The 54,663-nt window shown below is 62.7% G+C and carries 58 protein-coding genes and 1 pseudogene (2 of these 59 cut by a window edge); 25 read left to right on the forward strand and 34 right to left on the reverse strand.

Translation table 11 applies throughout. The annotated features are described in order from the left end of the window. Positions 1-68: the beginning of a DUF721 domain-containing protein gene (locus tag NKJ55_RS10710; RefSeq protein ID WP_352449867.1), read on the reverse strand. It extends 433 nt beyond the left edge of the window; 68 of the gene's 501 nt are visible here — the first part of the coding sequence; its start codon is at positions 66-68; its stop codon lies off the left edge, out of view. A gap of 49 nt (positions 69-117) precedes the next feature. Here NKJ55_RS10710 and mutY point away from each other — a divergent pair, with 49 nt between their 5' ends. Both mutY and NKJ55_RS10720 read left to right on the forward strand, forming a co-directional pair. Further along, the gene (gene mutY, locus NKJ55_RS10715; protein WP_352449868.1) at positions 118-1,230 is read left to right on the forward strand and encodes an A/G-specific adenine glycosylase; all 1,113 of its coding nucleotides are present in this window, start codon (positions 118-120) and stop codon (positions 1,228-1,230) included. A gap of 11 nt (positions 1,231-1,241) precedes the next feature. After that, complete coding sequence (locus NKJ55_RS10720) at positions 1,242-1,853, forward strand: HAD family hydrolase (protein ID WP_352449869.1); 612 nt, start codon at positions 1,242-1,244, stop codon at positions 1,851-1,853. A gap of 65 nt (positions 1,854-1,918) precedes the next feature. Here the strand turns inward: NKJ55_RS10720 and NKJ55_RS10725 are convergent, their stop codons facing one another. Next, on the reverse strand, positions 1,919-3,052 hold the full coding sequence (locus NKJ55_RS10725; RefSeq protein WP_352449870.1) for a site-specific DNA-methyltransferase: 1,134 nt from the start codon (positions 3,050-3,052) through the stop codon (positions 1,919-1,921). A gap of 179 nt (positions 3,053-3,231) precedes the next feature. Between NKJ55_RS10725 and NKJ55_RS10730 the strand changes: the two genes are divergently transcribed. Further along, positions 3,232-3,921 carry an HAD family hydrolase gene (locus NKJ55_RS10730; RefSeq protein ID WP_023674153.1) on the forward strand — a complete coding sequence of 230 codons (690 nt, stop codon included), beginning with the start codon at positions 3,232-3,234 and terminating at the stop codon, positions 3,919-3,921. Between the two features lie 38 nt (positions 3,922-3,959). Here the strand turns inward: NKJ55_RS10730 and NKJ55_RS10735 are convergent, their stop codons facing one another. Then, positions 3,960-4,658: a hypothetical protein gene (locus NKJ55_RS10735; RefSeq protein ID WP_023674152.1), complete on the reverse strand. Its 699-nt coding sequence runs from the start codon at positions 4,656-4,658 to the stop codon at positions 3,960-3,962. A 128-nt stretch (positions 4,659-4,786) separates the two neighbouring features. Between NKJ55_RS10735 and thrC the strand changes: the two genes are divergently transcribed. From thrC to NKJ55_RS10755, 4 genes are read left to right on the forward strand one after another with little or no spacing between them, the layout of a single operon-like run. Further along, a complete protein-coding gene (thrC, locus tag NKJ55_RS10740) occupies positions 4,787-6,184 on the forward strand; it encodes a threonine synthase (protein ID WP_352449871.1) in 1,398 nt (465 codons plus the stop codon). A 14-nt stretch (positions 6,185-6,198) separates the two neighbouring features. Continuing rightward, on the forward strand, positions 6,199-7,491 hold the full coding sequence (locus NKJ55_RS10745; RefSeq protein WP_352449872.1) for a M16 family metallopeptidase: 1,293 nt from the start codon (positions 6,199-6,201) through the stop codon (positions 7,489-7,491). Positions 7,492-7,506: 15 nt separating this feature from the next. After that, complete coding sequence (locus NKJ55_RS10750) at positions 7,507-8,103, forward strand: GNAT family N-acetyltransferase (protein WP_352449873.1); 597 nt, start codon at positions 7,507-7,509, stop codon at positions 8,101-8,103. 2 nt (positions 8,104-8,105) lie between these two features. Next, complete coding sequence (locus NKJ55_RS10755; protein WP_352449874.1) at positions 8,106-10,994, forward strand: EAL domain-containing protein; 2,889 nt, start codon at positions 8,106-8,108, stop codon at positions 10,992-10,994. 23 nt (positions 10,995-11,017) lie between these two features. Here NKJ55_RS10755 and NKJ55_RS10760 read toward each other — a convergent pair whose 3' ends face one another. Continuing rightward, positions 11,018-11,626 (reverse strand): YqgE/AlgH family protein, encoded by a 609-nt coding sequence (locus NKJ55_RS10760; protein ID WP_031211061.1) that lies wholly within the window; start codon positions 11,624-11,626, stop codon positions 11,018-11,020. Between the two features lie 147 nt (positions 11,627-11,773). On the opposite strand from NKJ55_RS10760, the gene NKJ55_RS10765 reads away from it, so the two are divergent. From NKJ55_RS10765 to NKJ55_RS10775, 3 genes are all read left to right on the forward strand, one after another. Beyond that, the gene (locus tag NKJ55_RS10765) at positions 11,774-12,580 is read left to right on the forward strand and encodes a protein-disulfide reductase DsbD domain-containing protein (RefSeq protein ID WP_352449875.1); all 807 of its coding nucleotides are present in this window, start codon (positions 11,774-11,776) and stop codon (positions 12,578-12,580) included. An 82-nt stretch (positions 12,581-12,662) separates the two neighbouring features. After that, a complete protein-coding gene (locus NKJ55_RS10770; RefSeq protein WP_352449876.1) occupies positions 12,663-13,163 on the forward strand; it encodes a peroxiredoxin in 501 nt (166 codons plus the stop codon). Between the two features lie 146 nt (positions 13,164-13,309). After that, positions 13,310-13,789: a DUF2938 domain-containing protein gene (locus NKJ55_RS10775; protein ID WP_352449877.1), complete on the forward strand. Its 480-nt coding sequence runs from the start codon at positions 13,310-13,312 to the stop codon at positions 13,787-13,789. Between the two features lie 18 nt (positions 13,790-13,807). Here NKJ55_RS10775 and rnhA read toward each other — a convergent pair whose 3' ends face one another. From rnhA to coxB, 11 genes are all read right to left on the reverse strand, one after another. Continuing rightward, complete coding sequence (gene rnhA / locus NKJ55_RS10780) at positions 13,808-14,347, reverse strand: ribonuclease HI (RefSeq protein WP_352449878.1); 540 nt, start codon at positions 14,345-14,347, stop codon at positions 13,808-13,810. After that, positions 14,344-15,306 carry a homoserine kinase gene (locus NKJ55_RS10785; RefSeq protein ID WP_352449879.1) on the reverse strand — a complete coding sequence of 321 codons (963 nt, stop codon included), beginning with the start codon at positions 15,304-15,306 and terminating at the stop codon, positions 14,344-14,346. Before NKJ55_RS10785 ends, rnhA begins: the two co-directional genes overlap by 4 nt. A 5-nt stretch (positions 15,307-15,311) precedes the next feature. Further along, positions 15,312-16,316, reverse strand: a complete 1,005-nt coding sequence (ispH, locus tag NKJ55_RS10790; RefSeq protein ID WP_352449880.1) for a 4-hydroxy-3-methylbut-2-enyl diphosphate reductase — start codon at positions 16,314-16,316, stop codon at positions 15,312-15,314. Positions 16,317-16,423: 107 nt separating this feature from the next. Next, positions 16,424-17,179 (reverse strand): SURF1 family protein, encoded by a 756-nt coding sequence (locus tag NKJ55_RS10795; protein ID WP_352449881.1) that lies wholly within the window; start codon positions 17,177-17,179, stop codon positions 16,424-16,426. After that, positions 17,176-17,562, reverse strand: a complete 387-nt coding sequence (locus NKJ55_RS10800; RefSeq protein WP_352449882.1) for a DUF983 domain-containing protein — start codon at positions 17,560-17,562, stop codon at positions 17,176-17,178. Before NKJ55_RS10800 ends, NKJ55_RS10795 begins: the two co-directional genes overlap by 4 nt. An 82-nt stretch (positions 17,563-17,644) precedes the next feature. After that, on the reverse strand, positions 17,645-18,526 hold the full coding sequence (locus tag NKJ55_RS10805; RefSeq protein ID WP_352449883.1) for a cytochrome c oxidase subunit 3: 882 nt from the start codon (positions 18,524-18,526) through the stop codon (positions 17,645-17,647). A gap of 1 nt (position 18,527) precedes the next feature. After that, complete coding sequence (locus tag NKJ55_RS10810; protein WP_352449884.1) at positions 18,528-19,160, reverse strand: cytochrome c oxidase assembly protein; 633 nt, start codon at positions 19,158-19,160, stop codon at positions 18,528-18,530. A 7-nt stretch (positions 19,161-19,167) separates the two neighbouring features. Beyond that, entirely contained in the window at positions 19,168-19,335 is a 168-nt protein-coding gene (locus NKJ55_RS10815) for a cytochrome c oxidase system small membrane protein (RefSeq protein ID WP_023674135.1), read from the reverse strand. Continuing rightward, a complete protein-coding gene (locus NKJ55_RS10820) occupies positions 19,332-20,276 on the reverse strand; it encodes a heme o synthase (RefSeq protein ID WP_352449885.1) in 945 nt (314 codons plus the stop codon). Before NKJ55_RS10820 ends, NKJ55_RS10815 begins: the two co-directional genes overlap by 4 nt. A gap of 76 nt (positions 20,277-20,352) precedes the next feature. Beyond that, positions 20,353-22,005 carry a cytochrome c oxidase subunit I gene (gene ctaD / locus NKJ55_RS10825; RefSeq protein WP_031211058.1) on the reverse strand — a complete coding sequence of 551 codons (1,653 nt, stop codon included), beginning with the start codon at positions 22,003-22,005 and terminating at the stop codon, positions 20,353-20,355. 38 nt (positions 22,006-22,043) lie between these two features. Next, on the reverse strand, positions 22,044-22,922 hold the full coding sequence (gene coxB, locus NKJ55_RS10830) for a cytochrome c oxidase subunit II (protein ID WP_352449886.1): 879 nt from the start codon (positions 22,920-22,922) through the stop codon (positions 22,044-22,046). 372 nt (positions 22,923-23,294) lie between these two features. On the opposite strand from coxB, the gene NKJ55_RS10835 reads away from it, so the two are divergent. From NKJ55_RS10835 to NKJ55_RS10850, 4 genes are all read left to right on the forward strand, one after another. Further along, complete coding sequence (locus tag NKJ55_RS10835) at positions 23,295-23,819, forward strand: invasion associated locus B family protein (protein WP_352449887.1); 525 nt, start codon at positions 23,295-23,297, stop codon at positions 23,817-23,819. 128 nt (positions 23,820-23,947) lie between these two features. Further along, positions 23,948-25,360 carry a metalloprotease TldD gene (tldD, locus tag NKJ55_RS10840; RefSeq protein WP_352449888.1) on the forward strand — a complete coding sequence of 471 codons (1,413 nt, stop codon included), beginning with the start codon at positions 23,948-23,950 and terminating at the stop codon, positions 25,358-25,360. Between the two features lie 151 nt (positions 25,361-25,511). Continuing rightward, positions 25,512-25,787, forward strand: coding sequence for an AbrB/MazE/SpoVT family DNA-binding domain-containing protein (locus NKJ55_RS10845; protein WP_352449889.1), 276 nt, complete (start codon positions 25,512-25,514; stop codon positions 25,785-25,787). Further along, complete coding sequence (locus tag NKJ55_RS10850; protein ID WP_352449890.1) at positions 25,774-26,163, forward strand: type II toxin-antitoxin system VapC family toxin; 390 nt, start codon at positions 25,774-25,776, stop codon at positions 26,161-26,163. Before NKJ55_RS10845 ends, NKJ55_RS10850 begins: the two co-directional genes overlap by 14 nt. Positions 26,164-26,217: 54 nt before the next feature. Here NKJ55_RS10850 and NKJ55_RS10855 read toward each other — a convergent pair whose 3' ends face one another. The 3 genes from NKJ55_RS10855 to NKJ55_RS10865 form a co-directional block, all read right to left on the reverse strand. Further along, positions 26,218-26,568, reverse strand: a complete 351-nt coding sequence (locus tag NKJ55_RS10855; protein ID WP_502898868.1) for an antitoxin Xre/MbcA/ParS toxin-binding domain-containing protein — start codon at positions 26,566-26,568, stop codon at positions 26,218-26,220. Positions 26,569-26,664: 96 nt separating this feature from the next. Continuing rightward, positions 26,665-27,906 carry a class I SAM-dependent RNA methyltransferase gene (locus NKJ55_RS10860; RefSeq protein ID WP_352449891.1) on the reverse strand — a complete coding sequence of 414 codons (1,242 nt, stop codon included), beginning with the start codon at positions 27,904-27,906 and terminating at the stop codon, positions 26,665-26,667. Next, positions 27,903-28,682: a TlyA family RNA methyltransferase gene (locus NKJ55_RS10865; protein WP_352449892.1), complete on the reverse strand. Its 780-nt coding sequence runs from the start codon at positions 28,680-28,682 to the stop codon at positions 27,903-27,905. Before NKJ55_RS10865 ends, NKJ55_RS10860 begins: the two co-directional genes overlap by 4 nt. Before the next feature lie 175 nt (positions 28,683-28,857). Between NKJ55_RS10865 and NKJ55_RS10870 the strand changes: the two genes are divergently transcribed. Continuing rightward, positions 28,858-29,259 carry a GFA family protein gene (locus NKJ55_RS10870; RefSeq protein WP_352449893.1) on the forward strand — a complete coding sequence of 134 codons (402 nt, stop codon included), beginning with the start codon at positions 28,858-28,860 and terminating at the stop codon, positions 29,257-29,259. A gap of 27 nt (positions 29,260-29,286) precedes the next feature. Here the strand turns inward: NKJ55_RS10870 and NKJ55_RS10875 are convergent, their stop codons facing one another. The 7 genes from NKJ55_RS10875 to NKJ55_RS10905 all read right to left on the reverse strand — a co-directional run bounded on the left by NKJ55_RS10875 (position 29,287) and on the right by NKJ55_RS10905 (position 35,060). Beyond that, a complete protein-coding gene (locus tag NKJ55_RS10875; RefSeq protein ID WP_352449894.1) occupies positions 29,287-29,580 on the reverse strand; it encodes a hypothetical protein in 294 nt (97 codons plus the stop codon). A 210-nt stretch (positions 29,581-29,790) separates the two neighbouring features. Further along, on the reverse strand, positions 29,791-31,704 hold the full coding sequence (gene dxs / locus NKJ55_RS10880; RefSeq protein WP_352449895.1) for a 1-deoxy-D-xylulose-5-phosphate synthase: 1,914 nt from the start codon (positions 31,702-31,704) through the stop codon (positions 29,791-29,793). 81 nt (positions 31,705-31,785) lie between these two features. Beyond that, positions 31,786-32,706 (reverse strand): pirin family protein, encoded by a 921-nt coding sequence (locus NKJ55_RS10885; protein ID WP_352449896.1) that lies wholly within the window; start codon positions 32,704-32,706, stop codon positions 31,786-31,788. A 9-nt stretch (positions 32,707-32,715) separates the two neighbouring features. After that, positions 32,716-32,982: a DUF2277 domain-containing protein gene (locus tag NKJ55_RS10890; protein WP_352449897.1), complete on the reverse strand. Its 267-nt coding sequence runs from the start codon at positions 32,980-32,982 to the stop codon at positions 32,716-32,718. A 109-nt stretch (positions 32,983-33,091) separates the two neighbouring features. After that, complete coding sequence (locus NKJ55_RS10895; RefSeq protein WP_031211056.1) at positions 33,092-33,343, reverse strand: exodeoxyribonuclease VII small subunit; 252 nt, start codon at positions 33,341-33,343, stop codon at positions 33,092-33,094. 3 nt (positions 33,344-33,346) lie between these two features. Continuing rightward, complete coding sequence (locus NKJ55_RS10900) at positions 33,347-34,273, reverse strand: histone deacetylase family protein (protein WP_023674116.1); 927 nt, start codon at positions 34,271-34,273, stop codon at positions 33,347-33,349. 133 nt (positions 34,274-34,406) lie between these two features. After that, on the reverse strand, positions 34,407-35,060 hold the full coding sequence (locus NKJ55_RS10905) for a TetR/AcrR family transcriptional regulator (RefSeq protein ID WP_352449898.1): 654 nt from the start codon (positions 35,058-35,060) through the stop codon (positions 34,407-34,409). A 118-nt stretch (positions 35,061-35,178) separates the two neighbouring features. Between NKJ55_RS10905 and NKJ55_RS10910 the strand changes: the two genes are divergently transcribed. Beyond that, positions 35,179-36,402 carry an MFS transporter gene (locus NKJ55_RS10910; RefSeq protein ID WP_352449899.1) on the forward strand — a complete coding sequence of 408 codons (1,224 nt, stop codon included), beginning with the start codon at positions 35,179-35,181 and terminating at the stop codon, positions 36,400-36,402. A gap of 58 nt (positions 36,403-36,460) precedes the next feature. On the opposite strand, the gene ribB is transcribed toward NKJ55_RS10910, so the two are convergent. Together ribB and aroC are read right to left on the reverse strand one after the other, a co-directional pair. Then, positions 36,461-37,561: a 3,4-dihydroxy-2-butanone-4-phosphate synthase gene (ribB, locus tag NKJ55_RS10915; RefSeq protein ID WP_352449900.1), complete on the reverse strand. Its 1,101-nt coding sequence runs from the start codon at positions 37,559-37,561 to the stop codon at positions 36,461-36,463. A gap of 129 nt (positions 37,562-37,690) precedes the next feature. Next, positions 37,691-38,791 (reverse strand): chorismate synthase, encoded by a 1,101-nt coding sequence (aroC, locus tag NKJ55_RS10920; protein WP_352449901.1) that lies wholly within the window; start codon positions 38,789-38,791, stop codon positions 37,691-37,693. A gap of 275 nt (positions 38,792-39,066) precedes the next feature. Between aroC and NKJ55_RS10925 the strand changes: the two genes are divergently transcribed. After that, positions 39,067-39,330, forward strand: coding sequence for a DUF1344 domain-containing protein (locus tag NKJ55_RS10925; protein ID WP_023716902.1), 264 nt, complete (start codon positions 39,067-39,069; stop codon positions 39,328-39,330). Positions 39,331-39,393: 63 nt separating this feature from the next. Here NKJ55_RS10925 and NKJ55_RS10930 read toward each other — a convergent pair whose 3' ends face one another. Both NKJ55_RS10930 and fabI read right to left on the reverse strand, forming a co-directional pair. Continuing rightward, the gene (locus NKJ55_RS10930) at positions 39,394-39,981 is read right to left on the reverse strand and encodes a histidine phosphatase family protein (RefSeq protein ID WP_352449902.1); all 588 of its coding nucleotides are present in this window, start codon (positions 39,979-39,981) and stop codon (positions 39,394-39,396) included. A 31-nt stretch (positions 39,982-40,012) separates the two neighbouring features. Next, the gene (gene fabI / locus NKJ55_RS10935; RefSeq protein WP_352449903.1) at positions 40,013-40,834 is read right to left on the reverse strand and encodes an enoyl-ACP reductase FabI; all 822 of its coding nucleotides are present in this window, start codon (positions 40,832-40,834) and stop codon (positions 40,013-40,015) included. A gap of 570 nt (positions 40,835-41,404) precedes the next feature. Between fabI and NKJ55_RS10940 the strand changes: the two genes are divergently transcribed. From NKJ55_RS10940 to NKJ55_RS10955, 4 genes are all read left to right on the forward strand, one after another. Further along, on the forward strand, positions 41,405-42,985 hold the full coding sequence (locus tag NKJ55_RS10940; protein ID WP_352449904.1) for a hypothetical protein: 1,581 nt from the start codon (positions 41,405-41,407) through the stop codon (positions 42,983-42,985). An 84-nt stretch (positions 42,986-43,069) separates the two neighbouring features. Further along, positions 43,070-44,092: a phosphatase PAP2 family protein gene (locus NKJ55_RS10945; RefSeq protein WP_352449905.1), complete on the forward strand. Its 1,023-nt coding sequence runs from the start codon at positions 43,070-43,072 to the stop codon at positions 44,090-44,092. Positions 44,093-44,101: 9 nt separating this feature from the next. Continuing rightward, positions 44,102-45,646: a S8 family peptidase gene (locus NKJ55_RS10950; RefSeq protein ID WP_352449906.1), complete on the forward strand. Its 1,545-nt coding sequence runs from the start codon at positions 44,102-44,104 to the stop codon at positions 45,644-45,646. A gap of 167 nt (positions 45,647-45,813) precedes the next feature. Next, the gene (locus tag NKJ55_RS10955) at positions 45,814-46,515 is read left to right on the forward strand and encodes an adenylate/guanylate cyclase domain-containing protein (protein WP_352449907.1); all 702 of its coding nucleotides are present in this window, start codon (positions 45,814-45,816) and stop codon (positions 46,513-46,515) included. Positions 46,516-46,653: 138 nt separating this feature from the next. Here NKJ55_RS10955 and NKJ55_RS10960 read toward each other — a convergent pair whose 3' ends face one another. Both NKJ55_RS10960 and NKJ55_RS10965 read right to left on the reverse strand, forming a co-directional pair. Next, positions 46,654-47,583 (reverse strand): DnaJ C-terminal domain-containing protein, encoded by a 930-nt coding sequence (locus tag NKJ55_RS10960; protein ID WP_352449908.1) that lies wholly within the window; start codon positions 47,581-47,583, stop codon positions 46,654-46,656. Between the two features lie 100 nt (positions 47,584-47,683). Then, a complete protein-coding gene (locus tag NKJ55_RS10965; protein ID WP_352449909.1) occupies positions 47,684-48,145 on the reverse strand; it encodes an RT0821/Lpp0805 family surface protein in 462 nt (153 codons plus the stop codon). Positions 48,146-48,184: 39 nt separating this feature from the next. Here NKJ55_RS10965 and pdxH point away from each other — a divergent pair, with 39 nt between their 5' ends. Then, entirely contained in the window at positions 48,185-48,802 is a 618-nt protein-coding gene (pdxH, locus tag NKJ55_RS10970; protein ID WP_352449910.1) for a pyridoxamine 5'-phosphate oxidase, read from the forward strand. Positions 48,803-49,052: 250 nt separating this feature from the next. Continuing rightward, on the forward strand, positions 49,053-49,490 hold the full coding sequence (locus NKJ55_RS10975) for a hypothetical protein (RefSeq protein ID WP_352449911.1): 438 nt from the start codon (positions 49,053-49,055) through the stop codon (positions 49,488-49,490). Positions 49,491-49,562: 72 nt separating this feature from the next. On the opposite strand, the gene NKJ55_RS10980 is transcribed toward NKJ55_RS10975, so the two are convergent. Continuing rightward, positions 49,563-50,315 carry a crotonase/enoyl-CoA hydratase family protein gene (locus NKJ55_RS10980; protein ID WP_352449912.1) on the reverse strand — a complete coding sequence of 251 codons (753 nt, stop codon included), beginning with the start codon at positions 50,313-50,315 and terminating at the stop codon, positions 49,563-49,565. A 53-nt stretch (positions 50,316-50,368) separates the two neighbouring features. Further along, complete coding sequence (locus NKJ55_RS10985; protein ID WP_352449913.1) at positions 50,369-52,132, reverse strand: acyl-CoA dehydrogenase family protein; 1,764 nt, start codon at positions 52,130-52,132, stop codon at positions 50,369-50,371. 867 nt (positions 52,133-52,999) lie between these two features. Between NKJ55_RS10985 and NKJ55_RS10995 the strand changes: the two are divergent. Continuing rightward, positions 53,000-53,359: pseudogene (locus NKJ55_RS10995) on the forward strand (glycoside hydrolase family 25 protein); the annotation flags it as partial. A gap of 361 nt (positions 53,360-53,720) precedes the next feature. Then, complete coding sequence (locus tag NKJ55_RS11000) at positions 53,721-53,861, forward strand: hypothetical protein (RefSeq protein WP_352449914.1); 141 nt, start codon at positions 53,721-53,723, stop codon at positions 53,859-53,861. A 20-nt stretch (positions 53,862-53,881) separates the two neighbouring features. Here the strand turns inward: NKJ55_RS11000 and purD are convergent, their stop codons facing one another. Then, positions 53,882-54,663 carry the 3' portion of a phosphoribosylamine--glycine ligase gene (purD, locus tag NKJ55_RS11005; protein WP_352449915.1) on the reverse strand. Its footprint extends 496 nt past the window's final position, so the window shows 782 of its 1,278 coding nt (coding positions 497-1,278); its start codon lies beyond the right edge, outside the window; its stop codon occupies positions 53,882-53,884.

Consider the following 54,663-nt stretch of genomic DNA (forward strand, 5'->3'; position numbering starts at 1 on the left):
GGGTCGAGGATCTCGGTTGCGAGATCGCTCACCGGAACGGGATTGCCGAAGGGCCTTTTCCCTGCCATGTGCGTTCTCCAGCTTCAGCACCAATGGATTAGGGCCGACCCTCGATCAATGGCACTGCACGACCAGACCCGCAAGGCCGTATCCGGAGACAATGTCGAGATCGCCTCCCGGCTGCTTGGCTGGTACGACGCGCATCACCGCGACCTGCCCTGGCGCGTTTCGCCGCGCACGCTGGCGGGCGGGGCGCGGCCCGATCCCTATCTGGTCTGGCTTTCCGAGGTGATGCTGCAGCAAACCACGGTCGAGGCGGTAAAATCCTATTTCCGGGCGTTCGTGCAGAAATGGCCAACGGTCCAGGCGCTGGCGGCGGCACCGACCGAAGACGTCATGAAGGCCTGGGCCGGGCTCGGCTATTATTCCCGCGCCCGTAACCTCAAAGCCTGTGCCGATCTCGTCGCGCGGCAAGGCGGCCGCTTTCCGGACAGCGAGTCCGGCTTGAAGGAACTGCCCGGCATCGGCGCCTATACGGCGGCGGCGATCGCAGCGATCGCCTTCGACCGACCAGCCGCGGTCGTCGACGGCAATGTCGAACGGGTCGTCTCACGGCTGTTTTCGATCGCCACGCCGCTGGGCGAAGCCAAGGGCGAGATACGCGGCCAGGTCGAACGCATGGTTCCCCCGACAAGGCCCGGCGACTTCGCGCAGGCGATGATGGACCTGGGCGCGACGATCTGCACGCCGCGCCGGCCCCGCTGCATGCTGTGCCCCGTTCGCGAGGATTGCAGCGCCACAATCTCGGGCGACCCCGAACGCTTTCCGGTCCGCCTGCCCAAGGCCGAAAGACCCCTACGCCGCGGTGCCGCCTTCGTTGCCGTCAGGGGCGACGGCGCCGTGCTTTTGCGAAAGCGCGTCGAAAAGGGCCTGCTCGGCGGCATGACTGAGGTGCCGACGACCGGCTGGACGGCGCGCATAGACGGCGCCACCACGGAAGCGGCAGCCCCGTTCCCCGGCGACTGGCGGCGGGCCGGACGCATCGGCCATGTCTTTACTCATTTTGCGCTTGAACTCTACGTGTTCAAGGCGGACACCGACAGCGTCGCCCCGGCCGGGCATTTCTGGTCGCTGGCGCATGAAATTTCCGGGGAAGCGCTGCCGAGCGTCATGAAAAAGGTAATCGAAGCGGCGATACCGGGCGCGACGAAAAAGCAGCGGCCGCGTTGAAAGAGAGAAGAATGACTGAAATCCGCCACATCGTTTTCGACATCGGCAAAGTGCTGATCCACTATGATCCGGACCTGCCCTTCAGTCGCTTGATCCCCGATCCCGACGAACGGAAATGGTTCTTCGACAATGTCTGCACGCATGATTGGAACATCGAGCAGGATCGCGGCCGCAGTTGGGAAGAGGCCGAAGCGCTGGCGATCGCGCAATATCCCGAGCACGCCGAAAATATCCGCAATTTCCGCCGGCACTGGCACGAGATGGTGCCTCACGCCTATGAGGACAGCGTCGCCATCATGATCGGCCTGATCGACAGCGGCCATGACGTGACGATGCTCACCAATTTCGCTGCGGATACGCTCGCCGAGGCCCGCGAGCGCTTCGATTTCCTCAATCGGCCGCGCGGCGTCACCGTTTCCGGCGACATCCGCCAGATCAAGCCGGATCGCGCCATCTATGACCACCACGTCGCCGCGTTCAGCCTCGAACCGTCAGCGACGCTGTTCATCGACGACAGCCAGAAGAACGTCGACGGCGCCAAGGCGGCGGGCTGGCAGTCGGTGCTGTTCACCGATGCAAGGACGCTCAGGGCGGACCTTGAGCGTCTTGGGATCAAAGTGTGATTTGAATCGGTTCCAGGAGTTGGTTGAGCCTTCGCATTAACCGATCTGTCGCAACTCGGAAGCCGTCAGGCGCCCGCCCGCTCCATGCCTAGCCGAGCAATGCGGCGAAGCTCGTCGATCGGGGTCAGGCCGCCGCTGCGCTCATAATGCCAGAAGGTCCATCCGTTGCAGGCGTCCAGCCCCTGCACCTCGGCGCCGATCTTGTGGATCGACCCGGCACTGTCGCCGGTGGCCAGCGTGCCGTCGGCGCGCACTTTTGCCGCCCAGCGCTTCTTGGCGTCGTAGAGCGTGGCGCCTGGCGCCACCAAGCCATTGTCGAGAAGCGTGACGAATGCGACGCGCGGCTCAGCCCGCTTGCCGGTCAGTACCGTCAAGTTGGCGCCTTCCAGCGGCCGGACCGCATCGATACGTTCCATGGCGGCATCGATATAGGTTTGTTCGCGCTCGATGCCGACGAAGTGGCGGCCAAGCCGCTTGGCCACAGCCCCGGTGGTTCCTGAACCGAAGAACGGGTCGAGCACGATGTCGCCCGGCCTGGTCGATGCCGTCATGATGCGGGCAAGCAACGCTTCCGGCTTCTGCGTCGGATGCAATTTGTCACCATTGTCGTTCTTCAGGCGCTCGCCGCCGGTGCAGATCGGAAACAGCCAGTCCGAGCGCATCTGGACGTCGTCGTTCGATGCCTTCAGCGCCTCGTAGTTGAAAGTGTAGCCCTTGCCCTTCTGGTCGCGCGATGCCCAGATCATCGTCTCATGCGCGTTCTGGAAACGGCGGCCACGGAAATTGGGCATTGGATTGGTCTTGCGCCAGACGACGTCGTTGAGGATCCAGAAGCCCAGGTCCTGCATCTTTGCCCCGACCCTGAAAATATTGTGGTAGGAGCCGATAACCCAGATCGTGCCGTTGGGCTTCAACACACGGCGCGCCGCCAGCAGCCAGGCGCGGGTGAAGGCGTCGTAGGCCTCAAAACTGTCGAACTGGTCCCAATGGTCGTCGACGGCATCGACCTTGGATTGGTCGGGCCGGTGCAGATCGCCATCGAGCTGCAAATTATAGGGCGGATCGGCGAAGATCACGTCGATCGACTTTTCCGGCAGCCGTTCGAGCGCGGCGACGCAGTCGCCCTTCAGGATCGTATCCAGCCACTCGGATTGCTGGGGAGCATCGGAAAGCTCGTCGAGAAGACGCACGGCAGACATTGTGACACCCAAGGCACGCGTTACTGTTTACTGTCCGTTATGGTTACCGATCAGCGTAAATATTCAGTGAAGCAGCCCGCCGAATTTGCGAAGCACGGCCTGTTGGTGTATGCCGCGCCGCCTGAGCCGTTTGGACCAAAGGGCCTCGGCATTCCCCTCATCCCGCTTTCCGGATCACCATGCCTCAGCCAGACCTTGTCATCTTCGATTGCGACGGCGTGCTCGTCGATTCCGAAATCATCGCCGCGCGGATCGATGCCGAGCTGTTGACCTCGGCCGGCTACGAGATATCGGCCGAGGAGATTTCCGAGGTCTATGCCGGGTTGACTTTCAAGGACATCATGATGCGGGTCGAGGAAAAGTCCCGGATCCCGTTCCAGGCCTCGCTGATCGACAAGGAGGAACAGCTGGTCGATCGTCGGCTGCGCAGCGACGTGCGTGCCATCGACGGGGCGCACGAGGCTGTCGCCGCGGTAGCAGTGCCGCGCTGCGTCTGTTCGAATTCGCGTTCGGAGCGAATCGAATTCATGCTGGAGAAGGTGCAGCTTTTGCCGTTCTTTGCCGGCCGTATCTTTTCCTCGCTGGAAACCCCGACCGGGAAATCCAAGCCGGCGCCGGACGTGTTTCGGTTCGCCGCGGAAAAGCTCAAGGCCGATCCTGCGAACACCTTTGTCATCGAGGATTCGGTGCATGGCGTCACCGGCGCCAAGACGGCGGGAATGCGCGTCATCGGCTTCACCGGCGCGGCGCACAGCTATCCCGGCCACGCCGATGCGCTGACCGAGGCCGGCGCGGAAACGGTCATCCGCCGCTGGGCGGAACTGAAAAGCGTGATCGCCGCGCTGTCGGAATGGTCGGCGGACGCCTGAGAGGCCGCCTCCAACCGCCGTGGCGCGAATGCAGCGGCTTAGTTGGTCGCGGCGGCTTTCTTCTTCCTCGGCTTGTCTGTCGCTACTTTCGGAGCGCCCTCGTCATACCCGGCATACGCCTGGTAGTCCTTCGCCGTCGGCTCCGGAACGACGACGTTGGAATCGGTGAAGACGAACTGCGTGGCACTCGAAGGATCAGTAACCTGGACCTGATAGGAGTGAAGCTGCGAATAGAGAACTTCGGTGCCGTGCATCACCGCGATGCGGATCGGCATGGTGATGGTCCCGGGGGTGAACATCGGGCCAGGCACGACCTTGCCGGCGACGGCTATCTTCATCGACAAGGAGCCGTTGGCGCGGCTGCAGTCGCGGGTCACATCGGTGATCGAGGCCTGATAGATGATCTTGGCGGAATCGTCCGGCTGATCGGCGCCAGCCGCGTCCGCTGCCGGCTGGGCGGCTTCCTCGGCGGCAACATCGGTTTTTTTCTTCGGCTTCGGACCGCTCTTGGCGTAGGTATTGAAGAAGGCGGTGCCGTCCCGCAACGTCACTTTCGGGCAATAGGCCTGCAGCTGGCTGGAAAGCACCTTGGGATCGGGTGGCGGTGGCGGTGTTGTATCCTTTTTGCCGAAGCCGAGAATTCCATTGTCGCTCGATTGGCAACCTGCGGCGGCAAGCATAAAGCCGGCGAGCGCCAGACCCGCGACAAAACGACCGTTGAATGAATGAAACGCCATGAACTGCACTTCCCTCTCGCAAAGCCGGTGACGTATATCAACCGCGCGGCAAAAATGCGACTGAGCCTGCGCAGAAATCCACCACCTCGCGGCGGGCGAAAATTCCCGGCAGCAATGGAAACGTGACGATGCAATATGTGAGTACCCGCGGGGAAGCGCCCGCGCTTGGATTTTCCGACGCGGTGCTGGCCGGACTGGCGCGCGACGGCGGGCTCTACCTGCCGAGCGCCTGGCCGCATTTTTCCGCAGCCGAGATCGGCGCCATGCGCGGCCTTGCCTATCCCGATCTTGCCATCCGTGTGCTGTCGCCGTTCCTCGGCGGCGAGATCGCGGCGCCAGTGTTCGAACGGCTGGTGCGCGAAGCCTATGCGACCTTCCGCCATGAGGCCGTCTGCCCGCTGGTGCAGACCGGGCCGAACAGCTTCGTGCTGGAGCTGTTCCACGGCCCGACGCTCGCGTTCAAGGACGTGGCGATGCAGCTTCTTGCGCGGCTGATGGACCATGTGCTGGCCGAGCGCGACCAGCGCGCCACCATTGTCGGTGCCACCTCCGGCGACACCGGAGGGGCCGCCATCGATGCCTTTGCCGGGCGCAACCGCACCGACATCTTCGTGCTTTTCCCGCACGGCCGCGTCTCGCCGGTACAGCAGCGGCAGATGACGACCTCGACCGCCGCAAACGTCCATGCGTTGGCGATCGAAGGCAATTTCGACGACTGCCAGGGCCTGGTAAAGGCCATGTTCAACGACCACGGTTTTCGCGACCGGGTATCGCTGTCCGGCGTCAACTCGATCAACTGGGCCCGCATCATGGCCCAGATCGTCTATTATTTCTCGTCCGGCCTGTCGCTCGGCGCGCCCGACAGGCCGGTTTCCTTCACCGTGCCGACCGGCAATTTCGGCGACATCTTCGCCGGCTATGCCGCCAAGAAGATGGGGCTGCCGATCGAACGGCTGATCATCGCCACCAACGACAACGATATTCTGGCGCGCACGCTGGCGACCGGCGAATACCGCATGAAGGGGGTCTTTTCGACCACGTCGCCCTCGATGGACATCCAGGTGTCTTCGAACTTCGAACGCTTGCTGTTCGAAGCGTCCGGCCGCGATGCCTCGACCGTGCGGCGCTACATGAACGGGCTCAAGCAGTCCGGCGCCTTCACCATCGAGGCCGGCGAAATCGCCAAGATCCGCTCCGAATTCGACGCCGGCCGCGCCACCATGGACGAGGTCGCCGCCACCATCCGCACCACACTTGCGGCGAGCGGCTATCTGCTCGACCCGCATACGGCCGCGGCCGTGCATGTGGCCGCCGGCAAGGCTGCGGGTGAGGTGCCGATGGTGGTGCTGGGCACTGCGCACCCGGCAAAGTTTCCCGCCGCCGTCGAAGCCGCCAGCGGCGTGTCGCCTGCCCTGCCTGCATGGCTAGGCGGGTTGATGAGCGCCGAGGAAAAATACACGGTACTTCCATCCGACCTGAAAATGATGGAAGATTATCTCGGCCGCCACACGCGGGCGGCGCGTTAGGGAGTAATTGCCATATGGGTGTTGAGGTAAGCCGTCTGTCGAACGGCCTGACAGTCGCCACCGAAACCCTTCCAAGCCTCGAATCTGTTGCCCTTGGCGCCTGGGTCAAGTCGGGCGCACGCAACGAGCGTGACGAAGAGCACGGAATGGCGCACTTGCTCGAGCACATGGCTTTCAAGGGCACTAGGCGGCGAAGCGCCTTCGAGATTGCCTCGGAGATCGAGGACGTCGGCGGCGAGATCAATGCCGCCACCAGCGTCGAGACGACTTCCTATTATGCAAGGGTTCTGAGCGACGACGTGCCGCTGGCCGTCGATATCCTTTCCGACATCCTGCAGGAATCCGAATTCGATCCGCAGGAGTTGGAACGAGAGCAGCATGTGATTCTGCAGGAGATCGGCGCCGCGCACGATACGCCCGACGACGTCGTTTTCGATCACTTTACCGAGACCGCCTTCCGCCACCAGACTATCGGCCGCTCGATTCTTGGCACGCCGGAAACCGTCAAATCCTTCACTTCGAAGCAGCTGCACGACTTCATCGAACGACAGTACGGCGCCGAGAACATGGTGATGGTGGCGGCCGGCGATATCAAGCACGACGATTTCGTGCGGGAGGTCGAAAAGCGTCTCGGCAGCTTCCGCGGCAAGGCCGACGGCACCGTCCCGCAATATGCGCAATATGTCGGCGGCGATTTTCGCGAGGACCGCGACCTGATGGACGCGCAGATCGTGCTGGGTTTCGAGGGCCGCGCCTATCACGTCCGCGATTTCTATGCCTCCCAGGTCCTGTCGATGATCCTGGGCGGCGGCATGTCGTCGCGACTTTTCCAGGAAGTCCGCGAAAAACGCGGCCTGTGCTATTCGGTCTATGCCTTCCATTGGGGTTTTTCCGACACCGGCGTCTTCGGGGTCCATGCGGCGACCGGACAAAGCGATATTGCCGAGCTGGTGCCTGTGATCATCGACGAGCTGCAAAAGGCCGGTGAAAACATCCTGCAGGAGGAGCTCGACCGGGCGCGTGCCCAATACCGCGCCGGGCTGATCATGTCGGCCGAGAGCCCGGCCAGCCGCGCCTCGCAGATCGCCAGGCAGTTGCTTCTGTTCGGCAGGCCGATCGCCAAGGAAGAGCTGATGGAGCGGCTGGCGGCGTTGACTGTCGAGCGGCTGACGGATCTGTCGTCCCGGCTTTTTTCGACCAAGCCGACGCTTACAGCCGTCGGGCCGGTGGGTACGCTCGCGCCCTATGAGGCCATCCTCGATTCGCTTTCGGGCACGCAGACCACTGCCCGTAAGCTTGCCGTCTAAGCCTATTCGAGCGTCGTGTTCGCGCTCCCTTTCTTTCGCCGCGACCTGCCGGCACTGAAGGGCGAGCTTGTCACGCTGCGCGTACCGCTGACCAACGACTATCGCGAGTGGTCGGTGCTGCGCAGTGAAAGCCGCGCTTTTCTTGAGCCGTGGGAGCCGCGATGGACCCCTGACGAACTCGACCGCACGGCGTGGCGGCATCGTATCGGGCGCTACCGCGAGGACTACGCGCAGGGGACGGCGATCGCCTTCTTCATCTTCGAGAAAAGCAGCGGCAAGCTGGCCGGCGGTATCACCCTCGGCAATATCCGCCACGGGGTCGCCCAAAGCGGCCATATCGGCTACTGGATCGGCGAGCGCTTCAGCGGACGCGGGCTGATGACCGATGCCGTCAAAGTGGTGACGCGTTTCGCCTTCGAAACGCTGCGATTGCACCGGATCGAAGCTGCCTGTATCCCCGATAACGCCCGGTCGATCCGCGTGCTTGAAAAAGCCGGATTCCGGCGCGAAGGACTGCTACGATCTTATCTCAGGATCAACGGCATCTGGCAGGACCATTACCTATACGCCCGAATCGCGGACGATCCGCCGGGCGTTGGAACAAAGGGCTGATTTTGACGAATTTTCTGCGCAACGGGTCGCTGCTTGCCTTTATGCTGGCGGCAATCGTCACGCTCTGCGCGGCGTCCTCGGCCTTTGCCGTAGAACCGATCAAGATCGCCCGCGACGACGTTGCGCTCGATCTTTCGGGGGCCGTCTTGATCTACCGGAACCAGGGCGAGAATTTTCAGGTGTCGACCGCGCCAGGCCCGGACGGCATCGTGCGGCGCATCGAGGTCGAGGCAAATGATGCGCGCTCGACCGGTGACTGGGCGGTGTTCGCGCTCGCTAATACCACCGACCAGCAGCTCGACAGGCTGATTGTCGCACCGCATTTCCGGCTGGTGAATTCCGGCCTGTTCTGGCCGGATCTCGGCTCGACCCGTATCGCCGCGATCACGCCCAGCGAAGGCTTTGCGCTCGACCGCCAGACCAGCCCCGACGCCGACGTGTTCCGGGTCACACTGAACCCGGGAACGGTGATTACCTTCATCGCCGAGCTCGCCTCGCCCAAGCTGCCGCAGGTCTATCTGTGGGACCCTGAATCCTACAAGGACTCGGTCAATTCCTACACGCTGTTTCGTGGCATCGTCATCGGCATCGCCGGCCTACTGGCGCTGTTCCTGACCATTCTTTTCGTCGTCAAGGGGACCTCGATGTTCCCAGCAACGGCGGCCCTAGCGTGGGCGGTGCTTGCCTATATCTGCGTCGATTTCGGCTTTCTCAACAAGATCATAGAAATCTCACCGGGCAATGAGCAGATGTGGCGCGCCGGAACGGAGGTGGCGCTTGCGGCGACCTTCGTGGTGTTCCTGTTTGCCTATCTCAACCTCAACCGGTGGCACGGCCATTTCAGCTACGGCGCACTGGTCTGGATTCTCGGGCTGGTGCTGATCGCCGGTGTCGCCATCATCGATCCGGCGGTTGCCGCCGGCATTGCCAGGCTGTCCTTCGCCGCCACCGCGCTGACCGGGCTCGGCCTGATCATCTTCCTCGGTATCCGCGGTTACGACCGCGCGATCATGTTGGTGCCCAGTTGGGTGATGGTTCTGCTGTGGCTATGCGGATCGTGGATGGCAATCACCGGCATGCTGGACAACGATATCGCTCAGCCGGCGCTGGGCGGTGGGCTGATCCTCATCATCCTGCTGATCGGCTTCACCGTGATGCAGCACGCTTTTGCCGGCGGCGCGCTGCATCAGGGCCTGTTCTCCGACCTTGAGCGGCAGGCGCTGGCGGTTGCCGGATCGGGCGATACTGTGTGGGACTGGGACGTGCTGCGCGACCGCGTCGTCACTCGTCCCGACGTCAGCATTCAGCTCGGTCTTGCCCCCAACAGTCTCGGCGGGCCCGCCCGCAACTGGCTGCCGGTGCTGCATGCCGACGACCGCGACACGTTTCGCACGACGCTCGACGTGGTGCTCGAGCACCGGCGCGGCCGGGTGTCGCAAAACTTCCGCCTGCGCGGCGCCGACGGGCACTATCACTGGTTTTCGCTGCGCGCCCGGCCGGTGATCGGCTCGGACGGCGAGGTCATCCGCTGCGTCGGCACCATGGTCGACGTGACGGAGCAGAAGAAGTCCGAGGAACGGCTGCTGCATGACGCCGTACATGACAATCTCACCGGCCTGCCCAACCGCGAGTTGTTCATGAACCGGCTGGAGGCGATCATTTCGATCGCCCGCACCGAAGAGAAGGTGCGCCCGACCGTCTTCGTCATCGACATCGACCGCTTCAAGCAGGTCAATGACGGGCTCGGCATCTCGGCCGGCGATACCATCCTTTTGACCATCGCGCGGCGGCTGCACCGGCTGCTCAAGCCGAAGGATTCGCTGTCGCGCTTTGCCGGCGACCAGTTCGCGCTGATGCTTTTGTCGGAGCAGGATCCGGCTCGCATCGCGGGCATTGCCGATGCCATCAAGCACGCCATCAACAACCCGATCACCTTCGCCAAGCGCGAGATCGTGCTGACCGCCTCGATCGGGCTGATCACCTGGACCGCCACGCAGACCTCAGCCGAGGACATGGTCAAGGATGCCGAGCTTGCCATGCATCAGGCCAAGCGCTTCGGCGGCGACCGGATCGAGCCATTCCGTCCCGCCTTCCGCACCGTCGGCACCGACCGGCTGCAGTTCGAGTCCGATCTGCGCCGCGCCATCGAACGACGCGAATTCACGCTTGCCTACCAGCCGATCGTGCGGCTGGAGGACGGCAGCGTCGCAGGCTTCGAAGCGCTGCTGCGCTGGGACCATCCGCGTCGCGGCATGATCCCGCCGGCTGATTTCATTCCGGTCGCCGAAAACTGCGGCCTGATCGTGCAGCTTGGGCTGTTCGCCATGCAACAGGCTGCCGAAGACCTGGCGGGATGGCAAAAGCAGATCGGCGATGCGCCGCTGTCGGTCTCGGTCAATCTGTCCAGCCGTCAGCTCATCCGCCGCGACCTGGTCAGCGACGTCCGCTCGGTGATCGCGCGAGCCAACCTGAAACCGCGCTGCTTCCGGCTCGAACTCACCGAATCGCTGGTGATGGACAATCCCGAGCAGACCGCCCATGTGCTGACCAAGCTGAAGCAGCTTGGCATCGGCCTGTCGCTGGATGATTTCGGCACCGGCTATTCATCGCTGGCCTATCTGACGCGCTTTCCGTTCGACACTATCAAGATCGACAAGAGCTTCGTCGACGACGCGACGCCGAAACGTGCGGTGCTGCTCAAATCCATGGTCAACATGGCGCATGAACTCGGCCTGTCGGTTGTCGCCGAAGGCATTTCGGACGAGAGCGATGCGCTCGAGTTGCGGCAGATGGGCTGCGAATACGTGCAGAGCTTCATGTTCGGCGCGCCGATGCCGGGCGACCAGGTGCTGAAGACGCTGAAGGAACAGTATCCGTTGACCCAAGCGTGACAAGTTTCAGGACGTAATGAGGTTCAGGCGTGACCGGCAGCCAGGCTGAGATGCGCGAGATCGATGCCGATCGAGGCGAGGATCCGGTCATATTTGCGATCGATGTCGGCGTCGAACAGAAGCTCGGCACTTGCCGGGCAAGTCAGCCAGCCATTCTCGACGATCTCGTTTTCAAGCTGGCCCGCACCCCAGCCGGCATAGCCGAGCGCCATCAGCGCCCGCCGGGGTCCGCGGCCGGAGGAGATCGCGCGCAATATGTCGACGGTCGCGGTCAGACAGACATCGTCGGACACGGCGAGCGAGGATTCCACCCGGTAGTCGCCCGAATGCAGAACGAAGCCGCGGCTGCGATCCACCGGTCCGCCATTGCGCACGACGAAGTCGCGCGCCGGCGGCGGCAGGCGAATTGCCTCCAGCTCGTTCATGATGCCGAGTTGCACGAGCAGGTCCGGAAACAGCATCTGCTGCGTCTGGTTGATGATCAGCCCCATCGCGCCTTCGTCGCTGTGCGCGCAAATGTAGATGACGGAGCGTGTGAAGCGGTCGTCCTTCATGCCGGGCATGGCAATCAGGAACTGATCGTCGAGAAAGCCGGGTCCTGCGGCCGTCCTTTTATGGCGCAACAAATCCATGGCCACAGCGTAACGCGTTTCCGGGGCGTCGAAAAGATGGGCGGCGCCCGATTTGATCAGGCTCAAAAGCCGAAGGTCACGCAAATATGATGCCGGCGGCGTCATGAAATCATTGTGTGGCCATCAACAGACGATCAAATCATCGCCATGCAAAGCTTGAAAATCCTGCTGCTTAGCGTGGCCATTGGATCGGCGACCGGCCTCCCCGCCTCAGCCTCCTCATCGGCCTGGTACAATAGCGAAGGCGGCAGGGTGCGGCTGGTGACGAGCGGCAAGGCCGACGAGGCCGGGCGTCTCCAGGGCGTCCTTGACATTGCGCTGAAGCCCGGCTGGAAGACCTATTGGCGCGATCCGGGCGATGCGGGCGTGCCGCCACAGATCGACGTCTCGGCCAGCACCAACATTGCCGACGCGACGCTTTCGTTTCCGCCGCCGCAGCGCCATGACGACGGCTATGGCAAATGGGCCGGCTACGACCACCCGGTTTCGTTGCCGGTGACGTTCACGCTTGCCGCGCCCGGCCAGCCGGCCGTCATCGATGCGGACATTTTCCTCGGCATCTGCGAAACCATCTGCATCCCGGTGCAGACAAGGCTGACCGTCGATCCCGGCGCCGATCCGGACAACGCCGGGGACGCGGCACTGGTCAAGGCAGGCCTTGCCACCCTGCCCGCCACGGCAACGCCCGATTTCGGCATAAACGTACTGCCGGGCGACCACGAAACGCTGATTGTCGAAGCGAGCTTTCCGGGCAGCCCCGAGGGCGCCGACCTCTTCGTTGCCGGCGAACGCGACTACATGTTCGGTGCCCCGGCACGCAGCGAAAAGGATGGCAAGCTGATCTTTACGGTGCCGATCCTCGACAGGCCGTCGACAACGCCAACCGATGGCGGCCTGCACTACACACTGACAAGTGCCGCAGGCGCGGTCGAAGGCCTGTTGCCATTCCCGTGATGCCAACGTCTGGACGGTTGCCGGGCGCGCCTTAATTCGCTATCGCAAGGACACTCCCTTCCATTTCCAAGCGAGGACCATCATGACGATCTCCGTTGGCGACAAACTGCCCGATGCGACCTTCAAGACAATGACCGCCGACGGTGCAAAGCCGATAACGACGGGCGAGCTATTCTCAGGAAAGAAGGTCGTGCTGTTTGGCGTTCCAGGCGCCTTCACGCCGACCTGCAGCAACAATCATCTGCCCGGCTATCTGGACAATTACAACGCCATCCTGGCGCGCGGCGTCGACACTATCGCCGTCGTCTCGGTCAACGATGTTCACGTCATGGGGGCCTGGGCCCGCTTCAGCGGCGGTGAAGGCAAAATCCTTTATCTTGCCGATGGCAATGGCGATTTCGCCAAATCGGTCGGCCTCGACGCCGACCTCTCCGGCGGCGGCATGGGGCTACGCTCGAAGCGTTTTTCGATGATCGTCGATGACGGCAAGGTCACCGCGCTCAATGTCGAGACAAAGCCCGGCGTCGACGAATCCGGCGCTGCTCACATTCTCGGACAGCTTTCCGTCTTGGCGACAGCATAGGCCAGGGACGGCGGCGGTCGCCTTCGAGCGCTGCGCGTCGAAAGGATGCTGCCTTTGCATCGGCGCATGATCCTTCCGAAAGCCGACCCGGTTTTCAGGGCCATGCGTCGGCCCTTTGGGACTGCTTGCTTTTGGGGACCTCGATTATGTCTGACATCGTCTGGCGCAGCGTCGCGATCGGCATCGGCGCAACCGCGCTTATGGATGTCTGGGCGATTTTCCTGAGCAAGGTGTTTGCTCAACCGCGGCCGAACTGGGGGCTGGTCGGCCGCTGGGTCTGGCATCTCAGGGAAGGCAAGGTCTTCCATGACGACATTGGCGAGGCCTCGCCCTACCCGCATGAATCAGTACTTGGCTGGGCCTTTCATTATGCTGTCGGCATCGTCTACGGCGTCATACTGGTCGTGCTGGCCGGAACGGCCTGGCTCACCGCGCCGACCTTCCTGCCGGCTTTTATGCTCGGCATCATCACCGTCGGCGCCGGGTGGTTTCTGCTGGCGCCCGGCATGGGCGCCGGCTGGGCCGCTTCGAAGCGGCCCAATCCGATGCAGGTCCGCGCCCTCAATCTTGTGTCGCATACGGTGTTTGCCATCGGACTGTTCGGCACCGCCCTTCTGATCCGCTGACACGCCAGTTCAACCGGATCAATAACTCTGGGTCGAGCGCCGAACCTTCTTGGCCGCCGATTGCCTGGACTGGGTGCCTTCCTTCGGCGGCACGGACGCGAGCACGGGTTTCGCCGACTTCGTCTTGAATGGCGCCATGCCGAGCCGCGCCAATTCGTCGGCGCGCTCGTTCTCAGGATGGCCGGCATGGCCCTTGACCCAATGCCAGGTGACCTGGTGGCGGTTGCGCGCAGCGTCGAGCTGCTGCCACAGCTCGGCATTCTTCACCGGCTGCCTGGCGGCCGTCTTCCAGCCGTTGCGCTTCCAGCCGTCGATCCAGCTGAAAATACCGTCCTTGACATAGTTGCTGTCGGTATAAAGATCGACGGCGCAGGGCTCCTTGAGCGCATTGAGCGCCGAGATGGCCGCCAACAACTCCATGCGGTTGTTGGTGGTCAGAGCCTCGCCACCATGGAGCTCCTTGATTGCGCCGTTGAAGCGCAGGATTGCGCCCCAGCCGCCAGGCCCCGGATTGCCCGAACAGGCACCATCGGTGAAGATTTCAACGCGCTTGGTCATGTCAGTCCATATTCGGAAGGAGAGTTGATCGCCCGGTGGAAGCGCATCCGGCGGATATACTCGGTCGGGTCGCGTTTCATCACCAGCCCGCCGTCCGGGACCGTCAGCCAGTCGTAGAGCCGGGTCAGCATGAAGCGCAGCGCCGAGCCGCGCGCCAGCATCGGCAGCGCAGCTTTCTCGTCACTGCTCAACGGCCGCACGCTTTGGTAGCCGGCAAGCAGTGCCGTGCCCTTGGTCAGATTGAAGGAAAAATCCTTCTCGAAGCACCAGGCGTTCAGGCACGTGGCAACGTCATAGGCGTAGAGGTCGTTGCAGGCGAAATAGAAGTCGATCAGCCCGGACAGTTTCTCGCCGAGGAAGAACACATTGTCCGGGAAAAGATCGGCATGGATGATGCCTTGCGGCAGACCGTTCGGCCAGTTCCGCTCGAAATCGGCGAAATCGGCATCGACCTCGGCCGCCAGTCCCGGCTCGACCTCGTCGGCGCGGGCGCGGGCGGCATTCCACAGCTTGCGCCAGCCATCGATGGCAAGGGCGTTGGGGCGGGTCATCGGAAAATCCGCGCCGGCGAGATGCAGTGCCGCCAGCGCCTTGCCGACCTCGCCGCAATGCGCAGCCGTCGGCCGCCGCAGCGACAGGCCTTCGAGAAAGGTGATGATGACCGCCGGCCGGCCGGCAAGTGTTCCGATCACACCGCCATCATGTGCGGTGACCGGGAGTGGGCACGAAATGCCCTTTCTGGCGAGGTGGGCCATAAGGCCGAGAAAGAACGGCAGGTCAGCCTTGTCGACGCGCTTCTCGTAAAGCGTCAGTATGTAGGAGCCGCTGCTGGTGTGCAGCAGAAAATTCGAGTTTTCGGTGCCTTCGGCGATGCCCTTGTAGGACAAGAGGTCGCCGACCGGATAGTTCCTGAGGAATGCGCCGAGATCGCCCTCGTTGACGTCGGTGTAGACCGCCATCGTTGCTACGCGGCCCCGTTGACGAAGGCCATGTCGGCAGCCGTCAGTTCGACATCGCGCAACACCCGCATCACCGGAAAGTCCTCCGTCTCCGTCGCCGTCACGGCCAGCTCGATGGTCACGTCGAAGCGCTGCCTGAACGCATCGACGATCTCGTCGACGATGATCTCCGGCGCCGAGGCGCCCGCCGACAGGCCGAGCGTCGAAATGCCGGCAATCTCATTCCACGGAATTTCGGAGGCGCGCTGCACGAGAAGCGACATCGAGGCGCCGGCGCGCTCGGCCACTTCGACCAGGCGCCGCGAGTTGGAGGAGTTAGGTGCGCCGACAACCAGGAAGAGATCGGCGCCGGCCGCTGTTTCCTTGACCGCTTCCTGGCGATTGGTGGTGGCGTAACAGATCGATTCCGCCGCCGGCGCGTGCAGCTCGGGAAAACGCTGCTGCAGGGCGCGGATGATACCGGCGGTGTCCTCGACCGACAGCGTCGTCTGGGTGACGAAGCCGAGCGCTTGCGGGTCTGCGGGCACGAAGCTTGCGGCGTCGGCCTCGGTCTCGATCAGAGTGACCGCGCCGTCCGGCAACTGGCCCATTGTGCCGATCACCTCCGGATGCCCGGCATGGCCGATCAAGAGCACGTGGCGGCCAAGCCGCTGATGGCGCATCGCCTGCTTATGGACTTTCGAAACCAGCGGGCAAGTCGCATCGAGATAGAACAGGTTGCGGGACTGGGCGTCGGCCGGCACCGATTTCGGCACGCCATGCGCCGAAAAGACGACCGGGCTCTGGCGATGCTCGGGCGGGATCTCGGAGAGCTCCTCGATGAACACCGCGCCGAGGCTTTGCAGCCCTTCGACGACGTAGCGGTTGTGCACGATCTCGTGGCGGACATAAACCGGCGCACCGTATTTCTTCAGCGCCAGCACGACGATCTGGATGGCACGGTCAACGCCCGCACAGAAACCGCGGGGCTGGCAGAGCCGGATGGTCAGCGACGGCTTGGTCTGAAGCATGATTGTATCTTACGCTGATTGTAGGCCGGTTGATCGGACTATGACTTCTGAGCTCAAGGCGCGAAATGAGGTGCGCGGCCCTGCCCTGTCAAGGGTAGTGGCGGCGATCATTGGTCTTTCGCCGGGCGGCGGAGCCAGGAGATCAGGACGCCGGCAAGGGCGGCGGCAAGGCCGTACCAGGTTATCGCATATTGCAGATGGCTGTTCGGCAGGTCGATGACGGTGACACCGCCAACTGGCAGCCCGCCGGGGTTGGGCGTGGCGTTCGCATCGATGAAGATCGGCACCAGCGCCGCACCTGTCGGCAGGCCGGCGCTCGAGGCCATCGCGTCACGATCTTTCCAGTAGAAGATATTCTTCTGCGGATCATTGTCGGGAAGCATCATCGAGGGCTTGGCCGGCAGCGGGTTGCGGGCGAGCCCCGTCACCGTCATTTTGCCCGTTACCTGCCCCTGCGGCCGCTTGCCTGGATCCTTGAAATCGTAAGGCACGAAGCCGCGGTTGATCAGCACGAAACGGCCATCGTCGAGCTGTAGCGGCGTGAAGACGTCGAAACCGGACTGGCCTTCCCAGGTGGCGAGGAAATGCCGCTCGCCTCGATGCAGGAAAATGCCGGTCACTATCACCGGCGTGTAGTCCACGTCGCCGGCGGCAGCAAACCGCTTTTCGAGCTCGGCCAATGGCACAGGCGCCGAATGCGTGCGCTGGTCGATCGTCTGGAGAAGGCCCTCTTTCCAGTGCAGGCGCTGAAGCTGCCAGGTGCCGAGCGCCAGCAGGATCAAAAACACGACGATACCCAGGCCGAGCGCCAATGCGCGCTTGGGCCACGACCGGCCGGCCACCGAACCTGATGCCTCGCTCATTCGCCGCGGTCCAGCCGGCCCTCGGCCGCCTTGTTGCGGTATTGCAGCGTCAGCAGCACGCCCTTGATCAGCCGGAGCGCCGCCAGGCAAAGCACCAGCGTCAGCGGAATCCACAGCAGCAGATGCAGCCAAAGCGGTGGATTGAGCGTCACCTCCATCCACAACGCCAGGCCGACGACGATGAAGCCGATGATCAGGATAACGAACACCGCCGGCCCGTCACCAGCATCGGCGAAAGAATAATCGAGGCCGCAATTGCTGCAGCGATTGCCGACCGTGAGGAACCCGGAGAACAGCTTGCCCTCGCCACAGCGGGGGCAGCGGCCATGCAAGCCGGCCGAGATCGGATCGATTGGTGGCCAGATCGCCTTGTCGTCGCTCATGGGATCATCCTAGGAGCATTTGCCGCAAAAGATAAGGCGGCCACGTCGCCGCAGCCGCCTTGTCGATTTCCTCAGTTCGATCTCAGTGCGGTTCGATCATCGCGCCGTTCGATGCCCAGACGTAGATCGAGGCAAACAGGAACAGCCACACCACGTCCACGAAGTGCCAGTACCAGGCGGCGGCCTCGAAGCCGAAATGCTGCTTGGGCGTGAAATCGCCCTTTATGGCGCGGATCAGGCAGACCAACAGGAAGATCGTGCCGATGATGACGTGGAAACCATGGAAGCCGGTCGCCATGAAGAAGGTGGCGCCGTAGATCGAATCCCTGAAGCCGAACGGCGCGTGCATGTACTCGTAGGCCTGCACCATCGTGAACAGCATGCCGAGGCCGACGGTCAGCACCAAGCCATTGATCAGGCCCTTGCGGTCGCCGTGGATGAGCGAGTGGTGCGCCCAGGTCACCGTGGTACCCGACAGAAGCAGGATGACGGTGTTGTAGAGCGGCAGATGGAAAGGGTCGAGAACTTCGAGGCCCTTGGGTGGCCAGACGCCGCCGGTGAAGGCAGTACGGGCGTATTGATGGACCTCGCCCGGAAACAGGCTGGCGTCGAAGAAGGCCCAGAACCAGGCGACGAAGAACATCACCTCGGAGGCGATGAACATGATCATGCCGTAGCGCAGATGCAGCGACACGACACGGGTGTGGTGTCCCTCATGCGCTTCCTTGATCGTATCCGACCACCAGGCGAACATCGTGTAGATGACGATCAGCAGGCCGATGAAGAACAGCCATGGATTGGCGACATTGAAACCGAAGATCGGGAAATCGCCGCCCTTGAGGTATTGCATGTAACAGACGCCGCCGAACGCGGTCACCAGCGCCCCGACGGAGCCCAGGAACGGCCACGGGCTCGGGTCGACGAGGTGGTAGTCATGTTGTGGTTTTGCGTGTGCGTCTGCCATATCAACCCCCGAGGCTTGCTTCGGTATCTGAAATCTTGTTGCGGCGGCCGTCGGCCGGCACCGATGATGCGACCGGCTTGGTCTTGTCGACCGGGAACATCGTGTAGGACAGGGTAATCGTCGTCAGATCCTTCAATTCCGGCGCGTTGACGATGTCGGGATCGACATAGAAGACGACCGGCATGTCCAGTGTCTCGCCCGGCTTCAGCGTCGTGTCGGTGAAGCAGAAACACTCGACCTTGTTGAAGTAAGGTCCGGCCAGTTCCGGCTGCACGTTGAAGGTGGCACGTCCAGTGATGGGACGGTTGAATTTGTTGGTCGCGCTGAAATGCGCCTCGGCGGTTTCGCCGATCTTGATGGTGATCGAGCGGGCGACCGGCTGGAATTGCCAGGGAACGCCGGCGGTGTTGGCGTCGAAGCGGATGGTGATGTCGCGATCGAGCACCCGATCGGCATATTGCTGGGTCGCCCGTTTGACGGTGCCGCCGTAGCCTGTCGCCTGGCAGAACATCGCGTAGAGCGGCACCGCGGCGTAGGCCATGCCGATCATGCCGCCGAAGAACGCGATGCAGACGCCGGCGACGACACGGTTCGTATTCTTCTTCTTAGGATCGGTGACTGTTTGCCTGGTCATTGTGAGCTCACATCGAGCCGGGGAAACTGTGACCAAATTTCACGATGGTCGCGACGTAGAATATGACGACCAGCGCCGCCAGCGCGAAACCGATTGCGGCCGAGCGATTGCGGCGGGCCTTCTGCTGACGTTCGGTCAACGTGACCAGTTCAAGCTTCTTTTCGGCCATGCTCATGCTCCACCAATGGTCAGCGCGCGCGCGACGACACAATCGCCAAGGTAGGCGGCGAAGATGGCGAAGAGATAGAGCAGCGAATAGCCGAACAAGGCCTTGGCCGGCTTCATCGCCCGGTCGTCATCGGCCATTTGCAGCACCTTCCACGCATACCAGACGAAGCCGGCGCCGAGCAGCAGTGCAACGATGCCATAGACCGGCGTGGTGAAGCCGAGAACCCAGGGCAGCACGCCAACCGGCGCGAGGACCAGCGCATAGGCAAAGATCTGGCGTCTGGTCGAGGCCTGGCCGGCGACATTCGGCATCATCGGAATGCCTGCCTTGGCGTAGTCCTCCGACTTGAACAGCGCGAGCGCCCAGAAATGTGGCGGCGTCCACAGGAAGATGACCAGGAACAGCACCAAGCTTTCGAGGCTGACCGATCCGGTTACCGCCGCCCAGCCTATGACCGGCGGAATGGCACCGGCAGCCCCGCCGATGACGATGTTCTGCGGCGTCCAGCGCTTCAGCCACATCGTATAGATGACGGCATAGAAAAAGATCGTGAAGGCCAGAAGCGATGCTGCCAACCAGTTGACCAGCACGCCGAGCGTCATCACCGACAGAACCGACAGCACCAGCCCGAAACTCAATGCCTCGCCTGGCCGGATACGGCCGGCCGGCACGGGACGGCCGGCGGTGCGCGTCATCACCGCATCGATGTCTGCGTCATACCACATGTTGAGCGCACCGGAGGCGCCGGCGCCGATGGCGATAGCCAGGATCGCGATCACCGCCAGCAGCGGATTGATGGTCACCGGAGCGGCGACCATGCCGACAAACGCAGTGAACACCACCAGCGACATGACGCGCGGCTTCAGCAGGGCGAAGAAATCGCCCGCCGTCGCTTCCGACATGCGGAAGCCCGGCTCGTCAATCAGTCTGTCTTCGGCAAGGGCCATGCGTATTTAAAGTCCATCATTCCGTTGGCCAAAACCGCCGGCCGGCCGGCGGTTCCGTATTAAAGGAGGCAACCGCCTACTTGATCTTCGGCAACTGTTCCCACTGGTGGAACGGCGGCGGCGAAGGCAGCTGCCATTCCAGCGTGGTCGCACCCTCGCCCCAAGGATTGGCGCCGGCGACCCGCTTCTTCTGGAACGCCTCGAAGACGCCGAACAGGAAGATGACGACGCCGACAGCCGAGATGTACGAGCCGTAGGACGACACCATATTCCAGCCGGCGAAGGCATCCGGATAGTCGATATAGCGACGCGGCATACCGGAAAGGCCGAGGAAGTGCTGCGGGAAAAAGACCAGGTTGACGCCGACGAAAGTGACCCAGAAGTGGGTGTTGGCGATCACCGGCGAATACATGTAGCCGGTCATTTTCGGGAACCAGTAGTACCAGCCGGCGAAGATGGCGAAGACCGCGCCCAGCGACAGCACGTAGTGGAAGTGCGCGACCACGAAATAGGTATCGTGCAGCGGGCGGTCGAGGCCGGCATTGGCCAACTGCACACCGGTGACGCCGCCAACAGTGAACAGGAAGATGAAGCCGATCGCCCACAGCATCGGGGTCTTGAGCGAAATCGACCCGCCCCACATAGTGGCGATCCACGAGAAGATCTTCACACCCGTCGGCACCGCGATGACCATGGTGGCGAAGACGAAATAGCGCTGGGTATCGAGCGACAGGCCCGTCGTGTACATGTGGTGGGCCCAGACGATGAAGCCCACCGCGCCGATGGCAACCATCGCATAGGCCATGCCGAGATAGCCAAACACCGGCTTCCTCGAAAAGGTCGAGATGATATGGCTGATGATACCGAAACCCGGCAGGATCAGAATGTAGACCTCCGGATGGCCGAAGAACCAGAACAGGTGCTGGAACAGGATCGGATCACCGCCACCGTCCGGGGCGAAGAAGGTGGTGCCGAAATTGCGGTCGGTCAACAGCATGGTGATGCCGCCGGCCAACACCGGAAGCGACAGAAGCAGCAGGAAGGCGGTAATCAGCACAGACCAGGCGAAAAGCGGCATCTTGTGCATGGTCATGCCGGGCGCGCGCATGTTGAAGATGGTGGTGATGAAGTTGATGGCGCCAAGAATCGAGGAGGCGCCGGCGATGTGGATTGACAGGATCGCCAGGTCCATGGCCGGTCCGGGCTGGCCCGATGTCGACAATGGCGGATAAAGCGTCCAGCCGCCGCCGACGCCGTAGGCGCCGGGCGCACTCGGGACGAAGGCCGAGAAAATCAGCAGGATGAAAGCCGGCGGCAGCAGCCAGAACGAGACGTTGTTCATGCGCGGGAAGGCCATATCCGGCGCGCCGATCATGATCGGCACCATCCAGTTGGCAAAGCCGCCGATCAGCGCCGGCATCACCATGAAGAAGATCATGATCAGCGCATGCGCGGTGGTGAAAGCATTGTACATGCTCTTGCCCCCGTCGATGGCGGCGTCGCCATTCATGCCGTAGACCATCTGCGCCAGGCCAGTGAATATCTGGATGCCCGGCTCCTGCAATTCCATGCGCATGACGACCGACAAGGCGCCACCGATGCAGCCCGCCATGATCGCGAAGATCAGATAAAGCGTGCCGATGTCCTTGTGGTTGGTCGAATACACCCACCGGACCCAGCCATGATACGGCTTGTGGTCGTGGTCGTCGTGAGCTGCAGCGTGCGCCATGGTCGGCTCCGTTCCCTGAATCTTTTCTGGTCGCGGCATCAATTGCCGGCGGCCGCTACCTTGTTCGTGCCATCGACCTCGGCCATCAGCGCCTTGTTGGCGCCGGGAAGGTCGGTTTTGGCTGCCGCCAGCCAGGTCTTGTATTGTGCATCGGAGACGACGCGAATGGCGATCGGCATGAAGGCGTGGTCCTTGCCGCAGAGTTCCGAGCACTGGCCGTAATAGAGGCCTTCCTTGTCGGCCTTGAACCAGACCTCGTTGATGCGGCCCGGCACCGCGTCGGTCTTGATGCCGAAGGACGGCATGGCAAAGGCGTGAATGACGTCGGTCGCCGTCACCAGCACGCGGGTCATGGTGCTGACCGGCACCACCATCTCATTGTCGACGGCGAGCAGGCGCGGATACGCGGCGCGATCTTCCTTGCCGGCAGCAGCCCTGTCAGCATCCTGAAGGATCGCGGAATTAAAGGAAAGCGTGTTGTCGACCTGGTATTCGTAGTCCCAGTTCCACTGATTGCCGGTCGCCTTGACGGTCAGCTTGGCTTCTTCCGGCGGCGTGTATTGCGCGGTCAGCAGCTGGAACGAGGGAATGGCGAGACAGAGCAGGATGACGACGGGACCGACAGTCCAGATGACCTCGATCAGCGTGTTGTGGCTGGTGCGCGACGGCGTCGGGTTGACGCTCGCCCGGAACCGCAAAATGCAGTAGGCAATCAGGAAAAGCACCAAGGCGGTGATCACAATGATGAACGCGAACGAGTAGTTCCCGAACCACTCGATCTGCCGCATAATGTCGGTCGCCGGAGGCTGAAAACTGGTTTCCCAAGGTTGGGGCTGGGCTGCATGAGCGGATGCAGCGGCAAACAACGTGGCGGCGGCACTAGCTACGATTTTGGCGGTTGCCAGGAATTTTTTCATCGCCCTCGTCATCTCCCAGTTCCTCGCGATCGGACCGCAAGAATGTCGAACAATGGCCGGGACGGGAATCCCGGACAATTCAAGGCTGGTTCAAACCATACTCCATTTGCCTCCGCAAGAAAGGAGCGCCGGAACCCGTGCGGCATTTTTGCGCGCAAGCGCGGCGCTGGCTTCGTGCGGTGACGGCTCGCCGCGAATCACCAGAGCGGCATCCGGGTAGAATGAGCCGCGCGGCGTGCGGAGCCGTCGCAATTAGGGCGAAATTGGCACTGAAAAGCGCATTGTCGCCTGTGTCGGGGCAGATCGCCGGGGTCTCGTCCTTTACTTGGGTTTAGTGCGGCTTAAAGTGCCGTGATTCGCAATGGAGCCGTCATGAACCCTTGGCTTTCGAGAACCTTGGCGAAGGTCATCTTTGTTGCCGCCGCAATAGGCTTGTCCGGTGCCGGCCTGGCCAATGCCGCGCAGCCAAGCGGCACGGTGAAGTCAACGCATGGGGCGTGGTCGATCATCTGCGATACGCCCGCCGGTGCTACATCCGAACAATGCGTGATGATGCAGAACGTCGTCGCCGAGGACCGTCCGGAAATGGGTCTTTCCGTCGTCGTGCTGCGCACAGCCGACAACAAGGCCGAAATCCTGCGTGTGCTGGCGCCGCTCGGCGTGCTGTTGCCGAACGGCCTCGGCCTCAATGTCGACGGCAAGGATATCGGCCGCGCCTATTTCGTGCGCTGTTTCCAGGACGGCTGCTATGCCGAGGTCATCCTGGAAAAGCCGCTGCTCGACACGCTGAAGACTGGTACGTCCGCCACCTTCATCGTCTTCCAGACGCCGGAAGAGGGCATCGGCATTCCCGTCGACCTCAAGGGTTTCGCCGACGGCTTCGCCGCCCTGCCTTGAGCCTGGGTCTTGTAGCACGATCCAGTGATGTTGACCGGCCGAGGTCACGGCAAATCTCATTTCAGATTGTCTGTGCGGGCCTTCGCGCCTACATCGTGGGAAACAATCCTCCTGCGAATGGACCTGCCATGAACAGCCTGATCGGCCAATTTGACATTTCCGACGATCGCATCAAGCAGATCGTTGCCGAGACTATTAACGGCGCCGACGACGGCGAACTGTTTCTCGAATATAGCGAAAGCGAATCGCTGATGTTCGACAATGGCAAGCTGAAGACCGCGAATTTCAACACCGACCAGGGTTTCGGCCTGCGCGCCGTCGCCGGCGAAGCCAGCGGCTACGCCCATTCCAGCGATCTCTCCGAAGCCTCGCTGCTGCGCGCCGCCGATGCCGTTTCGACGGTGAAGAGCGGCTATTCCGGCACGCTTGCCGCAGCGCCTGCCCGCACCAACCGCCACCTCTACGGCGACGGAAACCCTATCCCCTCGCCTTCCTTCGAGGCCAAGGCCAAGCTGCTTCAGGAAATCGATGCATGGCTGCGGGCCGAGGATCCGCGCGTCAGGCAGGTGACGGCGTCGCTCGCCGCCTCCTGGCAGCATGTCGAGATCATGCGCGCCGACGGCCAGATGGTGCGCGACATCCGTCCGCTGGTCAGGATCAACGTGTCGGTGGTGGTCGGCGACGGCGACCGCCAGGAGAGCGGCTCCTACGGCATGGGAGGCCGCAAGGATTTTGGTGAATTCCTGATCGAGGACAACTGGCGGCACGCGGCCAAGGAGGCATTGCGGCAAGCGCTGGTCAATCTCGAAGCGGTTCCAGCACCTGCCGGCACTTTCGACATCGTGCTGTCGAGCGGCTGGCCGGGCGTCATGTTGCACGAGGCCGTCGGCCACGGGCTGGAGGGCGATTTCAACCGCAAGAAGACGTCGGCCTTTGCCGGCCTGCTTGGCCAGCAGGTGGCGGCGAAAGGCGTCACCGTCGTTGACGACGGCACCCTGCCCGAGCGGCGTGGCTCGCTTACCGTCGACGATGAGGGCACGCCATCGGCCCATAACGTGCTGATCGACGATGGCAAGCTGGTCGGCTACATGCAGGACCGCCAGAACGCCCGGCTGATGGGCATGAAAGCCACCGGCAACGGGCGACGCCAAGGTTACGCGCACGAGCCTATGCCGCGCATGACCAACACCTACATGACAGCGGGCGACATGGAGCCGGACGAGATCATCGCCTCGGTCAAGAACGGCATCTATGCCGTGTCGTTCGGTGGCGGCCAGGTTGACATCACTTCGGGCAAGTTCGTGTTCGGCTGCACCGAAGCCTACATGATCGAGAACGGCAAGGTGACGCAACCGATCAAGGGCGCCATGCTGATCGGCAACGGGCCGGATGCCATGCATCGTGTGGCGATGATCGGCAACGACATGAAGCTCGACACCGGCATCGGCATGTGCGGCAAGGCCGGACAGGGCGTGCCGGTCGGCGTCGGCCAGCCGCATCTCAGGATGAACCAGATGACAGTCGGCGGCACCAGGGTTTGATGGAGTTGACGCCGAATTATCGCCGCTCCGGAACAACCAATCCCCGCCGCCCACTGCCTTGTCATCGCTTCAAGTTGGAGTAGCGTGCGCCTTGAATTTGCGGAGAGCTTCGACTATCTTACATTCGCCTTACACCTAAGGACGTGCCGAGATGGCTGCCGCAAAGAAGCTCGTAACTACGGTCTCGACCAAGGGACAGGTCATCCTGCCCAGCGCGATCCGGAAACGGAGGGAATGGCATGCCGGCACACGCCTTCTGGTCGAGGATACCCCGGAGGGCGTGCTACTGAAGCCTGCGCCAGTCTTCGCCGAGACACGGCCAGAGGACGTGTTTGGATCGCTGCGCTATAGTGGCAGGCCGAAGACGTTGGAGGAAATGGACGCGGGCGTGCTCGCCGAAGCGCGGCGGCGCCATGCTCGCAATTGATACCAACCTGATCGTCCGCTACCTGACGGGCGATCACCCGTCGCAGTCTTCCCGCGCCCGGGCGCTGATCGATAGCCAGCCGGTCTTTGTCGCCGTCACGGTGATGCTGGAAGTCGAATGGGTGTTGCGCAGCGCCTACGGTTTTGCGCCGCTTGAAATCGCCCGTACGCTACGGGTGTTTAGCGGGCTTCCCACGGTAGAGGTGGAAGACGGGGCGGTCGTGTCGTCCGCGCTCGACCTCTCGGAACAGGGGTTGGATTTCGCTGATGCGCTGCATCTGGGCAAGTCCGCTCACTGCGCTGGCTTCGCGACTTTTGACCGCAAGTTCTTCAGGGCCGCGAAGGCGGCCGGATACGAACGCGTGCAAGAAGCATAGCAGCTCACAGCGGCCCAGCGCGGCACAAAAGCGCGCCACAGGGTCAGCCTGGTTTCAGGCATAGATGCCGGAGCGGACTGCCTCCAGATAGGCAAGCACCTTGTCCGTCTTGCCTTCGCGAACCAGATCGTAGGCGGTCTTTCCGGCCCAACCGGGGATCGGCTGATGCTTGAACCAGATCGCCGCACGATGTTCATCACCGGCCATCTCGCCGGCCATCGCCAGGATACGGACGATGGGACTCAATGCGGCGTCGACCTTGCGCGCACCGGACTCGGCGGCAAGCGTGTTGCGCGCGAGACCGGTCAGCCCCGCCAGTTCTGTCGTATTGACCCCTAGCAGTTCAGCGACCCGCCTTGGCGAGAGAAACGGCGCCCGCTCCTCGCCGAAGCACGATGGCGAAATTTCGAAGGCTGCGGTGCTCGTGGCAATTCCCTAGCACGGTCTGAACGACGTGCGCTAAAAATGTGCTTTTTTGGTGCGCGTTTCAGGCCCTGGCTGCTAGCGTCTTCGTCTCGGCTTCTCCAACAGCGCCACGGCCTCGACATGCGGCGACCACAGGAACTGGTCGATCGGCGTCACGCTCTTCAGGGTATAGCCGCCGTCCATGAGGATGCGTAGGTCCCGCGCCAGCGTTACCGGATTGCAAGACACCGCGGCGACGAGCGGCACGTCGGAGCGCGCGATCTGCTTCGACTGGTCCTCGGCGCCGGCGCGAGGCGGGTCGAAGACAACGCCGTCAAAGGCATTCAACTCCTTGAATGTGAGCGGCCTCCGGAACAGGTCGCGACGTTCGCCGGTCACCCGCTTCAGGCCGCTGGCGAAACGGAATGCCCGGTCGAGCGCCGCGAGTGCTGCCGCATCGCCTTCCACCGCGTGAACCTCCGATCTTGCGGCCAGGCGCAGCGCGAAGCTGCCGCAGCCGGCGAAGAGATCGGCGACCTTTTTGGCGCGCGCGAAATGCTGGCCGACAATGTTGGCCATCGCCTGTTCGGCAGCCTCGGTCGCCTGCAGGAAAGCGCCAGGCGGCACTGCGACGGCGACGCCACCAAACAGGACGACCGGTTTGTTTGGTTCGATGATGACCTCGCCGTCGACCGACAGCCTGGCTAGCCCCTCGGCGATGACGAAGTTGGAAGCGACGCGGCGCTGGTTCTCGCCGAGCTTGCCGGAATCGTGAACCGCGACATCGAGGCCGGAACCGGTCACCGTCACCGCCATGTGGAACGATTTGGTCGTGGTGCAGATCAGTCCGGCAAGCATCCTCAAACGGTCGAGCGCAGCGACGATCTGCGGCGCCGAGATCGGGCATTCCTCGATCGAGATGATCTCGGATGACAGCGCGCGAACGAAGCCGAACTGCATTCGCGCCTCGCTCCGCCGGGCGGTGAAGACGACGCGGCGGCGCGTGTGCGGCGCGCACGGCACCAGCGCCCCGACATCGCAAGCGATGCCCTTGCTCTTCAGCGCATGCACGACCTTTTCGCGCTTCCACCGGTGATAGGCTTCAGTCTCGAGATGCTGGACGGCGCAGCCGCCGCATGCGCCGAAATGCCGGCACGGCGGATCGACCCGCAACGCCGAAGCCTCAACGACCGACATCAAGGTGGCGCGATCTTTCTCCCGCGCGGCGGTGACCACCTCTCCCGGCAGCGCGAACGGAATGAAAACCTCGCCGGTTTCCGTCTCGGCGATGCCGTCGCCCTGCGAGCCCAACCTTGCGATCGTGAAACGGGTGCTCATCGCTTCTGGGTCTCGACGTCCTTGATGCCGCCGAGCAGGAACTCGCGGTTGCCGTCGCCGCCCTCTATCGGTGACAGATGAAGCCCCAGCGAGCGCCAGCCGGGAATGGCATCGAGCCAGTCCTGCATCAGGCCGGCAATGCGCGCCGCATCATAGGGGTCCTTAAGCAGGCCGCCCTTGCCGATCGCCTCGCGGCCGGCCTCGAATTGCGGCTTGACCAGAAACACAGCTTTTGCGCCGTTCCTGGCCAAGGCAAGCGCCGGCGGCAGCGCCAGTTTCAGCGATATGAAGCTAACATCCGAGACGATGAAATCCGGCACACGGCCGCCGAGATCGGCGGCCGATAGTTCGCGCGCATTCAGGCCTTCAATTACCGTCACGCGCGGATCGCCGGCGATGTCGGAGTGCATCTGGCCGTGCCCGACATCGATCGCCGTGACATGCGCCGCGCCGCGTTCGAGCAGCACCTGCGTGAAGCCGCCGGTCGAGGCGCCGACATCGAGCGCTTCGCTGCCGGTGGGGTCGAGGGCGAAATGGTCGAGACCAGCCTTCAGCTTCAGTGCGGCGCGCGACACGTAACCCTGCGCCGGATCGTCAACGACAATGTTGCACTCAGGCAGAACGGCCTGGCCCGGCTTGAGGGCGACGATGCCATCGACCGTCACGGTGCCGCGCTCGACCGCGTCGCGGGCACGCGAGCGGCTGGCAAACAGACCGCGCTGGACGAGCAATTCGTCGAGCCGCTGGCGTATGCTGGCTGGCGGAAGGGAAGTCATCGGCCTTCATGGCGAATGCCAACGATGATGGCAAGGATATTGGCGATGAGACAATGCATAGTTGGAAACGGGTGAACGCATCAAGCCACTCCGCTGTTTGTCGAACCTCGCACGAGATCCGACGCAATGCTAAGAAAGAGATGCCGTTTAGCCGTCGAAACGTGGAGGAGGAAACATGCTGACGGGAACCTGCCACTGCGGCGCAGCCCACTGGACCCTGGAGGGCGATCCCGGTTCGATCACTGCCTGCAATTGCACACTTTGCCGTCGCTACGGCACGCTCTGGGCTTATGACCATGTCGACGAACGCATCCGCCTTGCCGGGCCCGTAAGCGCCTATCGGCGCGTCGGAAAGGCTCATCCTTCGCTTGAGATTCTCTTCTGCCCAACCTGCGCTTGCGTCCTGGCCTGGCGCGGTTTGCATCCCGATGCGGCTGGGCGCTACCGCATCGCCGTCAATGTGAGGCTTGCGCCGCCCGAGGCCGTCGCCGATCTCCCGATCGACCATTTCGATGGTCTCGATGCATTCGAGGATTTGCCGAGAGATGGTCGCTGTGTGCGGGATATGTGGTTCTAGTTTCTAGAGTCTCTTCGGGATCATGCTTTAGAATATGGTCCGCGAAACCCGCCGTTCGACGGCCGGCGTCAGACCGTCGCTGCTGTCGCCGAACACCTGCGGGCGCGGCCGGTCAACGGAAATTGACGCCTTCGGTGAGGTATCTGGCATGACGACAAATTGCGGCGCCTGCTTGTAGGAAAAGCCGCCACGGATCTCGCCGATCTTGCCGGCGACGATGCCCATCACCGCCTCTTCGAGTTTGCGGTCGTAGCGCGTTTCGGCCCCGGCCGACGCGGCGAAGATGGCCGCAAGCGCAATGCCGCCCAAAAGCGATCTCATTGGTCTTCTTTCCCCTGCCTGGTTGCCTTCTAGCAGGGCAGCGTTGAAGAACGGCCAAAGGACACGGTAAGCAAATCGCCAAACGACAGCGTAAACAGCATGTTACGACTGTGCGCCGGCAATTTGATTCAAGCAGTTGAGATTTTGATTCAGACTGGCATCTTGCAGCCAAGTTGAATCGCTTCGGCGTCGCCGGAATGCGTCTACAAGCTAGGCGCGCTGGGCCTGCGCGGTATGCCCCAACGCCACGAACACTGTGCGCACGATGCCGGCGCTGTCCAGCCCGGCATCGGCATACATCTTTTCCGGCTTGGCATGGTCGACAAATGTGTCGGGCAGCACCAGCGGGCGCACCTTCAGGCCGCTCTCCAGCAGCCCTTCATGGGCCAGGAACTGCAGCACATGGCTGGCGAAGCCGCCGACCGCGCCCTCTTCCACCGTCACCAGTATCTCGTGTGAACGGGCCAGCCGCCGGATCAGGTCCTCATCGAGCGGCTTGGCAAAACGGGCATCGGCGACCGTGGTCGAAAGCCCGGCCGCGCCAAGCTCCTCGGCTGCGGCCAGGCAATCCTGCAGCCTGGTGCCGAAGGAAAGCAGCGCAACCTTGGTGCCTTCCCTGACGATCCGGCCCTTGCCGATCTCCAATACCGAGCCGCGTTGCGGCATCTCGACACCAACGCCGTTACCGCGCGGGTAGCGGAAGGCGATCGGGCCGTCATCGTAGCTTGCAGCGGTGCGTACCATGTGGCGCAGCTCGGCCTCATCGGCCGCGGCCATGACGACGAAACCGGGCAGCGTCGCCAGGAAGGTCGTGTCGAAGGCGCCGCAATGGGTGGCACCATCGGCGCCGACGAAGCCGGCGCGGTCGATCGGAAAGCGCACCGGCAATTTCTGGATCGCCACGTCGTGGACGACCTGGTCGTAGGCGCGCTGGAGAAAGGTCGAGTAGATCGCCGCGAAAGGCTTGAAGCCTTCCGTGGCAAGGCCGGCGGCGAAGGTCACCGCATGCTGCTCGGCAATGCCGACATCGAAGGTCCTCGCCGGAAACGCTTCGCCGAACAGGTCAAGCCCGGTGCCGTTCGGCATGGCGGCGGTGATGGCGACGATGCGGTCGTCCTCTCGGGCCTCCTGGATCAGGCTTTCGGCAAACACCTTGGTGTAGCTCGGCGCATTGGCGGGCGCCTTGGCCTGGGCGCCGGTGATGACGTCGAATTTGTTGACGCCATGATATTTGTCGGCCGCTGCCTCGGCCGGGGCGTAGCCCTTGCCCTTCTGGGTCACGACGTGGATCAGCACCGGGCCGTCGGCATTGTCGCGGACGTTCTTCAGCACCGGGATCAGGTGCTCGAGGTTGTGACCGTCGATCGGGCCGATGTGGTAGAACCCCATTTCCTCGAACAACGTGCCGCCGGTGACGTAACCGCGCGCATGCTCGACCGCTCGCTTGATGGCGCGATCGGCGCGCTCGCCGAGATACGACGTCAGCTTCTTGCCGAAATCGCGCAAGCCCAGATAGGTCTTGCCCGACGCCAGACGGGCCAGATAGGCGCTCATTGCGCCGGTCGGCGGAGCGATCGACATATCGTTGTCGTTCAAGATGACGATCAGCCGGGCATCGAGTGCGCCGGCATTGTTCATCGCCTCATAGGCCATGCCGGCCGACATGGCGCCGTCGCCGATGACGGCAATGACATTGTTGCGGCCATCGGACAGATCGCGCGCCATCGCCATGCCGAGGCCGGCTGAAATCGAGGTCGAGGAGTGGGCTGCGCCGAACGGATCGTATTCGCTCTCGACGCGACGGGTGAAGCCGGACAGGCCGCCCTCCTGGCGCAGCGTGCGGATGCCGTCGCGGCGGCCGGTCAGGATCTTGTGCGGATAGGCCTGGTGGCCGACGTCCCAGATCAGCCGGTCGTCCGGCGTGTTGAAGACGTAGTGCAGCGCGACGGTCAACTCGACGACGCCAAGGCCGGCGCCGAGATGGCCGCCGGTGTGGGAAACGACGTCGATCAGTTCGGCGCGAAGCTCTGACGCAAGCTGCGGCAGGTCGCCTTCGGCAAGCGTGCGCAAATCGGCTGGGACGCGGACCTTGTCGAGAAGCGGCGTATCGGGCTTTGCGTTCACTGTTTGCGAGCCTGGTCAGATTTTCTGTTCATCGTGAAATATGCCGCTGGCCGGCGAATGTAAATGTGGCGGTAACGCGCATCAGCTTTCGGGCAGCGGGATGAACTCTTGCTCGTCTCCAGGAACGATATCGAAGCGGCCTGTCTTCCATTCTTCTTTCGCCTGCTCGATGCGTTCCTTTGAGGACGATACGAAATTCCACCAGATATAGCGTTTCGAACCGAGCGAGGCGCCGCCAAACAGCATGAAATGGGCGCCGCGTTCCGATGAGACAACGATTTCGTCGCCGGGCCGGAAGACCAGCAGCCGCTCGGCCGGGAAGCGGTCACCGGATATCGAAACCTCGCCTTCCAGCGTATAGATGGCACGCTCCTCGGCATCGGCCGGGACCTTCACGCTGGCACCCGGCGCCAGCCTGAGATCGGCATAAAGCGTGTCCGAAGCGGTGGCGACCGGGGAGCGCAAGCCGGAAAACGCACCGATGATCACACGGCCGCTGACCCCCTCGGCCTCGACTTCGGGCAGGCGCAGGGCCGCGGTGTTTTCGAAGACAGGCGCGACCTCCTCCTTGCCGTCCGGCAGCGCCAGCCATGTCTGCAGGCCGGAAACCGACATCGGCGCGCCGCGCAATTCTTCCGGTGTCCGCTCCGAATGGACGATGCCACGGCCGGCGGTCATCAAATTGACATCGCCGGGCTGGATTACCATCTCGGTGCCGAGCGAATCGCGGTGCCTGATCTTGCCGTCGAACAGGTAAGTCACCGTAGACAGGCCGATATGTGGGTGCGGACGCACGTCGAGCGCCTGGCCCGCTCGCAGAACGGCTGGACCCATGCGGTCGAAGAAGATGAAGGGTCCGACCAGCCGGCGCCTGGCCGTCGGCAAGGCGCGGCGAACCTGAAATCCGCCGATGTCCTTGGCATTCGGAATGACCATCAGCTCGATCTGATCGCTGGCGAAGGCATCGCCCATCTGCGGATCGTTTCCGGGAAAGAAGCTCACGCGGTCCCCTCAGGCGAAGCGAAGTGCGGATTTGGCCTTCGCCTTGGCCGCCACCTCTTCGCGATTGCGCGGATGCTGCGTCGTCTCGAGGCTGTCGAGCAATTCGCGCGCCGAGGTGGCAATGGCCTCGACGGCATGGTCGAACGCATGCTGGTTCTGTTTCGACGGCCGCGTCGTTCCGCTCAGCTTGCGGACAAACTGAAGCGCGGCATCGCGGACCTCGTCATTGGTTGCCGGCGGATCGAAATTGAACAGGGTTTTGATGTTTCTGCACATCGTTCGCAATCTCCTCTCGTCCTGGAGCCGTTTCAAACGGGATGAGTTTTATCCTCAATCGTGATGATGTCCAAAGCCGGTAAGCAAAATTGTCGTTCGAGGCCGCGCCTCAATCCGCGTCCAACGGCTCTGTCCCCACCGGCTTGCCGTCACGCGACAGCCTGATTTTCTCGACCTTGTCCTCGGCCGCCTTCAGCAGCCGGTCGCAATGCGCCTTCAGCGCCTCGCCGCGCTCGTAGATGCGGATCGACTGGTCGAGCGGAACGTCGCCGCGCTCCAGATCGTCGACGATCCTCTCCAGCGCCTCGAGCGCCTGCTCGAAGCTCATCGCCTTGACATCCTCGTTGGTCTCACCAGCCATCGTCTATCCCTTCATCAGCCGCCCGACATGGGCGGCGACTGAAAATGCCAATCCCTGCAGATCGTAGCCGCCCTCGAGCACGCTGACGAGCCGGTTGCGGCTACGGCGCCCGGCTCGTTCGAGCAACTGGCCGGTCGCCCAGTCGAAATCATCCTCGGTGAGGTTGATCTCGGCCAGCGGATCGCGGTGGTGGGCATCGAAACCGGCGGAGATGATGATGAGGTCGGGCGCAAAATTGTCGAGCGCCGGCAGGATGCGTGACAGAAAGGCGTCGCGGAAACTATCGCTGCCGCTCTGCGGCGCCAGCGGCGCGTTGACAATGTTGCCGGCGCCGGTTTCGCTCACGGCCCCGGTTCCCGGGTAAAGCGGCATCTGGTGTGTCGAGCAATAGAGCACCGATGGATCGTCCCAGAAAATGTCCTGCGTGCCGTTGCCGTGATGCACATCCCAGTCGACGACGGCGACGCGGTCGGCGCCATGGTTCTTCTGCGCGTAGCGTGCCGCGATCGCGGCGGTGTTGAACAGGCAAAAGCCCATTGAGGTGGTCTTTTCGGCATGATGGCCGGGCGGCCGTGCGGCGACGAAGACGTTTTCGGCACGGCCGGTGAAGACGTCGTCGACCGCGGCGTTGGCTGCGCCGATCGCGGTCACGGCCGCCTGCCAACTCTTCGGGCTGGCGGTGGTGTCGGCGTCGATACGGGCGATGCCGGTGTCCGGAATCGCTGCGCGGACACGTTCGACGAATTCGGGCGGATGCGCGTAGAGGATGGTTGCCTCGTCGCCTTCGGGCGCCTGGACGCGATCGAGCGCCGCGAAGGCCTCGTCGTCAAGCACACGCTCTATGGCGCGCAGACGGTCCGGTCGCTCCGGATGACCGGGCGGTGTTATGTGCTCGAGAAAAATCGGGTGGGTGTAAAGTCTCGTGACCATGCCCCGATATAGGCGCGCCTCGCCGCTTTGGCCATGTTTTCGCGCGCTGGTGACGCGATGTTCAACAGGGTTTAGGCAACCGGCGTCGGCTGAGCCCACCGCGAGCCGCCTTGGGATCGGCGAAAAGATGACCTCAGGCCGGTGATCGGTCAACCTCGGGCTGCATCGCCGACGGTCGGTCAGGCTGAGGCAGCTTGCCGGTGCGATTGAGCAGCCCTTCCAGAAGAACCTTGAACGCCTTCACTGCCTTCTTCGACGTCGCTTCGGGATGGTTCGAATTTGCGATCCACTGCGCCGCATGCAGCGAGGCGCCGCTGACCAGCCTTGCCGCGGCTTCGGGATCGACGGCGAGAATTGTCCCCTCGTCGCTCAGTCTTTGCAGGCTCTCTGTCATCGAGCGGATGCATGTGCTCTGGCTTGGCCATTGCGATGGATCGCCGAGCACCGCCGGCCCGTCGCGAAGCACGATACGCTGGATCTCCGGCTCCAGCGCCATCTCGATATAAGCGGTGCATTCGTCGACAAAGCCCTGCCAGAGATTGTCCGGCGTGGCCGAAACGACCTTCAGCCGGGCCGACATTTCGGCATCGATCTCGGCAATGACCGCCTGGAGCAGGCCCTTCTTGTCGCCGAAGTGATGATAGAGCGCACCGCGCGTCAGCCCGGCCGATGCCGTGAAATCGTCCATCGAGGCTTCGGCATAGCCGAGCGTGCCGAAGGCCTGGCGCGCCGCCCCGATCAGCTTGGCGCGGGTTTCGGCAATCATCTCCTTGCGTGGTCTATGCATGCTCTGGCCCTATTAACATACGTCTCGTATGCCAATTGACATACGCCGTGTATGATCTATTTAAACTCATACGCCACGTATGTAATCGCCGAACCGGCCGTTGTCGAGGAGCCAGACCATGCAAAATCCCTATTCCCAGATCTTTCGCGCGCCCGGCGCCAAGGGCTTCGCCGCGGCCGGCTTCGTTGCCCGGCTGCCGATGGCCATGGCTCCGATCGGGATCGTCGCGATGCTGTCGCAGACCGATGGCGAATACTGGCTGGCCGGCGCCGTCTCCGCGACATATGCGCTGGCCAACGCTTTCGTCGCCCCGCAGGTATCGCGACTGGTGGACCGCCTGGGCCAGACGCGGATTGTGGTGCCGACCACCATGATGTCCACGCTCGCTTTCGCGATCCTGATTGCAGCGGCCAATCGGCATTGGCCGATCTGGACGCTATTCGTCTCGGCGCTGCTCGCCGCCGTCATGCCCAGCATACCGGCAATGGTGCGCGCACGCTGGACCGAGATTTTTCGCAACCGCCCCGAGTTGAACACGGCGTTCGCCTTCGAGTCGGCGGCGGACGAACTGGTGTACATCGCCGGCGCATCGCTGTCGGTCGGACTGAGCGTCGCGCTTTTCCCGGAAGCGGGAGTGCTCGCGAGCACATTGTTCCTCGCCTTCGGTTCGACGGCCTTCATCCTGCAGCGCTCGACCGAACCGCGAGCCCGACCGGTGGAACATGGTTCAGGCGGCTCGGCAATCCGCCTGCGGCCGGTCCAGATCATCACCTTGGCCCTGATCTTCATCGGCGCGACCTTCGCCACCACGGAGGTGAGCACGGTGGCGATCACCAAGGAGCTTGGCCAGCCAGGGGCCGCCAGCTTCGTCATCGGCGTCTACGCGCTCGGATCGTTCGTCGTCGGCATCATCATCGGCGCCCTGAACCTGAAACTGCCGCTGCAAATTCAGCTTGCCATCGCAATCGCCATCATTGCGCTTACCACGCTGCCGCTGCTCGTCGCCGACACAGTACCGCTGCTGGCACTGGCCGTCTTCGCCAGCGGCGTGGCGATTTCGCCGACCTTCATCACGGCATTCGGCCTGATCGAACGGCGCGTGCCCGAGGCGGTGCTGACCGAAGGCGTGACCTGGGTGATGACCGGCATCGGCATCGGCATGGCGCTCGGCTCGTTCGCCGCCGGCTGGGTGGTGGACGCTTTCGGCGCGCAGAACGGGTTCTGGGTATCGGTGGCATCGGGCACAATCGCGCTGGTCATCGTGCTCGCCGGCCAGCGCAGCCTTGCCGCGCCGGGCTGCGACATGGCTGCATGCGACGCAGCGGCGGTCGCTGCGGAATAGTTTCCGGCGTGTCCGGTCCCGAGGCGGGCCGGACGCATACCAGCATCGTGAGAATGGCTTAAAGAATCTCGGTCTTGGCAATGTGGATGCCAAAACCTTCGAGGCCGACATAATGGCGCTCGCGCGAGGCGATCAGGTTGATCGAGGAAATGCCGAGATCCTTGAGGATTTGCGCGCCGAGGCCGATCTCGCGCCATTCGTTTTCGCGGCGGCGAGCCTCTTCGTGATCCTCGCGGTCGCCGGCAGCCGGGCGCTTGCGCTCCTGATGGGCGACGCCGACCGAGCCTTCGCGCAGATAGACGATGACGCCGCGCTGGCGCTCGCCCATCGCCTTCATGATGGCGTCCAGCCTGTGGCTGGTTCCGAAGACGTCGCTGACCACGTCCTCGGAATGAAGGCGCACCGGCACCTCGACGCCGTCGCGGATATCGCCGAAGACGACCGCCACGTGATGCATGGAATCCCAGGGCAGCGTGTAGGTGAAGACCTGTGCCTTGCCGCCGGGCGTCTCGATGTCCGAACAGGCGACGCGCTCGACCAGCGTTTCCTTGCGTTGCCGGTAGCCGATGAGGTCGGCAACCGAAATCTGCTTCAACCCGTGCTTTTCGGCGAAGGCCTGCACCTGCGGCCCGCGCATGACGGTGCCGTCATCATTGACCAGCTCGGAAATGACGCCGACCGGCGGCAGGCCGGCGAGCTTGCAGAGGTCGACAGCGGCTTCGGTATGGCCCGAACGCATCAGCACGCCGCCTTCACGCGCGATCAGCGGAAAGATGTGGCCGGGGCGGACGAAATCGGAGGCGCCGACATTGCCATTGGCGAGATTGCGCACCGTCAGCGTGCGATCGTCCGCCGAAATGCCGGTCGTGGTGCCGTGCTTGAAGTCGACGCTGACGGTAAAGGCGGTGGTGTGGGCAGAATCATTGTCCGCCACCATCGGCGACAGGTTGAGCCGCTTCGCTTCCTCGCGCGGCATCGGCGTGCAGACGATGCCTGACGTGTTGCGGACGATGAACGCCATCTTTTCCGGCGTGCAATGGACGGCGGCGACGATCAGGTCGCCCTCGTTCTCGCGGCCGTCATCGTCCATGACGACGACGATCTCGCCGCGCTCGAAGGCGCGCAGGGCTTCAACGATTTTCTTCTGGTCGTAAGGCATAAGTGCTCGCTTCGCTCGCAGGGAATAGGGGAGTAGGGCAGTACGGGAGTAGGGGAAAGGAAAAAATGCTGTCGTGGGAGTTGCGTAACCTACTCCCCTACTCCCCTACTCCCCTACTCCCCTACTCCCCTACTCCCTTCCCGTTTGTCCCCGATGACGCAGATAATGATCCGCAATGGCGCAGGCAACCATCGCCTCGCCGATCGGCACGGCGCGGATGCCGACGCATGGATCGTGGCGGCCCTTGGTCATGATCTCGACGTCGTTGCCGTCCTTGTCGATCGACTTTCGCGGCGTCAAGATCGACGAGGTCGGCTTGACGGCGAAACGCGCGACGATCGCCTGGCCGGTCGAGATGCCGCCGAGGATGCCGCCGGCATTGTTGGACAGGAAGACCGGCTTGCCGTCATTGCCCATGCGCATCTCATCGGCATTCTCCTCGCCGGTGATGCGGGCGGCCTCGAAACCGTTGCCGATCTCGACGCCCTTGACGGCGTTGATCGACATCAGGCCGGCGGCGATGTCCTGGTCGAGCTTGGCATAGATCGGCGCACCAAGCCCCGCCGGCACGCCGTCGGCGACGATCTCGATGACCGCACCGACCGAGGAGCCCGCCTTGCGGATGCCGTCCAGATATTTGGTGAAGACGGCGACGGACGCCGGATCAGGCGTGAAGAACGGGTTTTCAGCGTCGCCGACGAAATTCCAGTTCCAATTGGCGCGATCGATCGATTTATCGCCCATCGACACCAGCGCGCCGCGCACCACCATGCCGGGCACGACCTTGCGGGCAAGCGCTCCGGCCGCCACCCGCGCCGCCGTCTCACGCGCCGAGGAGCGGCCGCCGCCGCGGTAATCGCGCAGGCCGTATTTGACCTCGTAAGTGTAATCGGCATGGCCCGGCCGGAACTGACGGGCTATGTCGCCATAATCCTTGGAGCGCTGGTCGACATTCTCGATCAGCATCGACACCGGCGTGCCGGTGGTGATCATCGTCTCGCCGTCCTCATCGAGAATGAAGCCGGACAGGACCTTGACCTCGTCAGGTTCGCGACGCTGCGTCACAAAACGTGACTGGCCGGGGCGGCGCTTGTCGAGTTCGGCCTGGATCTCGTCGCGGCTGAAGCGGATGCCGGGCGGACAGCCGTCGACGACGCAGCCCAGCGCCGGCCCGTGGCTTTCGCCCCAGGTGGTGACGCGGAAAAGATGGCCGAACGTGTTGTGCGACATGGAACCAGCCCTGCCGGCGTCGGAGCCGGCTCAGCGCATGACCCCGAAAATCGGAGCGATTTTCGGAAAGGATCATGCACAAAATCAAAAGTGCTACAGCGTCCTTGCGCGTCCAGGGAGGACGCGCGGCGCTGTCGCCTGCCTTCTATTGGCGTTTTCCACAGTGGTCAAACTGTGATCCCGCGGATTTAGTTTTGACACATTCGATTGGTTTCTGCTCAGTTCCGTTCCGTTGGACCGAGCCGCTGTACCGGCAATGATTAAAGAGGACGATGATGCGTATCCTGATTGGCGCTGTTGCCGCCACGCTGTTGATTTCCACCGCCGCCTTCGCCGGCCAGACCGAAGGCCTGATCAAGAAGGTCGACAAGGATGCGCTGACGCTGACGCTGGACGACGGCAAATCCTACAAGCTGAACGCCGAAACCGACCTCGATGCGCTGAAGCCAGGCATGGACATCGTCCTCGCCTATGACGTGACGAATGGCGAGAACGTCGTCACCGACATGGAACTGCCGGACACCGGATCGACCGAGTAGGACACGTCGATATTCAGCTGATGCCGGCCCGACCTGATCTCAACATACGCTACGTCATCGGTCTCAAAGCCACTCCAGGCGCCGGCCGTTCAGTCTGAGCACGCGGTCCTGCGGCACTTCCATGCTGACCGCATCTTGTTCGGACATCCCAAGTACCAAGCGGAACATTACGCGCATGATGCCACCATGGGTCACGCAGACCGTCTGGCGATCGAGCGCGTCGAACCACGGCTTCACCCGTTCGAGCAGCATCTGGTAGCTTTCGGCGCCCTCGCCGGGCGGCTGGAAATTCCATTTATCGAGGCGGCGGTGCCTGGTCGAACCGGGATCGTTCGCCTCGAGTTCGGCAAAGGTGAAACCCTGCCAGTCGCCAAAGCTCAATTCTACGAGTAGCGGCTCGGTACGATAGGCGTGCGGATCGAGCTTCATCGCCGCGCGCACGCGCTCCATCGTCTCGCGCGTGCGCCGCATCGGGCTGGCGACAAAGTCGAAATCTTCGGGCTTGTCGATGAGTTCGGCCAGCCTGCGCCCGTTGCGGCTAGCCTGCTCGCGGCCAAGCTCGTTGAGGTCGGTATCGGCCTGCCCCTGCAGCCGGGCCTCGGCGTTCCACGCCGTCTGGCCGTGGCGCACGATATAGACGAGCGGGTACATCAGGTCTTCCGGAAGAGGTCAGGCGGTGGCGTCAGTCCTTGACCGTCGAAATATCCGGCGCGTCGACCGCCTTCATGCCGACGACATGATAGCCGGAATCGACATGATGGATCTCGCCGGTGACGCCGCGCGAAAGGTCGGACAGGAAATAGACGCCGGAATCGCCGACCTCCTCCTGCGTGACCGTCTGCTTCAACGGCGAATTGTATTCGTTCCATTTCAGGATATAGCGGAAATCGCCGATGCCGGATGCGGCAAGCGTCTTGATCGGGCCGGCGGAGATCGCGTTGACACGGATCTTCTTGGCGCCGAGATCGACGGCCAGATAGCGCACGCTGGCTTCGAGTGCCGCCTTGGCGACACCCATGACGTTGTAGTGCGGCATCACCTTTTCCGCACCGTAATAGGTCAGCGTCAGCAGCGAGCCGCCGTCGGTCATCAGCGCCTCGGCGCGTTTGGCGATGGTGGTGAAGGAATAGACCGAAATATCCATGGTGCGCAGGAAATTGTCGCGCGTCGTCTCGACATAGCGGCCGGTCAGTTCGTCCTTGTCAGAAAAGGCGATTGCGTGGACGAGGAAATCGAGCTTGCCACCCCAGTGCTTGCTGACATTTTCGAACACCGCATCGAGGCTGGCCGGGTCGGTCACATCACAATGGCCGGCGACATGCGCGCCCAGTTCCGCGGCGAGCGGCTCGACGCGTTTCTTGAACGCCTCGCCCTGATAGGTCAGCGCGATCTCGGCGCCATGGTCGACACAGGCCTTGGCGATGCCGTAAGCGATCGAGCGATTGTTGGCGATGCCAAGGATAAGGCCGCGCTTGCCGGCCATAAGGCCCCGTCCACCCGCCATGTCAGCGCTCTCCGCAAGGTTCTCTACTTTGTGGAGTGCCTATCGCACAGCCACAGTGCCCCTTCAAGCGTTCAAAGCGGACAGTTCGGGGGACAAAGCCGCTGGTCTACAGAGCCGCGCGCCCTTTGGGCGCGCAAAGGACGCTGTAGCGCCTTGACCTTGCAGTCGTGGGCCAGTGGAAAAATCTGACACTGGTATCGGTGTGGCACGGCGGAAGATGACCCTTTGGCGGAAGTTCGTTGGCCAGTGGCCGAAGTCACGCTCATGACCCCGAGCCGACAATGGGACCGCTTATATCGAACGACCGCTTGATGTCGCTACCGAGTCCTTCCGTCACAGCAGAAATCCCGTCTCGAATCCTTTGCCACGTGTAGGTTTGACCTCACGGAAGCCGAGAATTACAGATAGACTTATATTAGTGGATGCTATATTAGGGTGCGGGGACGCGAGGGGCCGCTAGTGTACTCGGATTGCCGTCCTTTCCTTAGATTGATTGGGCCATTCGCGATTGAGAGCGCGGATGGCGCGGACGTCACGCCGCATGGCAGACGGTCTAAAGCGCTCTTGGCCATGCTCGCCCTGGCACCCAACGGTACGCGGAGCCGAAAATGGCTGCAAAGCAAGCTCTGGAGCACTCGCGGCGAGGAGCAGGGTGCAGCAAGCTTGCGGCAGGAGCTGTCCGAGGTTCGGAAGTCGCTCCACAGCGCCGGCATTGATCTAATCTCGACCGATCGTGATGTGGTTCGACTCGACGTCGCTTCGATCGGCATCGATTTGAACGATCCACCCGAAGGCTCTGCCACGCGTGATCTGCTTGAGGGCCTCGATATTCGCGATCCAGAGTTCGAGGATTGGCTTCGTGAGCAAAGAAGCCAATGGCCCCGGCCTCGCACAGTGCCAGCAAACGTCTTTCCTGTTGCCGCGGCAGATCAGTTGTCCGGACAGCGAAGCGCCTCACTTCTGAATTCGTCGCGGCTATGCTTGGGCCTGGTTCGCGATGCCAGGTGGACGGAGGGCTCCGCTAACAGGGCCGTCAGCGACCTTGTCCTGGATCTGGTGGTTCGATCGATCCTGAATTTCGAAGTGGTCGACGTCGTGGATTTTCAAGCGCAGGGACCGCTGACCCAAGCGCCTGACACTGCGCTACCAGACTGGCTGTTGCAAACCAGGGCAACGGTGGTGGGCGACAGAGTGGCCCTGACATTTGCATTAATTGCGCCCGGTGACAGCCGGCTCTTGTGGTCGCATACGGATTTTCTCGAGCCGGCCGACCTGACTGGCCCGGCGAGCCTGAAGCTGATGTCGTTGGTCAATCAGATCGTGTTTTCGATCCTCGAATTCGTTCTCGATCCTAAGTCCATCCGCGACGAGCCCCGACACCGGGCGTCTCGGCTTGCATTGACAGCGCTGCGACAGGTATTCCGCATGCGCGATACGGACCTGGATTCGGCGGAGCGCATGCTCGCCGAAGCATATGAGCTCGACCCGCGTAGCACGTATCTGGCGTGGCAGCTGTTTGTGTTTGTCACCCGCTTTGGCGAGAGACGGGTCGGCCGCTCGGGCACCTTTCACGATCAGGTTCGGGAATGCGCCAGTCGCGCCGTCGAAGTGGCCCCCTTCAATCCTATCACCCTGGCGTTGGCCGCTCATGCCCATTCGTTCGTCTTTCGTGAATACGCACAGGCACTGGAACTCGCCGATCGAGCGATAGCCGCTAACCCGCTACAAGCCATTTGCTGGGACATGCGTGCCTTGACGCTCGGCTATCTCGGCGAAGTGAAGCGTGGCTATGAGGATGCGATGCGCGCACGTGCACTGGGCGGGCCTCCCCTGTATCGTTACTGCATCGATACCACGTGCTGCATCTTGGCAACTCTGAACGGGCGCTTCGAGGAGGGGATACGTCACGGCGAGCGTGTCCTTGCGCAGCAACCCACATACCTACCCGCTTTGAGATACTCGGCTGCCTGCCACGGGCATTTGGGGCAGACTGTGGAGGCAGTTCGAACTATCGAACGCTTGCGCGCCTGGGAGCCGGATTTCTCGCTCGAGCTGCTTTCGGAGGAGAATTATCCAATTGCAGGCGTACTCGGAGTTTCGGTTATCAAGAGCGGGTTGTCGCGGATAACGCTGCCAAGGTACGCACCCTAGCGCTGCGCACCGCAGGCGTTACGTCGAGGCTCCGACCACCAGTTGGCGCGGATCAAATTTAGAAGCTTTAGTTGAGGGGTGGACATGATGTCGACAATTGATCTCAATAACAAGTTGTTTAGCGCCCGATTCTTAGTAAGTGGATCGGCCATAAGGCAATATCCGCTGATATTGGGTGACGCAAGTCCTGAAAAATCTCTTGAGGAATACATCAAAAATAGAGGCGGCGAAAAACTGCATCCTTTCGCGTCTATGATGACCAAGAGCAGCGTTCTGTCGATTCAAGAAGAGCAGATCGTGATAACGATTTCTGATGACCCTGTGGAGGGTGCCATGCGCCTTTCGCCAGCCTTCCTGGCGGGGCCGAGCGCAGGTCGAGGTCGAGGCAGGGGCAGAGGGCGCGGACGAGGACGGGGACGCGGCAGGGGGCAAACGGCTTTCGAAACTGGCGAGGAGGCTTTGCCGGCGTGGCACGACAAGCGTGCCTTGCACAGGATCGGACTAAGCGTCGCCAACAAATATCTCGGTGCGATCTGGGAGGACATTCTTATCGATCCCCCGCCCGGACCTTCAGAGAGCCTCAGGGAGACAGAAGCGCTTATCGATCTGCAGAAGAGGAGGGAAGGTGACCCGCTGCGGCGCGAGGAGATCGTCCGCCAGGCATCGTTCGGGATTTTGGACTACACGGCGCCGCTCGGAATAGACACTCTCGCGGGCTTCGAGGGGACATGCGCATTGATCGTTGCGATCCTCGAACTCACGGAGGAGATCGGGCTCAACTACAAAGATCGATTCAATCGGCCACGGCCCAACATCATTGAGCCGAGGCTGCGGCCGGCGCTTCCGGTTCCCTCGCACGCTTCCTACCCGTCCAACCATTCATTTCAGTCATTTGCAGTGGCGAACGTTCTGCAACGGATGCTGCCCGAGCACGCCGGCGTAACCGCGGTTTATGAGCGCGCCCGCCGGGTGGCCGAGAACAGGGAATGGGCCGGGCTGCACTACGCCAGCGACACCGATGCCGGCGAGGAACTGGCTGCGCGCATTTCTCCGTACTTGGTGGACGCGATGGATGAAACGATCCGACGCGCCCAGAGCGAATGGTAGGTGGGTGCCATGATGGACGACATCAAGAAGGGCGAAGGCCATCTTTGTTATGACTGGTATCACTACCTGTGGCACCTGATCGCAATCGGCGCCTTACGCGATCGTCCGCGCATCCCTGAAGCGCGGTTGCCGCACGAGGCCGCATACCTGCTGGAGGCCGACGCCTGGGATTTGTTGGGTACTGACAAGCCCGGTTACGGCGAGGTCATTGCCCAGATCGATACGGGAGTGAACTCAAGCCATCCCAATCTCGAGCCTCGTATCCTTTCTGCGGTCAGCTTCGCCGCTCACCCTTTCGGGTTGAGTTACGTCACACCCAAGCAGCAACCGCTCGTCTTGCGAGGGCCGGAAAAAAAGCAGAGCAAGAGCTTTGTGAGCGACGATACCTGGGCGTGGGCGGCAAGCCTGATCAAATCGAGGAACAATGCGCAGGAAGTCGAGGTTCAGAAATCGCTGCTTCGAGCACTGAAAGATGGGCGCGGCGTAATTCAGGAGACTGCTGAGACCTCGCGTATGCGCTACTCAGCGCACGGGACCGCCTGCGCTGGGCTGATGGTCGGCGCCCCTGCGGCCCCGCCCACGAAGTTGAGGCAATTTAGCAACGGTGAAGGCGCAATACCTTATTGGGGGGTCGCCCCAGGCGCTGAACTCCTGCCGATCGAGATTTCAGCACGGCCCGACGCAGCGCAGCTCATTCTGGCGTTCCTCTATGCCCGCGACCAGAAGGTTTCAGTCATACACTTTCCCCGGGAAGTACCCGATCCATGGCGAGCGCACCGTTCCTATCCTGGATATGGCGACAGCAGATATACTTCGGTCGAACAGGCAAAGCCAATTTGGGATTATTTCGAGACGCTTTTCGAGGCGATCAGCGAGGAAATCCCCATCATCTGCGCAGCCGGCAACGATGGCTACGACCATCTGATTTACCCGGCGAGCAAGGCCGGCGAAAGCAATGGCGTGGTTGCGGTGGCGGCCGCCACTTATCGGGCGAGACGTTCAGCATATTCCAACTACAGCGGCGATCCGACCGACAATTCCGTCACCATTTCCGCGCCGTCCGACGACCAGGAGGTGTGTACACGCTGCCAAATACGACTGGACCGTGAGTCGCTGCGTTCACGTGACCACAATTTCGAGATCTACGAGAAGCTCCCCCAGGTTGAATACGCGCCGCAGGGCGTGCTCACCACGGACATCCCGGGCCACCACGGCTATTCCGGCGGACAGCTGGAAGGGATCCAGCCACCGCGCGTCGAAAGCAGAGACCGCGCCGGGCTCTACACAGTATTTGGCGGAACATCTGCAGCCTCGGCCATCGTCGCGGGAGCAGCCGCTTTGTTGCAGTCGAAACATCGCTCCGCCGGTAGGCCGCTCAACGGCATAGAGGTTAAGGCGAAGATGACCCAGTCAGGCGCAAAGGAGGTTTCATGGCCTTGGCTTGAAGCTGACGTTCCGATTCTACCGGACAGCCCTAATTGCGAGAGAAGGGTGCCTTCGTTCGATCAGCAGTTTGGAGCGGGGCTGCTTGACCTCCGTAAGTTGCTGAGCTGAGGGTCCCGCCGAATTTTGACTAAAAGGTCGGCTGCAAGCCGCCAAAGCCGGGCCCGAATGGATTTCTGACGTAATTCTGACGTGCCCGCCATGGCGGGCTTACGATCCGCCTACGCCGTCCAGTCATATTCGAGCGACATTTGAAACCGCTCGGGGGCCGGACTCCAATGCATCCGATCACTGCCTATACGAATCCACAGACTGACCGCGTGCTCCCGTCATTCGGCATGGGTGAAACGAAATTCCAGCGCGCCATCGCCACGATCATGTTTACCGACGTGGAGGACTCGACCGGCTTGGCGAGCGCGCTTGGCCTGGTCGAAACCACGCGGTTCATGATCGAGCACTTCACGTTGACCCGCCAGGTCGTGGTGGCCAATGGGGGGATCGTTCAAAACTTTACAGGCGACGGCGTGCTAGCTCTCTGGCTGGGGAGCCAAATGACGCCCAGCGAAACGGCGCTAAAGGCGCTGGCCGCCGTCGCGGAACTGGTACCGGAAATCTCGCTCGGCAACGCTTGGAAGCGTTCAATGGGCTCCCTGTCGCGCCGCATCAGGATCGGCTTACACTCCGGCGAGGTGATGTTCGTCAACGATCGCCAGTGGGATTTCTCTTTTCTGGTCGGCTCGGAGGTAAATTTCGCCCGCCACGTCGAGCAGGCTGGCAAGAGAGAGAATGGCGCAGGCGTCGATGCGCTGGTGATGGTCAGCGGTGCGACCCTCCACCTTGCTGGCCTGGCGACTGCATCGATCGACCCCTACAAGCTTGTGCGGCTAACCCCCGCCGAACTGGCTCATCGCCAGTCGGTCGACTGGCGTCGACCGTGTTCGCGAAGCGGAACTATGGCCCGTGCAAATGTCGGCCTTTGAGGCGTTAGCTGACGTTGAACCTACTTCGGCCAAATGGCGGCTCCTGGCGCTGGTTGCTCGCTTGCTGTCGATAATCGACGGCATGAAACCACTCACGCACGCTTTTCACGCACGGCACAAGCGCCGGCCTTTCGACCGTCAGCCCTTTCGCCGGCGCATCAGCGCCTCGAGCTCGGCGTCGCCGCCATCCGGCAGCATCAGCCGCACGTGTGCGTAGAGGTCGCCGTGACCGCCGGCCTTTTCCGGCAGGCCCCTGCCCTTCAGCCGCAGAACCTTGTCCGAGCTCGACCAAGGGGGAACATTGACCGCAATCCTGCCGGTCGGGGTTTCGACCGCCACCTTGGCGCCATGCACCGCATCGGCCAGTTCCACCGGCAGGTCGACATGCAGGTCGCGGCCCTCGACGCGGTAGCGCGGGTGCCGGCGGAAACGGATTTTAACCAGTGCATCGCCCGGCTGCCCCGGTCCTTGCTCACCCTGGCCTTTCAACCGGATGGTCTGGCCGTCCTCGACATAGGCCGGCAACTTGACCGCCATCTTGCGGCCGTCCGGGAACATCGCCGTCACCTTCTCGGCGGTGGCGGCTTCCTCGATGGTGACGTCCAGCGTCACGTTGAGATCGGCGGCGGTCGGGGCCTGACGGCGGCCGCCGGTGCCGGCACCGTGCTGCTGGCTGAAAGCATCGCCGAAGATCTGGCTGAAGATGTCGCTGTTGCCGTCGAAAGGATCGCCGCCGGGACGGCCCGTGCGGAATTCGAAATGCGCGCCGCCCGGCCCTTGCTGCCGGCGGAAACCGGCGAAAGGATCGGCGCCGCCAGCCGCGCCTTCGAAACCTTGGAAACGCTGTTTGCCATCGGCGTCGATCTCGCCGCGATCGAATGCCGCCCGGTTCTTCTCGTCGCCGACGATCTCGTAAGCCTGGTTGGCGGCGGCAAAACGGTCCTTCGCCTTGGGATCATCCGGATTCTGGTCCGGATGATACTTCTTGGCGAGCTTCCGGTATGCGGATTTTATGTCCTTGGCCGATGCGTTCTTGGCAACGCCCAGCACCTCATAGGGGTCGCGCATGCTTACTGCCCTGGAGAAGGAGTGGTTCCATGATCGCCTCCTATATGCGCTTGCATAGGAAGAAATTCCAGTGGCTTACCACCATATCGCCGGCGGAAAATCAGAGCGCCTTGAAGTCCTGCATTCGCCAGGCGCTGCCGCCGGCCAGGCATATTTCGCCTTTGAACAGCGCGACGCCGTCGAAGCTTTCGCGCGATGCGGTGAAGCGACGACATGTCTCGCCGTTAGCCCTGAATTCCGCAAGCTCGGTGATGGAGCCGCGCGAGCCGGTGTCGGCATTCGCCCAGGGAACGGCCTGCCCAGCCAGTTGCTCGACGTCGGCGGAGGACACGGCGTTGCGGATCGTGGCCTGATCGGAGGCGCGGTCCTGATCGAGCGGCGTGACTGAGGCCGGCGTGCTCGATGTCAGCACCGAACGGTCGACCTCCGCCTGCTCCAGGCTGAAGCCGCCGCCGCCACACGCGGCAAGCGGCAGGACGATTATCACGATCATGGCTTTGGCGCTGGCCGAAGCAATAACGCTCCATTGCCCACTGTCAAAAGCTTGCGCGATACGCGACAATCGGCAATCTCCCCAGCCGGCGACAAATTTGGGAAAACTATGAGCGAAACCGGGTTAACAAGCGGTGACTTTACCGAGGCGGCGGAGCCGTTCCGGCTCTTTGCGGCGTGGCTCGACGACGCGACGAAGAGCGAGATCAACGACCCCAACAGCGTGGCGCTGGCGACCGTTGATGCCGAAGGCATGCCGAATGTGCGTATGGTGCTGCTTAAGGGCTTCGACGAGGGCGGCTTTGTCTTCTACACGAACTTCGAGAGCGCCAAGGGCCGTGAGATTCTTGGCAGCATGAAAGCGGCGATGTGCTTCCACTGGAAATCGCTGCGCCGGCAGGTGCGAGCGCGCGGCCCGGTGGAGATCGTCACCGACGCCGAAGCCGACGCCTATTACGCGACGCGTCCGCGCGGCAGCCGCATCGGCGCCTGGGCCTCCAAACAGTCGCGGCCGCTGGAGAGCCGCTTCGCGCTGGAAAAGGCGGTCGCCGAATACACGGCGCGCCATGCGATCGGCGAGATCCCGCGGCCAAAACACTGGTCAGGCTTCCGCATCGTGCCGCAGACCATCGAGTTCTGGCACGACCGTCCGTTCCGGCTGCACGACCGTGTCGTGTTTTCGCGCAACGCCGAGGGCGGTTGGGACAAGGTGAGGCTTTATCCGTAGGGCACGACGGTGGAGCGCCGATCTCCCCCCTTGTGGGGGAGATGCCCGGCAGGGCAGAGGGGGGCGCTTCGCGCCAATCTGTCAATTAATCGAAATCGCGCCCTTGCGCCCGTTCTCAGTGGCTCGCAGGCTGAACCCAAAGGGTAGTGCGCTACGGCGCCCCCGTCTGTCCTGCCGGACATTTCCCCCACAAGGGGGAGATCGGCAGCTTCCGCACCGGCGCCCATTTTTTCAGCCCTTCTTCCTGGTCATGAAGGCGGCCAAGGGCCGCTTCTGCCGGATTTCCAATTCCCACTATCACGATCTCGTGTGCGTGAAACGTTCCAGCTTGCCGGAACGAACCAGGAAAGGGCTCAACGCGCCGCTGGCGCAAATTCAGGAGGAAACAATGCATTCACTCAGGTTGGTCACGATGGCCGGTCTTGCCTGTCTTTTCGCTTCGCAGGCCTTTGCGGAGGATGCGATGGGGACAATGACGGTGATGAAGGGTGGGGAGGTCATGGCGATCATGCCCGATGGGCATATGGGCACCATGATGCCCGACGCGAAGATGAGCGCCGAAATGATGAAAATGGCGAAACCGATCAAGCATTGCATGATGTTGATGACCGACGCCAAAGGCAAGACATTCATGATCGACACGTCTTCGGCAAAGGCCCAGGCCGAATGTAAAAAAATGGCGATGTGACAAAGAGATCATGGCAAGAAAACCCGCCGGTTGCTGCCGGCGGGTCCACGATGCGAGAGAAGGCCAGAAGGTCTAGGCCTTCTTCCTGGTCATGAAGGACGTCAAGGCTGCGCGGGCCTCGTCGGATTTGAGCCGCTCGCGGAAATGCTGGCTTTCCTGGCCGATGCGCTCGACAAGGGCGTCGCGCGAGCCGCGCATCAGGTCGCGCGCGATCTTCAGCGCTTGCGGCGGTTTGGCAGCGATCTGGCCCGCCGCCGCCAATACCGATGCTTCGAGTGCCTCTTCCTCGACCACCTCGTAGATCAGCCCGGCGGCCTTCGCCCGCTCGGCCGAAAAGCCCTCGCCGAGGCCAAGCAGCGCGAAGGCGCCTTGGCGGCCGAGGATCTGCGGCGCGAGCAGGCTCGAACCGGCCTCCGGCACAAGGCCGAGATCGACGAAGGGCGTCCGGAATAGTGTGCGCGGCGTGGCGAAGGTCAGGTCGCAATGCAGGTTGAGCGTGGTGCCGATACCGACCGCAATGCCGTCGACGCCGGAAACCATCGGCTTTTCCACCTTGGCCAGCGCCATCAGGAAATCCCAGACCTCGGAACCGCCTTCGCCGCCCGAGGCGACGACCATGAAATCGGCAAGGTCGTTGCCGGACGAGAAGGCACCGGGGACGCCGAGAAAGACATGGACGCGGATCGCCGGATCGGCGTCGCCGCCGGCAAGAGCCGCCGACATCGTCGCGTACATGGCGCGGGTCAGGGCGTTCTTCTTGTCCGGACGGTTGATGCGGATGATCTGGATGGCGCCCTGGCGCTCGACGAGGATGTGGTCTGTCACGGATTGGTCCTTTGTGAATTTCGGGCCTTTGTGAATTTCGGCGCGTGCGAACGTCAGGCTGAGATCAGCGCCTTGCCGGCAACTGCAAGGCTGTCGGCGCCGCCGACGACGCGCTCTTTGAGCGCGGCCACTTCGCCAAGCAGGTTCTCGGCGAAGAACCGGCAAAGCGCGATGCGGTTTTGGTCGGCAAGCGCGCCGCGCGCCAGATAGGCCCCGCCTGCGGCAAGCGAGATCAGCCTGAGATAGGGCGTGGCGCCGGCCAGCGCCTCGTCCGATCGGCCTTCGGCTTGCAGGTCTTGCAGGAAACGGGTTGCCTGGGAGAGCTCGTCGAGCGCCTGGTCGAGGCGATCGGCGGTGCGGCCGAAGCCTTCAAGGTTCGACGCTCGCGCCGCATCGGCGACGGCCTTGAGTTCGGCGATGTAGCCATGCACATGCCGGCCGCCGCCGAGCGGCAGCTTGCGTGTCACCAGATCGATCGCCTGGATGCCATTGGTGCCTTCGTAAATGGGCGCGATGCGCGCGTCGCGATAAAGTGCTGCGGCCCCTGTCTCCTCGATGAACCCCATGCCGCCATGCACCTGCAGCCCGAGCGAGGCGACCTCGACACCGACGTCGGTCGAAAAGGCCTTGGCCAGCGGCGTCAACAGATTGGCGCGTTCCTGCCAGTGCTTTGCATCTTCGCTCTGCGACGCAAGATCGATGGCGTGGGCGCAGGAATAGCAGATGGCACGGGCAATCTGGGTCAGCGCCTTCATGGTCAGAAGACTGCGCTGGATGTCGGGGTGATGCACGATCGGCGCCATGCCGGCACCGCGATAGCTCGCCGCTTTGCCTTGCCGGCGGTCGTTTGCATAGGCGAGCGCCTTCTGCGTCGCCGCCTCGGCGACCGCGACGCCCTGCATGCCGACGGCAAGGCGCGCATTGTTCATCATGGTGAACATGCAGGCGAGGCCCTTGTTCTCCTCGCCAACCAGCCAGCCGATCGCGCCGGGCCTGCTGCCTTCGAAGCCATCGCCATAAATCATCGTGCAGGTCGGCGAAGCGTGGATGCCCAATTTGTGCTCCAGCCCGGAGCAGAAGACGTCGTTGCGTGCGCCCAGCGCGCCATCGTCGCCGACGAGGAATTTCGGCACCAGGAACAACGACAGGCCGCGCGTGCCGGCCGGCGCGTCCGGCAGCCGCGCCAGCACCAGATGGATGATGTTGTCGGTGAAATCGTGCTCGCCATAGGTGATGAATATCTTTTGCCCGAAGATGCGGTAGGTGCCGTCGCCGGCCGGCTCGGCGCGGGTTCGCAAGGCATTCAAGTCCGAGCCTGCCTGCGGCTCAGTCAGGTTCATGGTGCCCATCCATTCGCCGGAGACCAGCTTTTCCAGGTATCTGGCCCTGAGCGCCTGCGAGCCGTGCTTGTCGAGTGCTTCGACCGCGGCCATGGTCAGCGTCGGGGCGATGCCGAACGCCATCGAGGCGGAGTTCCACATTTCGAGCGCGGCGACGCCGAGCATGGCCGGCAGCGCCTGGCCGCCATACGCTTCAGGCGCGGACAGCGCATTCCAGCCGCCGCCGATCCAGCGGCGATAAAGTTCCTTCCAGCCGGGCGGGGTAGTGACGGCAGCACCGTCGAGCACCGCGCCGTGCTGGTCGCCGATCGTGTAGAGCGGCGCCACCTCCTCGCTGGCGAAGCGGCCCGCCTCGGCCAGAATGGCGTCGACGAGGTCCTCACCGAGTTCGCCAAAAGTGCCGGCATCGAGCGCCGGCTTCAAGCCGGCGACATGCTTCAGGGTGAAGGCGATCTCCTCAACCGGTGCCCGATACATGGCGCTCGCTCCTCCTCAGTCCGGCCCTCCCCAGTCTGGCCCTCCCCAGTCTGGCAGGTCTACTTAAGACCTGTGCCGATGCAAAATCATCTGCTTTCGGAGTTCCCTGTCCATCTTCTTTTTACGTAAACGTCAAACTTTGTCACGCGGATTTTGCAATTGCCACGACGCAGGCTAAATTCGGCAAGAGAGAGCAGAACACCGAAATAGGATTGCCTCGTGCTCGCACGACCTGACACCTATCGCTGTAGCGAATGCGCCTGCTCTGGCGGACGGCCGGTTTTTGCTATCATGAAGGTAAGGTCGAGAACGGTGCAGCCTATTGGTCGGATCGCGGCATATTGTGCTCACCACCATGTTCGCTGACCCCTCATCGCAAACGCGAGGCCGAGGGAACGCTGTTGCAAGTGCCGGCGCTCGACCCGTTTCATATCCCCTCTCGCCAGTGACAACCATCAAGACCATCGACGGAGAAGCTGACCGAGCCGTGGCATGCGCGGGCCGCGATCGAAAGCATTTCCTTAACCATGGCGGTTCAGGATTTGGCTTTGGCCAGCAAGGATCTGCTGTTTGAAAACGCCGGCGCGCCCCCTTGTCCGCTCAGCACTTCTCGTTGTCGCGGCCGCGATGACCCTGGCGCTGACGCCGGCAAAGGCCTCGGATTTCTCCGAACCTTGGAAGGATGCCGACCGGGCGCTGGTCGTCGACGCCTACGAATACAATTCCATCGACTGGACCCGGCTAGCCGCCGACAAGCGTCTTGTCGGCTTCATCAACAAGGCATCCGACGGAATGCCGCCACCATATTTCTGTTTCGGCGACGAGACCGAGACGCGGCTGTGCAAGACGCTTTGGAAGCGCCATGCGATGGCACAGGAACTGTTCCAGACGCGCAAGGTGGTGGCCAAGGCGCTGGGCCTGAAATGGGGTGCCTATCATCTCGCCCGCCCCGGCAACCCCGTGGGACAGGCCAATAATTTCATCGAGTTCGCCGAACCCGGGCCGGACGACCTGCTTGCCCTCGACATCGAGGACGACGACCCGACGCAGTGGATGTCGCTGGACGACGCCGAAGAATTTGTGCGCCATGTGCATCGTCGGGTTGGCCGCTTTCCGGTGCTCTACACCAACGGCACGACAGCCAGGCATATCGCCGACAACAAGTATAAATACCCGCTCCTGTCCCGGCTGCCGCTGTGGTATGCGCGCTACAAGCCAGACATCGGCGTGCATTTTCCGATGGGCAACTGGCAGGGTTATGCGCTCTGGCAGTTTTCGGCGCGAGCAAATTGCGGCCGGTTCCGCTGCCCTTACAGGGTCGCGGGCACACCCAACGATATCGACGTCAGCGTCGCGCCGATGAACGCCACGGAATTGCGCGCGCAGTGGCCGTTCGGCGGCCTGATCGACGTGCAGCCGGATTACCTCGCCTCCATACCGGTGCCGCTCTCACGCGAAGCCGGGCTCGCCGGCGGCACCATCACTTACGCTAGCGTGACGCCAGCAAGCTTCGAGGAGATGGTCGCGGTATTCAGGGCTCGCCTGGCCAGGTTCAGCAGCGGCTTTCAAAATACCTGCGGCGAAGGCGGTGCCGGGCCTTCTGCGCGGGATTGCCGAATATGTCGCCTGGACGCGAAACGAAAAGCGTGCGGCATCGGTGCCAGGATTTGTCTCCACCGCCGATGCGGTCAGCAGCGTCTCGACCGAATTCGACCACGGCTTGCGCTGAGACCGAAGGCCGCCCGAGCATCAGTTCGCCTGCTCGCGCGCCACCGCCAGCCAGCCAATGTCGCGGCGGCAAAAGCCTTGCGGCCAGTCGATCCGGTCGAGCGCGGCGTAAGCCTTCTTCTGCGCCTCGCCGACCGTGCGGCCGGTCGCCGTGATGTTGAGCACGCGACCGCCATTGGCGACGAGTGCGCCGCCGTTTATGGCGGTGCCGGCATGAAATATCTCGACGCCCTCACCCGCCGCCGCCTCGACGCCGCGGATGACCGAGCCCTTTTCCGGCGTGCCGGGATAGCCCCTCGCTGCCATCACCACGGTGAGCGCCGCCTCGTCGCGCCAGCGCACCGAGGTGTGCGCCAGCTGGCCGTCGGCGGCTGCGTTGAGCAGGACGAGCAGATCGTCCTTCAGCCGCATCATCAGCACCTGGCATTCCGGGTCGCCGAAACGGGTGTTGTATTCGATCAGCTTCGGCCCGCTGTCAGTGATCATCAGCCCGGCGAACAGCACGCCGGAAAACGGCGCGCCTGTTTCGGCCATGCCGCGCATGGTCGGATCGACGATCTCGCGCATGGTGCGGTCGATCATCTCCGGCGTCATCACCGGCGCCGGCGAATAGGCGCCCATGCCGCCGGTGTTCGGGCCGGTGTCGCCGTCACTGCGGCGCTTATGGTCCTGCGCGGTACCGAAGGGCAGCGCGGTGGTGCCGTCGCACAGGCAGAAGAAGCTTGCTTCTTCGCCGACGAGAAACTCCTCGACCACCACTTCCGCGCCGGCCTGGCCGAAGGAGCCGTCAAAACAGGCGTCGA

This window comes from Mesorhizobium sp. M0106 (genome assembly GCF_040322715.1).
In the GTDB taxonomy this organism is placed as follows: domain Bacteria; phylum Pseudomonadota; class Alphaproteobacteria; order Rhizobiales; family Rhizobiaceae; genus Mesorhizobium.

Excerpts from the sequence above, each read along its gene's own strand:
- mutY (WP_352449868.1), top strand. The coding sequence starts at position 118 with ATGGCACTGCACGACCAGACCCGCAAGGCCGTATCCGGAGACAATGTC.
- NKJ55_RS10720 (WP_352449869.1), top strand. The coding sequence starts at position 1,242 with ATGACTGAAATCCGCCACATCGTTTTCGACATCGGCAAAGTGCTGATC.
- NKJ55_RS10725 (WP_352449870.1), bottom strand. The coding sequence starts at position 3,052 with ATGTCTGCCGTGCGTCTTCTCGACGAGCTTTCCGATGCTCCCCAGCAA.
- NKJ55_RS10730 (WP_023674153.1), top strand. The coding sequence starts at position 3,232 with ATGCCTCAGCCAGACCTTGTCATCTTCGATTGCGACGGCGTGCTCGTC.
- NKJ55_RS10735 (WP_023674152.1), bottom strand. The coding sequence starts at position 4,658 with ATGGCGTTTCATTCATTCAACGGTCGTTTTGTCGCGGGTCTGGCGCTC.
- thrC (WP_352449871.1), top strand. The coding sequence starts at position 4,787 with ATGCAATATGTGAGTACCCGCGGGGAAGCGCCCGCGCTTGGATTTTCC.
- NKJ55_RS10745 (WP_352449872.1), top strand. The coding sequence starts at position 6,199 with ATGGGTGTTGAGGTAAGCCGTCTGTCGAACGGCCTGACAGTCGCCACC.
- NKJ55_RS10760 (WP_031211061.1), bottom strand. The coding sequence starts at position 11,626 with ATGGATTTGTTGCGCCATAAAAGGACGGCCGCAGGACCCGGCTTTCTC.
- NKJ55_RS10765 (WP_352449875.1), top strand. The coding sequence starts at position 11,774 with ATGCAAAGCTTGAAAATCCTGCTGCTTAGCGTGGCCATTGGATCGGCG.
- NKJ55_RS10770 (WP_352449876.1), top strand. The coding sequence starts at position 12,663 with ATGACGATCTCCGTTGGCGACAAACTGCCCGATGCGACCTTCAAGACA.
- NKJ55_RS10775 (WP_352449877.1), top strand. The coding sequence starts at position 13,310 with ATGTCTGACATCGTCTGGCGCAGCGTCGCGATCGGCATCGGCGCAACC.
- rnhA (WP_352449878.1), bottom strand. The coding sequence starts at position 14,347 with ATGACCAAGCGCGTTGAAATCTTCACCGATGGTGCCTGTTCGGGCAAT.
- NKJ55_RS10785 (WP_352449879.1), bottom strand. The coding sequence starts at position 15,306 with ATGGCGGTCTACACCGACGTCAACGAGGGCGATCTCGGCGCATTCCTC.
- ispH (WP_352449880.1), bottom strand. The coding sequence starts at position 16,316 with ATGCTTCAGACCAAGCCGTCGCTGACCATCCGGCTCTGCCAGCCCCGC.
- NKJ55_RS10795 (WP_352449881.1), bottom strand. The coding sequence starts at position 17,179 with ATGAGCGAGGCATCAGGTTCGGTGGCCGGCCGGTCGTGGCCCAAGCGC.
- NKJ55_RS10800 (WP_352449882.1), bottom strand. The coding sequence starts at position 17,562 with ATGAGCGACGACAAGGCGATCTGGCCACCAATCGATCCGATCTCGGCC.
- NKJ55_RS10805 (WP_352449883.1), bottom strand. The coding sequence starts at position 18,526 with ATGGCAGACGCACACGCAAAACCACAACATGACTACCACCTCGTCGAC.
- NKJ55_RS10810 (WP_352449884.1), bottom strand. The coding sequence starts at position 19,160 with ATGACCAGGCAAACAGTCACCGATCCTAAGAAGAAGAATACGAACCGT.
- NKJ55_RS10815 (WP_023674135.1), bottom strand. The coding sequence starts at position 19,335 with ATGAGCATGGCCGAAAAGAAGCTTGAACTGGTCACGTTGACCGAACGT.
- NKJ55_RS10820 (WP_352449885.1), bottom strand. The coding sequence starts at position 20,276 with ATGGCCCTTGCCGAAGACAGACTGATTGACGAGCCGGGCTTCCGCATG.
- ctaD (WP_031211058.1), bottom strand. The coding sequence starts at position 22,005 with ATGGCGCACGCTGCAGCTCACGACGACCACGACCACAAGCCGTATCAT.
- coxB (WP_352449886.1), bottom strand. The coding sequence starts at position 22,922 with ATGAAAAAATTCCTGGCAACCGCCAAAATCGTAGCTAGTGCCGCCGCC.
- NKJ55_RS10835 (WP_352449887.1), top strand. The coding sequence starts at position 23,295 with ATGAACCCTTGGCTTTCGAGAACCTTGGCGAAGGTCATCTTTGTTGCC.
- tldD (WP_352449888.1), top strand. The coding sequence starts at position 23,948 with ATGAACAGCCTGATCGGCCAATTTGACATTTCCGACGATCGCATCAAG.
- NKJ55_RS10845 (WP_352449889.1), top strand. The coding sequence starts at position 25,512 with ATGGCTGCCGCAAAGAAGCTCGTAACTACGGTCTCGACCAAGGGACAG.
- NKJ55_RS10850 (WP_352449890.1), top strand. The coding sequence starts at position 25,774 with ATGCTCGCAATTGATACCAACCTGATCGTCCGCTACCTGACGGGCGAT.
- NKJ55_RS10860 (WP_352449891.1), bottom strand. The coding sequence starts at position 27,906 with ATGAGCACCCGTTTCACGATCGCAAGGTTGGGCTCGCAGGGCGACGGC.
- NKJ55_RS10865 (WP_352449892.1), bottom strand. The coding sequence starts at position 28,682 with ATGACTTCCCTTCCGCCAGCCAGCATACGCCAGCGGCTCGACGAATTG.
- NKJ55_RS10870 (WP_352449893.1), top strand. The coding sequence starts at position 28,858 with ATGCTGACGGGAACCTGCCACTGCGGCGCAGCCCACTGGACCCTGGAG.
- NKJ55_RS10875 (WP_352449894.1), bottom strand. The coding sequence starts at position 29,580 with ATGAGATCGCTTTTGGGCGGCATTGCGCTTGCGGCCATCTTCGCCGCG.
- NKJ55_RS10890 (WP_352449897.1), bottom strand. The coding sequence starts at position 32,982 with ATGTGCAGAAACATCAAAACCCTGTTCAATTTCGATCCGCCGGCAACC.
- NKJ55_RS10895 (WP_031211056.1), bottom strand. The coding sequence starts at position 33,343 with ATGGCTGGTGAGACCAACGAGGATGTCAAGGCGATGAGCTTCGAGCAG.
- NKJ55_RS10900 (WP_023674116.1), bottom strand. The coding sequence starts at position 34,273 with ATGGTCACGAGACTTTACACCCACCCGATTTTTCTCGAGCACATAACA.
- NKJ55_RS10905 (WP_352449898.1), bottom strand. The coding sequence starts at position 35,060 with ATGCATAGACCACGCAAGGAGATGATTGCCGAAACCCGCGCCAAGCTG.
- NKJ55_RS10910 (WP_352449899.1), top strand. The coding sequence starts at position 35,179 with ATGCAAAATCCCTATTCCCAGATCTTTCGCGCGCCCGGCGCCAAGGGC.
- ribB (WP_352449900.1), bottom strand. The coding sequence starts at position 37,561 with ATGCCTTACGACCAGAAGAAAATCGTTGAAGCCCTGCGCGCCTTCGAG.
- aroC (WP_352449901.1), bottom strand. The coding sequence starts at position 38,791 with ATGTCGCACAACACGTTCGGCCATCTTTTCCGCGTCACCACCTGGGGC.
- NKJ55_RS10925 (WP_023716902.1), top strand. The coding sequence starts at position 39,067 with ATGCGTATCCTGATTGGCGCTGTTGCCGCCACGCTGTTGATTTCCACC.
- NKJ55_RS10930 (WP_352449902.1), bottom strand. The coding sequence starts at position 39,981 with ATGTACCCGCTCGTCTATATCGTGCGCCACGGCCAGACGGCGTGGAAC.
- fabI (WP_352449903.1), bottom strand. The coding sequence starts at position 40,834 with ATGGCGGGTGGACGGGGCCTTATGGCCGGCAAGCGCGGCCTTATCCTT.
- NKJ55_RS10940 (WP_352449904.1), top strand. The coding sequence starts at position 41,405 with ATGCTCGCCCTGGCACCCAACGGTACGCGGAGCCGAAAATGGCTGCAA.
- NKJ55_RS10945 (WP_352449905.1), top strand. The coding sequence starts at position 43,070 with ATGATGTCGACAATTGATCTCAATAACAAGTTGTTTAGCGCCCGATTC.
- NKJ55_RS10950 (WP_352449906.1), top strand. The coding sequence starts at position 44,102 with ATGATGGACGACATCAAGAAGGGCGAAGGCCATCTTTGTTATGACTGG.
- NKJ55_RS10955 (WP_352449907.1), top strand. The coding sequence starts at position 45,814 with ATGCATCCGATCACTGCCTATACGAATCCACAGACTGACCGCGTGCTC.
- NKJ55_RS10960 (WP_352449908.1), bottom strand. The coding sequence starts at position 47,583 with ATGCGCGACCCCTATGAGGTGCTGGGCGTTGCCAAGAACGCATCGGCC.
- pdxH (WP_352449910.1), top strand. The coding sequence starts at position 48,185 with ATGAGCGAAACCGGGTTAACAAGCGGTGACTTTACCGAGGCGGCGGAG.
- NKJ55_RS10975 (WP_352449911.1), top strand. The coding sequence starts at position 49,053 with ATGAAGGCGGCCAAGGGCCGCTTCTGCCGGATTTCCAATTCCCACTAT.
- NKJ55_RS10985 (WP_352449913.1), bottom strand. The coding sequence starts at position 52,132 with ATGTATCGGGCACCGGTTGAGGAGATCGCCTTCACCCTGAAGCATGTC.